Below are 57,671 nucleotides of genomic sequence, written 5' to 3' on the forward strand. Positions count from 1 at the left end.
GCAGCGTCGCGATCCTCACCGGCAGTGAGGACGAGTCGCCCGCCGAGGTGCTCACGCTGGACATCCTGTCCCGGCGTGGCAAGACCATCCGGCCCAAGACCCTCAACCAGAAGCGCTACGTCGACGCCATCGACGCGCACACCGTCGTGTTCGGCATCGGGCCTGCAGGCACCGGCAAGACGTATCTGGCGATGGCCAAGGCCGTCAACGCGCTACAGACCAAGCAGGTCAACCGCATCATCCTGACCCGGCCCGCGGTGGAGGCCGGTGAACGCCTCGGTTTCCTGCCAGGGACGCTGATCGAGAAGATCGATCCCTATCTGCGCCCGCTCTATGATGCCCTCCACGACATGATGGATCCCGAGGCGATCCCGAACCTGTTGAGCGCCGGGGTGATTGAGGTTGCACCGCTGGCCTTCATGCGGGGTCGCACGTTAAATGACGCCTTCATCATCCTCGACGAGGCACAGAACACCACCGCCGAGCAGATGAAGATGTTTTTGACCCGGCTGGGTTTCGGGTCGAAAGTCGTTGTGACGGGCGATATCACGCAGGTCGACCTGCCCGGCGGTGCGACTTCGGGCCTGCGCGCAGCGATGCATGTTCTCGACGGCATCGATGACATTCACTTCGCCGAGCTCACGAGTGCCGATGTGGTCCGGCACCGGTTGGTGTCCGAGATTGTCGACGCGTACGCGCGCCACGAGGATCCGGCATCGCTGAACCGGGATCACCGTCGTTCGTCGAGTGGGCGGCCCAGGCGATGAGTATCGAGGTTTCCAACGAATCGGGAATCGACGTCTCAGAGTCTGAACTGATCAGTGTGGCGCGGTTCGTCATCGCCAAGATGGATGTGCATCCCGCAGCGGAACTTTCGATGGTCCTGTTGGGCAGCGCGGCCATGGCGGATCTGCACATGCGGTGGATGGACCTGCCCGGGCCCACCGATGTGATGAGCTTCCCGATGGACGAGCTCGAACCTGGCGGCAGGCCGGACTCGCCGGAATCCGGGCCGGCGATGCTCGGCGACATCGTGCTGTGCCCGGAGTTCGCCGAACAGCAGGCTGCCAAGGCCGGACATTCGCTGGGCCATGAGCTTGCGCTGCTGACCGTGCACGGGGTTCTGCATCTGCTGGGCTATGACCATGCCGAACCGGACGAGGAAAAAGAGATGTTCGCGCTGCAGCGGCAGCTGCTGGAGGAATGGGTGGCCGATCAGGTGCAGGCCTACCACGTCGAACGCCAGACCGAGAAGGACCAGCGCTTGCTGGACAAGTCCCGATACTTCGACGAATCGTGACCGGACTCGCCCCACTGCTCGGCGCCATCGCGCTCGTCGTGTTCGGCGGCTTGTTCGCCGCCATCGATGCCGCATTGTCGACGGTGTCGATCGCCCGCATCGACGAACTGGTCCGCGATGAACGTCCGGGCGCGATCCGGTTGGCCAGAGTGGTCGCCGAACGGCCTCGCTACATCAATCTCGTTGTGTTGCTGCGCATCACGTGTGAGGTGAGCGCGACGGTGTTGTTGGTCGCCTACCTCGACGGTCATCTCGGCGTGAGCTGGGGCCTGGTCGCCGCGGCGGTGATCATGGTGGTGACCAGCTTCGTGGCGATGGGAGTCGGCCCCCGGACCGTGGGCCGGCAGAACGCGTACACCATTGCGTTGGTGTCCGCGCTTCCCCTGCAGGCGATTTCGGTGCTGCTCACCCCGATCAGCCGGCTGCTGGTGCTGATCGGCAATGCGGTGACTCCCGGGAGGGGCTTCCGTAACGGTCCGTTCGCGTCGGAGATCGAGCTTCGTGAGGTGGTCGACCTGGCGCAGCAGCGCGGGGTGGTCGCCGACGAGGAACGCCGGATGATCCAGTCGGTCTTCGAACTCGGCGATACCCCCGCGCGTGAGGTGATGGTGCCGCGCACCGAGATGGTGTGGATTGAATCTGACAAGACTGCCGGCCAGGCCACCTCTCTGGCGGTGCGCAGCGGGCATTCGCGCATCCCGGTGGTGGGCGAGAACGTCGACGACATCGTCGGTGTGGTGTATCTGAAGGATCTCGTCCAGCAGACGTATTACTCCACCAACGGTGGTCGTGACACCACGGTGGCCCAGGTGATGCGCTCGGCGGTGTTCGTGCCGGACTCCAAGCCGCTCGACGAACTGCTCAACGAGATGCAGCGCGACCGTAACCACATGGCACTGCTGGTCGACGAGTACGGCGCCACCGCGGGCCTGGTGACCATCGAGGATGTCCTCGAGGAGATCGTCGGGGAGATCGTCGACGAGTACGACGCCGGTGAGGTCGTACCGGTGGAAGACCTGGGCGAGCGGCAGTTCCGCGTCTCGGCGCGGTTGCCGATCGAGGATCTCGCGGAGCTCTACGACCTTGATCTGGACGAGGATCTCGACGTGGACACCGTCGGCGGTCTGGTGGCCTTCGAACTGGGCCGGGTGCCGCTACCCGGTGCCGAGGTGACGTGGGAAGGCCTGCGGCTGTGCGCCGAGGGTGGATCGGATCACCGCGGCCGGGTGCGTATCGGCACGGTTCTGGTCAGCCCGGCCGATCCCGTGGAACAGGACGCGACCCGGACCCGAGGAGAACAGGACAACGATGACTGAACTGGACGCCGAGGACACGAAACTCGTGGTGCTCGCTCGCGGCGCGATGGGCCGGGCCGAGGCGTCCAGCGGGGCCGCGGTGCGCGACCAGGATGGTCGCACCTACGCCGGTGCTCCGGTCGCCCTGGTGGCGTTGCAGTTGACCGCATTGCAGGCGGCGGTGGCCGCGGCGGTGTCCAGCGGTGCGACCGGCCTGGAAGCTGCAGTGCTCGTCGGTGGTTCGGACGCCGACGCGGGCGTGGCTGCTGTGCAAGAACTTTCGGCCGACGCCGTCGTGATCGTGACCGACCGGACAGGAAAACCGTTATGAGCGAATTCCGGTCCGGCTTCGTCTGCTTCGTCGGCCGGCCCAACACCGGGAAGTCGACGTTGACGAACGCGCTGGTCGGCAGCAAGGTCGCGATCACCTCCAACCGTCCGCAGACCACGCGGCACACCATCCGCGGCATCATGCACCGGGAGGACTTCCAGGTGATCCTGGTCGACACCCCGGGCCTGCACCGGCCGCGCACCCTGCTGGGGCAGCGGCTCAACGACCTGGTCAAGGACACCTACTCCGAGGTCGACGTGATCGGCCTGTGCATCCCCGCCGACGAGGCGATCGGGCCCGGCGACCGGTGGATCTATGAGCAGATCCGCGCGATGGCACCGAGGACGACGCTCGTCGCGATCGTCACCAAGATCGACAAAGTGTCCAAGGAACGCCTCGCCGCCCAGCTGATGTCGGTGAGTGAATTGGTCGGCGGAGGCGAGGAGCAGTCAGGCACCGGTGCCGACGTCGAGATCGTTCCGGTCTCGGCCACCTCCGGCGAGCAGCTCGATGTGCTCACCGACGTGCTCGTTGCGCAACTGCCACCCGGCCCGGCGTATTACCCCGATGGTGAACTCACCGACGAGCCGGAGGAAGTTCTGATGGCCGAGCTGATCCGCGAGGCCGCCCTGGAAGGGGTGCGCGACGAACTGCCGCACTCGCTGGCCGTGGTCATCGACGAGGTCGAACCCCGCGAGGGCCGTGACGATCTCATCGACGTGCGCGCCATCCTGTACGTCGAACGGGACAGCCAGAAGGGCATCGTGATCGGTAAGCGCGGTGCCAGGCTGCGTGAGGTCGGCACCGCAGCGCGGATCCAGATCGAGAAGCTGCTCGGCACCAAGGTCTACCTCGAGCTGCGGGTCAAGATCGCCAAGAACTGGCAGCGTGACCCGAAACAACTTGGTCGCCTGGGTTTCTGATCACGGGCGACGCTCGAGGGCATTGACCGCGGCGGCCGCCTGCGACGCGTCGTAGTCATCCGGCGCGGTGCTCGGCGCCGATGTCACCGCGTGGCCGTCGCGGGTGTTCCACCACACCGTCGGTTGTTTGACGGTCCACCCGGTGATCGCCTCTAGTTCGGCGGCCAACGAGATCAGCAGCGGTTCACTGTTGGCCGGACCCATCAACTGCACCCCGATCGGCAACCCGTCGGAGGTGAAGCCGGCCGGAACGCTGATCGACGGCCATCCCAGCAGATTCCACGGCCACGTCGCCGGGCACGCCGCAATCGCGCTGCGTTCGGTGGCGTACCAGCCGCGCCGGTCGAATTCGTGGATCAGTGGCGGGGGCTGCGCCGTGGTGGGGGCGACGATGACGTCGACGAGGTTGAAGATCCACGCGACGCGTCGTTGCGCCCGGGCTTCGTGGGCGCGGGCCTTGCGCAGCACGTTCTCCGATAGCAGCCGGCCGATCCGCATGTTGGTGACCGTGCGGTCGTCGTAGTCGAGATCACCGAGCCGGTCGGCCCAATCGAGCAGCCCGGCGGTGGAACGCGCCAGGAAGTCCAACGACATCCGTGCGCTGTACTGGGGGTCCTTGGTGATGACGGAGTGGCCCAGCTGTTCGAGTTGGGTACCGACGGTCTGCAGGGCTGCCCGGATCTCCGGGTGCAGCTTCGCCCGGAAGCCGGTGAACGGAAACTTCGTCGACATCGCCACCCGCAGCGGTCCCGGGGCGCGGCCGACGTGCTCGGCGGCCTGGATCGGCGGCGGTTTGTGGAGATCGCCGTCGGCGTTGCCGGATACCGCGTCGAGCACCAGCGCCGCGTCGGTGACGGTGCGGGCCAGCACTCCGTTGACGGTGATGCCGTTGAAGGCCTCCGGCAGCGGCCACGTGGAGATGCGGCCGCGCTGCGGTTTGATGCCGACCAGATGTGTCCAGGCGGCCGGAATGCGGATACTGCCAGCGCCGTCGGAGCCGATCGCGGCGCTGATCAGACCCGCCGCCACGGCAGCCGCGCTGCCTCCGGAGGAACCTCCCGGACTGTGCTTGCGCGACCAGGGGTTGCGGGTGTGGCCGAACGACGGGCCTGCGGTGAACGGCCACTGGCCCAGCTCGCACGTGTTGGTCTTGCCGATGATGATCGCGCCTGCGGCCCGCAGCCGGCGCACCACCTCGGCGTCGCCGGTGGCCGGGCGGGCGTAGGCGTCGGTGCCGAACCGGGTGGGTACGCCCGCGACGTCGACGTCGTCTTTGACCGCGATGGGAATGCCGAGCAGCGGCAGTTGTTTGCCGGCCGCGCGCTTGCGGTCGGCTTCGGCGGCGTCGCGCAGCGCCTGCTCGGTGAGTACCACCCGGAACGCGTTGAGGGTGGACTGGCTGGCGGCGATCGCGTGCAGCGATCGGCGCACCAGATCGTCAGAAGTGGCGGCGCCACTGGCGAGTTGGTAGAGCTGGTTGGTAAGGGTCGGAAAGGTCGAATCGCAAGCCGTAGATTTGCCCATCACTTTCGAGGATATCGGCGGTGCGTCCCGGGATCTGTCAGGCCACGATGAGAGACTGTTTCGATGCGGCTGTATCGGGACCGGGCGGTGGTGGTGCGCCAGCACAAGCTCGGTGAGGCCGACCGGATCGTCACCCTGCTGACCCGCGACCACGGATTGGTGCGCGCGGTGGCCAAGGGGGTGCGCCGTACCCGCAGCAAGTTCGGCGCCAGGTTGGAGCCGTTTGCCCACATCGATGTGCAGCTGCACCCCGGTCGTAATCTCGACATCGTCACCCAGGTGCAGGCCATCGACGCGTTCGCGTCCGACATCGTCAGCGACTACGGCCGCTATACCTGTGCGTGCGCGGTGCTGGAGACCGCCGAGCGGCTTTCCGGTGAGGAGCGCGCACCGATGCCTGACCTGCACCGGCTCACCGTGGCGGCCCTGCGAGCGGTGGCCGACGGCCGCCGGGCCCGGGAACTGGTGCTGGATTCCTACCTGTTGCGGGCGATGACGATCGCCGGGTGGGCGCCTGCACTGACCGAATGCGCCCGGTGCGCGGCACCCGGCCCGCACCGTGCGTTTCATGTCGCCGCAGGCGGCAGTGTGTGCGTGCACTGCAGGCCCAGCGGGTCCAGTACCCCGCCGCAGCCCGTCCTCGAATTGATGGCGGCCCTCAATGACGGTGATTGGGAGTACGCCGAGACGTCGTCGTCGGGGCACCGCAGTCAGGCCAGCGGGCTGATCGCCGCGCACCTGCAGTGGCATCTGGAACGTCAGCTGCGGACATTGCCTCTGGTGGAGCGGGTCTACCGGATCGATCGCACAGTCGCCGATCAGCGGGCGGCGTTGGTCGGGCAGGATATGGCGCATGGCTTTGAAGCGGGACGGGAAGCGGGACAAGACCACCTACCCACAGCTGCCCCCGGCGCCTGACGACTATCCGACCTTCCCGGACACGTCGACCTGGCCCGTTGTCTTCCCGGCGCTTCCGCCCAGAACCAACGGTAAATTCTCCCGCCCGCCGCAGCACACCTCGAAGGCCGTCGCGCCGCAGATCCCGGCCGACCAGGTGCCCAACCACGTCGCGGTGGTCATGGACGGCAACGGACGCTGGGCCAACCAGCGCGGCCTGGGCCGTACCGAGGGGCACAAGATGGGCGAAGCGGTGCTCATCGACATCACCTGCGGCGCCATCGAACTCGGAATCAAACATCTCAGTGTGTATGCGTTCTCGACGGAAAACTGGAAGCGCAGCACCGAGGAGGTGCGGTTTCTCATGGGCTTCAACCGCGAGGTGGTGCGCCGCCGGCGGGAGAACCTCGACGCGATGGGAGTGAACATGCGTTGGGTCGGGTCCCGGCCCAAGATGTGGCGCAGCGTGATCAAGGAATTCGACATTGCCGAGGAGATGACCGTCGGCAATGACGTCATCACCGTCAACTACTGCGTCAACTACGGTGGCCGCACCGAGATCGTCGAGGCGGCCAGGGCGCTTGCCGAGGAAGCCGCGGACGGCAAGCTCAATCCGAGCCGCATCAGCGAGGCCGCGTTCGCCAAACACCTGCACCGCCCGGACATCCCCGACGTGGATCTGTTCATCCGGACCTCGGGGGAGCAGCGGGCCAGCAACTTCCTGTTGTGGCAGGCCGCCTACGCCGAGTTCGTCTTCCAGGACAAGCTGTGGCCCGACTACGACCGTCGCGACCTCTGGGCGGCCTGCGAGGAATACGTCAGCCGCAATCGGCGATTCGGGAGGGCCTGACATGGAACTCACTGCCCGTATCGGTGCCGTGCTCGAGGAGATCCTGCCGATCACCCGGGAGGAGGACGGCGCGGTGACTGTGCATCACGACGGGACGTTCGCCTCACTACGGGTGGTCACCATCGCCGAGGGGTTGGAGATGGTGTCGCTGACGCAGGTGGTGGCCTGGGACCTGCCGTTGGACGCCAAGCTGCGGGCCAGTGTCGCCCGGCACGCGCACAACACCTTGGTCGGCACGGTGTCGCTGGCCGAGAAGGCCGGTCAGAGCACCGCCAAGCGCAATGCCAAGAAGACCGGGGATGTGCTGCTGCGCTACAACTTTCCAGCGGCCGGCCTGTCCGATGAGGCGTTGCGCACGTTGATCCTGATGGTGCTGGCCACCGGCGCCGATGTGCGGCGGGATCTCACCTCGTGACCGAAGCGGTGATCCGCATCGTTGCCGCCGTGGTCCTGAATGAACGCAACCATGTCCTGGTGGTCCGTAAGCGCGGCACGTCGTCGTTCATGCAACCCGGCGGGAAGATCGAACCGGGAGAAGAACCGCTGCAGGCGCTGATCCGGGAGGTCGCCGAGGAACTCGGTGCGGGCGTGAATCCATCGAGTGTGCGGTCACTCGGGGACTACCGCGCCGCGGCGGCCAACGAACCCGGCCATGTCGTCGAGGCCAAGCTGTACCTGGTGAGCCTCGACGGTGAGCCGCATCCGGCAGCCGAGATCGAGGAGCTGGCGTGGGTGGATCCGCAATCGCCCGGTGTTATCGAACTCGCGCCGTTGACCCGGCATACGGTTCTCGCGCTGGTGCGGTCGTGATCTAGTCGTCCGAGTCGCACTCCCCGCAGATCCCGAAGATCTCGATGGTGTGGCTGACGTCGGAGAATCCGTGCTCGCGTGCGACGTCGGCGGCCCAGGTCTCGACGTGGCGCCCGGACACCTCGACGGTGGAGCCGCAGGACCGGCACACCAGGTGATGGTGATGATGCTCCGAGCAACGCCGGTACACCGATTCGCCGGTGTCGGTGCGCAGCGTGTCGACAACCCCGGAATTGGCCATCGTCTGCAAGGTGCGGTACACGGTGGTCAGGCCGATGCCCTGGCCGCGGCGGCGCAGCTCGTCATGTAGTTCCTGGGCGGAACGGAACCCCTCGGTCTCGTTCAGCAGGTCAGCGATAGCGGCCCGCTGCCGGGTGGACCGGACCGCGCCCGTCACCGCTGATCCTCACCGGCGTGCTCGACAGCGTCGACGACGATGTGCGCCAGGTGGTGGTCGACGAGCCGGTAGAGCACTTCGCGCCCGGCCCGCTCACTGGCCACCACGCCGGCCTGCTTGAGGATCCGCAGATGTTGGCTGACCAGCGGCTGGGCCACGTCGAGGGCGTCCACCAACTCGTGCACGCACCGCGCCGACTGCTGCAGCTGGAGAACGATCGCAATCCGCAGTGGGGCGGCCAGCGCGCGCAGCAGTTCACCGGCGGTGTCGAGAACCTCGCGCGGCGGCAACTCGGGTGCGGGCGCGCTGTCGTGCTGGTGCGCGTCGTCGTGGTGCTCGTCCGCCATACTGGAAATCGTTTTCATTATGGGCCACAATACATGCGACGTTCTGCATGTCAACGGGCTCGCGCGGCGTGGCTGCGGAGTGGGCCTTCCGGGCGCGGCTCGGCACCTCGCTACGCTGTTGCACCGTGGCATCCATCATCGACACCGTTGCGAACCTGGCGAAACGCCGTGGCCTGGTCTTTCAGTCCGGCGAGATCTACGGGGGCACGAAGTCGGCGTGGGACTACGGGCCCTTGGGCGTGGAGCTCAAGGAGAACATCAAGCGGCAGTGGTGGCGGTCGGTGGTCACCGGTCGTGACGATGTCGTCGGCCTGGACAGCGCGATCATCCTGCCGCGCCAGGTGTGGGTGGCCTCCGGCCACGTCGAGGTGTTCAACGACCCGCTGGTGGAGTGCCTGAACTGCCACAAGCGGCATCGTCAGGACCACATGCAGGAGTCATACGCCGCCAAGAAGGGGTTGGACAACCCCGACGCGGTGCCGATGGACGAGATCGTCTGCCCGGACTGCGGCACCAAGGGGCAGTGGACCGAGCCGCGTGACTTCAACATGATGCTCAAGACCTACCTGGGTCCGATCGAGTCCGAGGAGGGCCTGCACTATCTGCGGCCCGAGACCGCCCAGGGCATCTTCGTCAACTTCGCCAACGTGGTCACCACTGCGCGTAAAAAGCCGCCGTTCGGTATCGGCCAGATCGGCAAGAGCTTCCGCAACGAGATCACCCCGGGCAACTTCATCTTCCGCACCCGCGAATTCGAGCAGATGGAGATGGAGTTCTTCGTCGAGCCGTCCACGGCCGGTGAGTGGCACAAGTACTGGATCGAGTCACGGCTGCAGTGGTACGTCGACCTGGGCATCAACCGCGACAACCTTCGGCTCTACGACCATCCCAAGGAAAAGCTGTCGCACTACTCCGACGGCACCGTGGACATCGAGTACAAGTTCGGCTTCCAGGGCAACCCGTGGGGTGAGCTGGAAGGTATCGCCAACCGCACTAACTTCGACTTGTCCACGCACGCAAAGCATTCCGGAGTCGACCTGTCGTTCTACGATCAGGGGACCGATACCCGCTACGTGCCGTATGTGATCGAGCCGGCAGCCGGTCTGACCCGCTCCCTGATGGCGTTCCTGGTCGACGCCTACACCGAGGACGAGGCGCCCAACGCCAAGGGCGGGGTCGACAAGCGCACCGTGCTCAAGCTCGATCCGCGACTGGCGCCTGTCAAGGCTGCGGTGCTGCCGCTGTCACGGCACGCCGATCTGTCACCCAAGGCGCGCGATCTCGCCGCCGAACTGCGGCAGAGCTGGAATGTCGAGTTCGACGACGCCGGTGCAATCGGGCGCCGCTACCGTCGCCAGGACGAGATCGGCACGCCGTACTGCGTGACCGTGGACTTCGACACCCTGGAGGACAACGCGGTCACCATCCGTGAGCGTGACGCGATGACCCAGGAGCGCATCGCGCTCGACAAGGTGTCCGACTACCTCGCCGTGCGGCTCAAGGGCGCCTGACGTTTTTCCCGGGCTTTTCCCGGGCTTTCCCGGCGAGCAGACACTTCCGTACCCGAAAAGTCGCACGCACGGGTACGGAAGTGTCTGCTCGCGGGGTTAGGTGGTCACGGCGCCGTTGCGATTTCGAGGACCACCCGGAATCGGGCTTGGCCGGACATCATCCGGTCATAGGCCTTCGGCGCGTCCGCGAACGGCATCAGCTCGTTCATCGGGGCAATGCCGTTGGCGATGCTGAACGCCAGGTTGTCCTCGTTGTCGATCGCCGATCCGGTGAGGCTGCCGAGAATGCTGCGGCCGCCGAAGATCAGGTCGGCGGTGTTCACCTCGATCGGGTCCGGTGCGGCGCCGACGACGACCAGTTGGCCGCGGGGACGCAACCCGGCGATCAGCGGGCTCATCGACGCCCCGCTCGCCGCGGTGGCGACGACTGCCGCCGCCCCGCCAAGGGCCGTCAGCGCCGCGCCAGGATCTTGGGCGCCGCTGTCGATGTAGTGGTCGGCACCCAATGTAGCTGCCAGATCTGCTTTTTCGGCGCCACGAGCAATCGCCACGACCCGGTAGCCGAACTTCTTCGCGTACTGCACGCCGAGGTGGCCGAGCCCGCCCAGACCCTGCACCCCGATCAGGCTGCCGTACGGCGCCCGCGTGGCGCGCAGCGCATTGAAGACCGTCACGCCCGCGCACAGCAGGGGAGCGGCGACCGAGGCATCAAGGCCGTCTGGCACCCGCACCAGGCCGGTTGCCCGCGCATAGACCATCTCCGCGTAGCCGCCGTCCACGCTGGTACCGGGAAGCGGCTGATCGGTGCAGTTGACGAAATCGCCCCGGCGGCAGTACTCGCACTGGTTGCACTGGCCGCCGAGAAAGCCCAAGCCCACGCGATCGCCCACGGCCCAGTTGTGCACGCCCTCTCCGACAGCGTCGACAATCCCGACGATCTCGTGACCAGGCACCACCGGTTGTGCGGGATCGGGACGCTGACCCTCGACCGCGAGGACATCGCTGTGGCACACACCGCAGGTGAGCACGCGGAGCCGGACCTGACCGGGATCGGGCGGGACCACCTCCCGTTCGACGAGTTCGAAGTTGCGTTGGCCCGTCACCTGATACGCCTGGTATGTCGACATGGCAGGTTCTCCTACGAGGCCGCGAACAGGGGTGCGTGCACCTGGCGGGTGAGGTCGTCGGCGAGCACTTCTGCTGCGCCCGAGACGATCCCGTCGACGATCTGGCGGGCGACGTCAGCAGGGTCGTTCTTCGGCACATCGAGATCGGCAGTCATCGAGGTATCGGTGTAGCCGAGGTAGGCCCCGATGACGTTGGTGTCCTGCTCGCGTAGTTCCAGGCGCAGCGAGTTCGTCGCCGACCACAGTGCCGCCTTGGACACTCCGTAGGAACCGTAGCCCGGCAGCCACGACAGCACGGAGGCGATGTTGACGATGGCGCCGCCCCGACCCGCCAGCTTGGGGGCGAAGGCCTGCGTCACCCGCAGCGCACCGAAGAAGTTGGTCTCCAGCACGGCGCGGACATCGTCGATGTCGTCGTGCAGCAATGACTGACCGCCGAGCACCCCGGCGTTGTTCACCACGATGGTGGCCTCACCGGCAATGTCGGCCAGGCGTCGCACCGAATCCCCGTCGGTGACATCGGCTTCCACGACGACGATCCTCGGATCGGTGGCTGTGCCGGGGCGGCGGCTGGTGGAATACACCGTGGCGGCGCCCCGGGCGAGCAGCTCGTCCACGATCGCCTTCCCCAGCCCCTGCTGCCCGCCCGTCACCAGCGCCGTCGCGCCCGCCACGTCTGTACCTGTCATGGTGCTCTCCTCGATCCTCGTCGTCGACCACGAGCGCCGTCCCGCTGATGGAGATCGCTGCGAGCGTGTCGGTCACACGTGTCGGTCACAATGGCCAACTCCGCTGACCGTCCACACATGACCTTCGTCAAGTTAGCAGGCTGAGTTGGAGTTGCCAACCTAGCTATGATGTGAGCATGCGCACCGATCCGTGGTCAGACGACGCCTGCCCCATCGCCCGCACCATGTCTGTACTCGGACAGCGGTGGGCGATCCTGATCATCCGCGAGGCACTGCTGGGCCGATCCCGGTTCTCCGAGTTCCGCGAACAGTTGGGCGTGGCCTCCGACGTGCTGAGTGCACGGCTGTCCGAGCTCGTTGCGGCCGGCCTCTTGGAGGTCGTCGACTACCGGGAGCCGGGCGATCGAACGCGCAGTCGTTACGTGCTGACCGACGCCGGTCGCGACCTGGTACCGGTATTGGCTGCGATGGGGCAGTGGGGCCACAAGCATTTGGCGCGGCCGTACGGCAGTGGCTACCGGTTCATCGAGGAGGAGTCGGGCGGCACCGCCCAGATCGGATTCCGCCGCGCCGACGGCACCTGGGTGCCGTCACGGCAGGTCGCGCTCACGGAAACCTACGCCGGTTAGCCGATTCTCCCCGGCGAGCAGACACGGCGGTACCCAAAAAGGCCCGCGTACGGGTACAGAAGTGTCTGCTCGCCAGAAAAGGGGACCGCCAGAACTTAGAACCGGCCCCCGCCACCGCTGTAGCTGCGGCCCGACGAGCGTGACGCGCCGCCGTAGGACGTCGGCCGGCCCATACTGCGGCCGCCACCGAAGCCTCCGCCGAACCCGCCACCGAAGCCGCCCCCGTAACCACCGCCGAACCCGCCGCCGCCCAGGACGTTGCCGATGAGGATGCCACCGAGCACGGCGCCCATATCTGATCCGCCACCGCCGCCGTACTGCGAGGTGTAGGAGCGCTGGGCGGCCCGCGCATCATCGTTGGCCAAGCTTTGGGCCTGCGCGGCCAGGTTCGACGCGCCGTTGGCATGCGCGGCGGCCTCGGTGGGATTGCTCGCCCGTTTCGCCTGTGCGGCCTCCAACTGCCTGCTGGCCTCGGCCAACCGGGTGCGAGCTTCCGGGCCGATGCTGCCGCGTCGGGTGTCGATGAAGTCCGACACGGCTTTGATCCGGGCCTGGGCGGTGAACATGGTCTGTTCCAGATTCCGGGCCAGTCGCTCTGCGGCCTCGCGTTGTTCGTGCACGCTGGCCAGCAACTGGTCCAGGTCGGCGTCGACTTTGGTCACTCGGGTGAACGTGCCCAGCGGATCAGCGGACCCGCTCCCGTTGGCGTCGGTGACGGCTTTGACGGCGGCATCGCGGGCCGTGGTGAGCTGAGCCGTTTGCGGTGTATTCGGTTGTCGCAGTAGCTCGTCGGCTTGGTCGATGCCCGCCTGGATGTCGGTCAGTGCGGCAGGAAGCCCGGCCACCGCCCGGTTGATGTCGGTCGCCGCGCTGTCGACGGCATCGAGCAGGGTGCGGGCCTGGCCGAGCGCGGATTCGGCCGCCCGCACCGCATCCACCAGGCCGATCTGATCGCCTGCCGGTCGGGCCACGAGACCACGGGCCGTGGTGATGTTGCGGTCGGCGAAGGACAGCCGCTCCTTGGCGTCGTCGACATTGCCGGCCACCGAACTGAGCGCCGCCGCGTCGAACTGCTGGTGCAGGCCGTCAAGGGTCTGCTGGGACGGACCCATGCGGGCGGTCAGGTCGACCATCTGCTGGGTCATGCTGTCCAGCCGGGTCGGGGCATTGATCACCAGATCGCGCAGCTGTTCGAAGGACTGGCTCTGCGCGTCGAGCTCACGGTCGGCCTTGGCCGCCGAGACCACCACGCGGGTCAGCAGGTCGCGTTGCTGCAGCGGCGTCTCCGGCACCGCGTCGTCAAGGGTCTGGCGCACATTGAAGGCTTGGGCCAAAGCGGTTTTCGCATTCGCCACCGCGCTGCTGAACGGCTCGGTCCGCTCCTGACCGAATTCTTCGACAGCCAACTGGAGCTCGGCCTCACTGGTGCGCACCGCGTTGTCGACGTCGACGACGATCGATCGGGACAGCTCGTCGAGCGCATCGAGCGGTACGGCGGCAAGAGCGTTGGGATCGGTGGGGTCGACCCGCTTGGCGGCCTCGAATTCGGCCTTGCGGCGCTTGGCCCGTCGCCGGCGGGCCCACCACCACAGCAGGACCACAAGCACCGCGACCACAGCCAACCCGATGATCACCGCCGACCACGACACGCCGCCGGCCGATTCGGGTTCGGTGTTGAGGCCGTCAGCCGCCGCGATCGCCGCGCCGCCCCAGTCGCCGCGGCGCAGCGCCGGTTCGATGCTGTTGCGCCGGATGTCGTCGGTCCGGCTGGACGTGCCGCCGGACACCGTGGAGGGCACCTGGAACGCGAAGGCACGGTCGGTGATGGCCACCGCCAGTAACGCGTCGTCGTCCCCGAAGTCACTGAGCTGCATGGTGCTCTGCGCCCAGCCGAGCCAGTTCTCATTCGAGAAGTCCTCGACGAACACCACCCACAGTTGGATGTGACGGTCGTCGTAGAGCTTGTCGAGAGCCCGTTGCACATCGGCCTGTTGGGAACCGGACAGCGCACCGGCGTGGTCGGTGAGTTGTGTGGCCAGGCGCAGCGGTGGCTCGGCGGCGGCGCCGGGAGCAACCAGCAGCCCGGTCAACAGGATCACCAGAAGTGTGGGAAGCAGACGGGCGAGGCGCATGACGGCCAATCTAATGCGCTGGCAGGGTTGGGCGGTGCGTCCTGGCAGACTGTGCCTCGGTGAGTGGACAGCGGCAGGACCCCTACGACGACTTCGACCGGCAACGTCTGGTGGTCGAATCGCCCAAGGCTGCCGCGCTGCCGGGCACCGGAACCGAGCATCGCACCGACTTCTCCCGCGACCGGGCCCGGGTGCTGCACAGTGCGGCGCTGCGCCGGCTGGCCGACAAGACCCAGGTGGTCGGGCCACGCGAGGGCGACACCCCGCGTACCCGGCTGACCCATTCCCTGGAGGTGGCCCAGATCGGCCGGGGAATGGCCGTCGGGCTGGGATGCGACGCCGATCTGGTCGACCTGGCCGGGCTCGCCCACGACATCGGTCACCCGCCCTACGGGCACAACGGGGAACGCGCCCTCGACGAGATTGCCGATGCCTTCGGCGGGTTCGAGGGGAATGCGCAGAACTTCCGGATCCTGACCCGTATCGAGCCCAAAGTGCTTGATGGTGAGGGCCGGTCGGCCGGGTTGAACCTGACCAGGGCAGCCCTGGATGCGGTGGCGAAGTATCCGTGGCACCGCACCCCGCACCGCAAGAAGTTCGGTTTCTACGACGATGATGTCGACGCGGCAAATTGGGTGCGCGACGGTGCGCCCGCCGAGCGGCCGTGCCTGGAGGCCCAGGTGATGGACTGGGCCGACGACGTCGCCTACTCCGTGCATGACGTCGAGGACGGGGTGATCTCCGGGCGCATCGATCTGCGGGTGCTCGCTGATCCCGACGCGGCCGCATCGTTGGCCCGTCTCGGCGCCCGCTCCTTTCCGACGGTCACCCACGACGATCTGCTGGCCGCCGCCCAGCGGCTGTCGGAGATGCCCGTGGTCGCAGGGGTGGGCAAGTACGACGGCACGCTGGCCGCGTCGGTCGCCCTCAAGCGGCTCACGAGTGAGCTCGTCGGCCGGTTCGCCAACGCGGCGATCACCGCGACCCAGGCCGTGGCCGGATCCGGCCCGCTTCGGCGGTTCGACACCGACCTCGCTGTGCCGCCCCTGGTGCGTGCCGAGGTGGCAGTGCTGAAGATGCTGGCCCTGCAGTTCATCATGTCCGACCACCAGCACCTGCAGATTCAGGCCGATCAGCGGACGCGTATTCACGAGGTCGCGCTCACGTTGTGGGCGCAGGCGCCCGGCAGCCTGGACCCGCAGCTGGCGGTCGAGTTCGCCGCCGCTGCCGACGACGGTGCCCGGCTGCGTGTGGTGGTCGATCAGATCGCGTCCTACACCGAGGGCCGCTTGGAACGGGTGCACGAGGCGCGTTCGCCCCGGCCGTTGGACTGACGTCCGGCTAGTGTGCCTGCGAGCTGACCAGGCCGCACACGAGCTCGGGCCGCGCCCACAGCAATGAGCCGCCCACCCCCGCCACGACCGTGCGCGTGGCCCCGCGAATGCGGGTGGCGAGCGTGGCGCCCTGATCGGGTGAGTGCACGTGGTCGTCGCTGCCGAAGAACAGGCGTACCGGCACACCCGGGTTCAGCAGGTCCGATGGCCAGGCGGTGGTGGCGAGCACGGCGTCGCGGGCATAGCCGTCGGGTCCGTGCGCGAAGCCGTCGACCAGGGCGGCCCGCAGCATGGTCCGGAAGCCCGGTTCGCCGTAGACCGCGTCGTCCGAGGCCGGATAGTCGGCCATCACCATGTCGAACAGCTTCGCCGCGGTATAGCCCGACAACTCCTGCATCGCGGCGTCGGGGTCGTCGGCGATGCCGGTCACGAACTCGCGGTGTGGCCCGGGGAGTTGTGCGGTCGTCGCCGGATGGCCCAGGTCGTCGATGGGGGAGACAAGCAGCACCGTGGACACCCGCCCCGTGGTGGCCAGCGCCAGGCCGAACGGGGCGCCCTGGGAGTTGGCGACGACGGGAACGGCATCGCCGACGACGATGTCGACGAGGGCGGCCAGGTCGGCAGCCACGCTGTCGAGGGTCTTGTGCGGGTCAGGATCGGAGGACCCGAGCCCGGGCCGGTCGACCGAGATCAGCCGAACTCCGTACTCGGCGAGGGTGTCAAGCCCGAACGCCATCCGGCGGCCACAGCCCGCGCCGGGGATGAACAGCACCGGTGTACCGGATGTCGGCCCATATGAGGTGTAGGCCACCTGCCTGCCACAGTGCTCGATGGATCCGTCAGTCATCGCAGATCAGTGTCTCAGCCGGCGTCCTGCCCACCGCAGGCAAACCGGGTCAACCGTCGTTTCCGGCACGCATAGACTGGGCCGGTGGCCGGCCGGATTCCTGATAGAGATATCGCGGCCATCCGTGAAAAAGTTCGCATCGAGGATGTGGTCGGCGACTACGTCCAGCTGAGGCGGGCCGGGGCCGATTCCATGAAGGGGCTGTGCCCGTTCCACGACGAGAAGTCACCGTCGTTTCACGTGCGGCCCAACCATGGCCACTTCCACTGCTTCGGCTGCGGGGAGGGCGGCGACGTGTACGCCTTCATCCAGAAGATCGAGCACGTCACGTTCGTCGAGGCCGTCGAGCTGCTCGCCGACAAGGTCGGCTACACCGTCACCTATACCGGCTCCTCCACGACGAACGTGCAACGCGACCGGGGGAGTCGCAGCAGGCTGCTCGCGGCCAACGCCGCGGCCCAGGAGTTCTACGCCGAAGCCCTGCAGTCCGAAGAGGCCGCCGAGGCCCGCACCTACCTGACCGAACGCAACTTCGACGCCGCTGTGGCCGCCCAGTTCGGCTGTGGTTATGCGCCGTCGGGCTGGGACAAACTGACAAAGCACCTGCTGCGCAAGGGCTTCGAGTTCAAGGAACTGGAAGCTGCGGGGCTGAGCCGCGAGGGTAAGCGGGGGCCGATGGACCGGTTCCACCGCCGGTTGTTGTGGCCGATCCGGGTGTCGTCGGGAGAGACCATCGGGTTCGGCGCGCGGCGCCTGTTCGACGACGACCAGAACCAGGCCAAGTACGTCAACACCCCCGAAACCGTGCTGTACAAGAAGTCGCAGGTGCTGTTCGGGCTGGACCGGGCCAAGCGCGATATCGCCAAGGGGCATCAGGCTGTGGTGGTCGAGGGCTACACCGACGTGATGGCCATGCACCTGGCCGGCGTGACCACCGCCGTGGCGTCCTGCGGGACCGCGTTCGGTGACCAGCACCTGTCCATGTTGCGGCGACTCATGATGGACGACAACTTCTTCCGCGGCGAGCTGATCTACGTGTTCGACGGTGACGCCGCGGGCCGTGCCGCGGCGGTGAAAGCCTTCGAAGGTGAACAGAACCTGGCCGGGCAGTCGTTCGTCGCGGTGGCCGCTGACGGTATGGACCCCTGCGATCTCCGGCTGCGTTCCGGCGACGGCACCTTGCGGGATCTGGTGGCACGACGAACGCCCTTGTTCGAGTTCGTGATTCGCAGCGCCCTGGCCGAGCACGACCTGGAGAGTGCCGAGGGCCGGGTGGCGGCGCTGCGCCGGTGTGTGCCGATGGCCGGCCGGATCAAAGACCCCACGCTGCGCGACGAATACGCCCGTCAGCTCGCAGGCTGGGTCGGCTGGGACGATGTGGCGCAGGTAATCGGGCGGGTACGCGAAGAAGCGTCCCGCGGCGGCAAACGCGATACGCGTCGCACCCCGGCCGAATCACCGCAGCGCCCGAAAGCACCACCGGTGCAACGGCCCAACCCGACCGATCCGACATTGTGGCCCCAGCGTGAGGCGCTCAAGTCCGGGCTGCAGTATCCGGCCCTGGCCGGGCCGGTGTTCGACTCGCTGACTGTCGACAGCTTCACCCATCCGGGCTATGCCGCCGTGCGGGCGGCGATGGAGGCCGCGGGCGGCGCGGCGGCCGGTAAGTCGGGCGCGGAGTGGATCGAGGCGGTCCGCGAGCAGGCGGCCTCCCCGGCGGCCGCCAGCCTCGTCAACGAGCTGGGCGTGGAGGCCATCAACGTCGAGGACGATGAGCGGCTGCCGCGTTACATCGCCAGTGTGCTGGCGCGCCTGCAGGAAGTGTGGGTCGGCAGGCAGATCGCCGAGGTGAAATCCAAGCTGCAGCGGATGTCGCCGGTCGAGCAGGGGGACGAGTATCACGCCCTGTTCGGTGACCTGGTGGCGATGGAGTCCTACCGGCGCAGCCTGCTGGAACAGGCCAGTGGTGACGACCTCACTGCGTGAGCGTCCGCAAGGCGATATGGTGAGTACGCGCTCGACCCTCTGGACGACGCGAGAAAGGTGACGCGGTGACATTGATCAACACCAGGACCCGGCGGTTCATCGCCGTCGGCGCATTCGCCGTGGCCACGGCTGCCGCGCCCGCGTTGTTCGCCGCCACAGCACCCCAGGCCGGTACCGACGTCAACGCCGCCCCGGCCTGCCTGGCGTGGTTCGGCAACAAAGAGAACGGCAAGTGCCTGTCCTACTCCAACGGCACGCCCGCTCAGGTGGGAACGCCGTGGGTCGGTGGCGGGCCCAATGGCGGCGTGTACTCAGGGCCGCTGCTGCCCGGCACCTCCATCAATCGGGGTATCGGCTAGCTTTCTGGCCACGCTTTACCGAAACGTCGGTGCGCTCCTCCGGGGAGAGCACCGACGTTTCGTCGTCGATGGACGTCAACGTCCACTGCGGGTCCGGCGACACGCTCTTGGCGATCTTGCGGCGTCCGGCGTCCAGCACCGCCTTCGTGGCGGGGTTGGCGGTCACCGCACGATAGGTGCTGGCGATCTGCTCGTAGCGGCGGCGGCCGGCCTTCGCGCCCAGCACGTAGCCGACGGCGATCACAGCGGCAAAGCGGATCACGGCGTTCCTCCCAGACAAAGTGCTTGTGTCCATCCTGCCTCACCGAGTGGCGGACCCGCCCGTGTGGGAGGGCATTGGCGGCAGCGGCGGTGCGTACGCTAGAGTCAACGCTCGTCCCGCAGAGCAGATCTGCGCGGAAGGCAGTCCCCTGTAGCTCAATTGGCAGAGCATTCGGCTGTTAACCGAAGGGTTGCTGGTTCGAGTCCAGCCGGGGGAGCAGAGTTCGAGCGAATCAACCCTGCTGTTTGGCCTGTTGCTGACGCGCGGCCTGGGCCAGCGCCTCCACCAGCGGGTTGGACGCGGTCGCGAGGGCCTTCCGCTCGTCCTCGGTCAGTTGGTAGAACGTCCACACCCCCCAGGCGGCCGGCCGTACATAGACGGTCACCCGCTGCTGGTTGTTGTTCTGCAACACGGCGGGGACGGCGACGGCGCGGTCGATGGTGGCCGAGCTCACCATTTCCTCGGCGATCTTGTCGACATCGACCGATTCCTGCAGTTGGTAGAGCACGGCCTTGTTGGCAGGGCCTTCCATGGCGAGGAACCAGGCCATCAGCGTCTCCTTCAATCAGGGTGGGTAGCGCGCTCACTGTATGGGATCAGCCCAGACTGTGAGGATCGAACGTAGGCTCGTCGGTATGCGACTCGTGCGGTTGTTCGTGATCCTCGCGCTCGGGCTGGTTGCTGCGGGCTGTGGGTGGAGTCCGCCCTCGGCGCCGCCTCCGAAGCCCGATACCTGCTCACCGACCGACGGACCCAGCGCCGACACGGTCGCCCAGGAGATCGCGAAACTACCTGCACCCGAGGCCGGCTCAGAGTGGACGCAGATCAAGGACGGGCACACCAGCAACTGCCGGTTGTACTGGGTGCAGGTCGCCCAGACCGATCCCGAGCCCAACAGCGTCGGGCAGTTGCTGTTCTTCGACCGGAAAACCCCGCTCGGCCCGGCCACGCCCGAGCCGCGGCCCTACATCAATGTCGTCACCAATGCGGATGACACCGTGGTGGTGAACTACCAGTGGCAGCAGGGCCAGGACTCACCGAAGGCACCGACCGGCATCGCGACCGTGCGGTTCCGCATCGGTGACGACGGCAAGCTCCAGGCCGTGGATCCGCTTCCGGAGATTTAGCCGTTGAGCAACTCAGCGGGATCCAGCATCGCCGCGTAGCGCAACTGCTCGGGGATTCCGAACCCGTCGACGAGCGTCTCGGCGTGCGGACGCAGCGTGCGGCAGCGTTCGTTGATGCCCCGGGTGACGGCCTTGGCCCGCTCGGTGGACAGATACCGGTGCTCGATGAACCAGGCCTTGTCGCCTTCGATCACCGAGAGCGCATACAGGTCGCAGACGTCTTCGAGCAGTCCGCGCGCGGTGTCGTCCTCACAGGCATCGATACCGGCCACGAACGCCTCCAGCACCACGCGGTCGATGTGTGCGGTGGCGGCATGCAGCACGTGATCCTGTACCGCGTTGAAGGCGTCGAAGGCCGACATCTCCTTGGACTTGCCCTGCAGGCGGCGCGCGACCGAGGCGATCAGGTACTCCTCGCGGTCCTCGAACATCTTGACCTGGGTGCCGCGGTTGAACAGGCTGCCCTCTTCCTCGTTGTCCTGCCGGGTATCGAGGATGGTTTGGATGATCGTCTCGGCGGCGGTGCGCTTCAGGACCCGCTCACCGGCGAAGTTGGCCGCGAACCGCACCCACTCGACCGGGCTCATGCCTTTGATGTCGTCGGCGTAGGCGGTCAGTAGCTGCTTGGCCACCAGCTGGGTCAGCACATGGTTGTCACCCTCGAATGTGGTGAACACATCGGTGTCGGCTTTGAGCGCGATCAGCCGGTTTTCGGCCATGTAACCCGCACCGCCGCAGGCTTCCCGGGCCTCCTGGATGGCTTTGGTCGCATGCCAGGTGTTGGCGGCTTTGAGGCCGGCGGCGCGCGCTTCGAGCTCGCGCTGCTCTTCGGGGTCGGGGTCGTCGGCGGTCTGGAGTTCGTGACATTTGGCCACGAGTTCGTTCTGTGCGAACTGCAGTGCGTAGGACTTCGCGATGAGGGGGAACAACCGCCGCTGGTGCACGAGATAGTCCATGATCAGCACTTCGGCGTCGTCGTCGGGCGCGCTGAACTGCCTGCGTTCCAAGGCATACCGCGTCGCGATGTCCAGAGCCACGCGGGCGGCGGCGCCTGCGCTGCCGCCGACTGTCACCCGCCCGCGGATCAGTGTGCCCAGCATGGTGAAGAAGCGCCGGCCCGGATTCTCGATCGGTGAACTGTAGGTCCCGTCCGGCGCCACATCGGCGTACTTGTTCAGCAGGTTCTCCCGCGGTACCCGGACGTTGTCGAAGACGATGCGGCCGTTGTCGACGCCGGGCAGCCCACCCTTGTAGTGGCAGTCCGACGTGGTCACGCCAGGCATGTTGTTGCCCATGTCGTCGCGGATGGGCACCATGAGGCAGTGCACCCCGTGGCCTTCCCCGTCAGGGGTCACGAGTTGTGCGAAAACCGTTGCCACTCGCGCTGTTTCGGCAGCGCCACCGATGTAGTCCTTACGCGCCGTCGGGGTGGCGGAGTTGATCACGAACTCCTGGGTCTGCGGATCGTAGGTGGCGACGGTTTCCAGTGACTGCACATCGCTGCCATGGCCGGTCTCGGTCATCGCGAAGCACCCCAGCAGGTCCAGATCGATGAGCCGCCGCACATAGGCCTTGTGGTGGCGTTCGGTGCCGAGATTCTCGATGGCGCCGCCGAACAGGCCCCACTGCACCCCGGCCTTGACCATCAGGGACAGGTCCGACATCGCGAGCATCTCGATCTGGATGATCGCCGCACCGACATCACCGTTGCCGCCGTGCTCTTTCTTGAAGCCGTCCTCTGCGGCGCCCGCGGCGGCCATGATCTTGAGTTGTTCAGCCACTTTGGCTCGGGCGATGACGGTGTTCGGGGTGTAGTGCGGCCGGAAAATGTCATGCGAGAGCTTGGTCCGCATGGCGTTCTTGGCGTCACGCCAACGGCCGTCCAGCGTATTGCGCAGATGCTCGGCAGTGGAGGTCATACCCGACCGTAACGCGCGAGCACGCCAACCCAGGTAAACCTGAGTAGAACGGTCAAAACCGGTCGGCGTTGAATCTAGCCATGACCGATCGGCCCGAGCCGGTGTCGCCCACCGGGTTGCCACATGTCATCGATCACCGGCACGCCGATGTGTCGGGGGGTTGGCTGCGTGCGGCCACCTTCGGCGCGATGGATGGTCTGGTCAGCAATACCGCACTGATTGCCGGTGTGGCCGCCAGTGCGAGCGCGCAGACTGTGGTGCTCAGCGGTGTGGCCGGGTTGCTGGCGGGCGCGTTCTCCATGGCGCTCGGCGAATACACCTCGGTGACCACGGCCAATGAGCAGATCGACTCCGAGGTGCGGGTCGAGCGCCGGTCATTCCGCAAGAATCCCGAGGGCGAGCGGGCGGAGCTGGTCGCGATGTTGATGGACATGGGCATGACGGAGCCGACCGCCGCCCGGGCGACCGAGGAGATCCACCAGGACGAGAAGCGGGCACTGAACTTCCATCTGGTCCAGGAGCTTGGCGTCGATCCGCGGGAGAAGCCGTCCGCGCAGCTCGCCGCAATCTCCTCGTTCTTCTTGTTCGCGATCGGCGCGATCATCCCGCTGATCCCGTATCTGCTCGGATACGAATCGCTGTGGGCCGGGCTGGCTTGTGGCGGGGTGGGCCTGCTCATCGCCGGCGGCGGGGCGGCACGGTTCACCCGCAAACCGCTGGCCACGGCGGCGTTGCGGCAGCTGGCGTTCGGATCGGTCGCGATCGCTGCGACCTATGTCGTCGGCACGCTGATCGGCACCGTCACCACCTGATGCTGGGCCGAATACTGCTGGCCGGCGCCCTGATACTGGCCGGTTGTGCCACGCCGCCGGGTTCGGCGCCCGAGCTGCACTATCTCGGGCAGACACAACTCCGTGCCGGGATGACGCTGGACCACACCCTGATCGGCGGATTGTCCGGCATCAGCTACGACCCGGCGGGCCGGCAGTACTACATCGTCAGTGACGATCGCTCGGCCAAGGCCCCGGCCCGGTTCTACACCGCTCGGATACCCGTGTCCGGTAACGGGATCGGCGATGTCGAATTCGTCGAAACCCGTCCCTGGCTGGATCGTGATGGCAGACCGTTCGGCCCGTTGGACGCCGCGGCCCATCCGCCGGTGATCCCACCTGACGCCGAGGGGATCGCGTTCGATCCGCAGCGGCAACGGCTGTACTGGTCCAGCGAAGGGGAGCGACGCGAGGATGGCGTACGGCTCGATCCGTGGGTGCGCATCGGCGGGCTCGACGGCGGTTATCTGGGTGAGTTCGTGTTGCCGGATCCGCTGCTGATGACGGGCCCGGACCACGGCGCACGGCAGAACAAGGCGCTGGAAGGGCTTTCGCTCAGCCCTGACGGCCGCCACCTGTGGGCCGCGATGGAGGGTCCGGTGTCCCAGGACGGCCCGCTTCCCGATGAACACCATGGTGCGCTGACCCGCATCACCCGCTTCGACGTCGAAACCGGGGCGGCCGATGCCGAATACACCTATCCGCTCGATCCGGTGAGTGCCGGACCCGGCGGCGACAACGGACTGTCCGATCTGGTGGCTCTCGACGATGGCACGTTCCTGATCATCGAGCGGGGCTACGGCACGCACGTGTCGGCGCGGATCTACCGGGCCAGGATCACCGAGGGCTCCACCGAGCTGACGAAGACCCTGGCGGTGGATCTCACCGCCACACCGGGGCTTTCGCCGCTGGACAACATCGAGGGAATCACCCTGGGACCCAAGCTCCCGGACGGGCGACAGTCGGTCATTCTGGTGAGCGACGACAACTTTTCGCCGACTCAGGTGACGCAGTTTCTGCTGTTCGCGATGTAGACCCGCGCAACGAAAGGCGGCTCGGCTTTCGTCAGCTGTCGTTACCGACGGTGACCGCGGTGGCCTCGTCGGTCAACTCGCCGAGTTCGTCCTCTTCGACGTCGATGCCGAGCAGATGCGGGCGGGACAAAGCCAGCACGCCCGCACCGGCCAGCACCGCGGCGGCGCCCACCCAGTACGGCAGGTGCACGTTGACTTGCTCACCCAGCACACCGGCCAGCCACGGCGCGACGGCCGCACCGCCGAACCGCAGGAAGCTGTAGGCCGCCGAGGCCACGCCGCGTTCGACGGGTGCGGCCTTCATCACGGTCTCGGTGATCAGGGTGTTGTTGATGCCGATGAAGAGACCGGCGACCACGACGCACGTCGCGAGGATGGTCTTGGAGTCGGTGCCCAGCGCCATCACCACCAGGGTGGCGGTCATGGCCAGCAGGTTGACGATCAGCGTCGGCACGGTGCCGAACCGATGCTGCAGCCGGGGCGCGACCACCACCGAGGTGAACGCCAGCGCCACACCCCAGCCGAAGAAGATCAGCCCGATCTGGTGGGCCGTCATGTCCAGCGGAAACGGTGTGAACGCCAGCAGCGTGAAGAAACCGAAGTTGTACAGCAGCGCGGTGATCGACACTCCGAGCAGCCCGCGGTGCCGTAGCGCCCGGAACGGGTCGGCCAGAGTGGTCGCCCTGGCGGCACGCGGCGTGGCGGGCAGCAGGAAGACGGTGACGACGAGCGCGAATGCCATCAGTGCCGACACCCCGAAGAACGGGCCCCGCCACGAGATCGAGCCGAGCACGCCACCGACCAGCGGGCCGACGGCGATGCCGAGGCCCAGTGCCGCCTCATAGAGGATGATGGACTGTGCCACAGAGCCTTTGGCGGAGTTGACGATGGTGGCCAGCGCGGTGGCGATGAACAATGCGTTGCCGAGGCCCCACAGTGCACGCCAGCCGACGATCTCCATCACGGAGTCGCTCATGCCCGCCAGTCCCGCGCCGGCGATGATGATCACCAGGCCGAGCAGCAGGGTCCGTTTCGGGCCGATCCGGCTCGACACCACGCCGGTGATCAGCATCGCCACACCCATCACCGCCATATAGCTCGTGAACAACAGCGACACCTGAGACGGCGACGCGTCGAGGTTGTCGGCGATGGGCTTGAGGATCGGATCGACGAGACCGATGCCCATGAAAGCGACGACGGACGCGAAGGCAACGGCCCAGACGGCCTTGGGTTGGCGCCACATAAGCGCAGAACTCCTATCTAGTGTTCGTTCGGCAGCGGATGCTCGGCGACATCGGCGAGGAGCCGTCGGATGACCTCGACGGCGGCCGTCAGGGTCTGGCGGTCCTCGGGTTGCAGTCGCGCCAGCCGCGGGTCGATCACTGCGGCGCGATCGGCGCGGGCCTGGTTGAGCACTTCTCTGCCCTTTTCGGTGATGCGGATCAGGACGGCGCGCGCATCACCCGGGTCGGGGGTTCGGGACACCAGCCCGGCGTCCTCGAGCCGACGCACCTGCGTGGTCATCGTCGGTTGGGAACAGTGATCGAGATAGGCCAGGTCGGAGATGCGGGCCTCACCCTGATCTTCGATCGTCGACAGGAGCCGCGCCTGCGCCCACGGCAGCGGGAGCCGGGTGCGTTGGGTCGCGAGCCGGTTGAGGCGGGCGACGACAGAAAGCAGGTCCGCACCCAGTTCGGGCTGATGGCTCACCGTGTCATCCTCGGTGGTCGGTGTCGACATTCGCCCATTATTACATAGATATACTATGCAGCCGGCAGTCTGGTGGGCTCCGTCACATGACGGCCGGGTAACCGATGTCATATCGGCTGGCAGAATCGAGAAATGACCGCGACGGGGCCGGCCGGCACACATCGACACAGCGGTTCGCTGACGCCGGGAGAGCTCGCGCAGGCTGCAGTGATGGCGGCGCTGTGTGCTGCCACCGCAATCATCGCGGTCGTGGTGCCGTTCGCGCGAGGCGTGTCACTGCTGGGCACCGTGCCGATGGGTCTGCTGGCCTACCGCTACGGGCTGCGGGTACTGATTGCCGCGACGGTCGCCGGTGCCACCATCGCCTTCCTGATCGCAGGCATGGGCGGGTTCATGACCGTGGTCAACTGCGCCTACATCGGCGGACTGACCGGCATCGTCAAACGCCGCGGCCGTGGCACCCCCACGGTGCTGGCCGCCGCGGTTGTCGCGGGCGCGGTGTTCGGCGCCGCCTCTGTGGTGGCCCTGACCGTGCTCTCGCGGCTGCGCAACCTGGTGTTCGACACAATGACGGCCAACATCGACGGACTGGCCGCGGTGCTGGCCCGTATCCCGGTGTTGGACGTGACGGCCCAACCGCTCAAGACCGGCTTCGCCACCCTGCTGGATTTCTGGCCGCTGCTGTTTCTCCTGCTCGGCATCTTCAGCATCACGTTCGTCACCCTCATCGGGTGGTGGGCACTGTCGCGGATCCTGAGCCGGCTGCTCGGTGTGCCCGATGTCCACAAGCTGGACGCCGAAGCCGAGGACGCCCCGGTCGCCCCCGTACCCGCACAGCTACGGGACGTGCGGTACCGCTATCCGGGCGTCGACCATGACGCGCTGGGACCGGTGTCCATGGACCTCAAGCCGGGGGAGCATGTCGCGGTCACCGGCGCCAACGGCTCCGGGAAGACGACGCTGATGTTGGTCCTGGCGGGACGCGAACCGACATCGGGCACTGTCGAACGGGCCGGAGCGGTCGGGCTGGGCGCGATCGGCGGGACCGCGGTGATCATGCAGCACCCCGAAAGCCAGGTGCTGGGAACCCGCGTGGCCGACGACGTGGTGTGGGGTCTGCCGCCCGGTGCGACCCCCGACGTGGAACGGCTGCTGTCCGAGGTGGGACTGAACGGTCTGGCCGAGCGTGACACCGGCGGGCTGTCCGGTGGCGAACTGCAGCGGCTGGCGGTCGCGGGCGCGCTGGCACGGGAACCTTCGCTGCTCATCGCCGACGAGGTCACCAGCATGGTCGACCAGCGCGGCCGCGACAGTCTGATGTCGGTGCTGTCCGGGCTGACCGATCACCATCAGATGTCGCTGGTGCACATCACCCACTACAACGCCGAAGCCGATTCGGCTGACCGCACGGTGGACCTGAGCGGCAACGGCGGCACCGCCGACAACACCGACATGGTGCCCACCGCCGCCGCGCCCGCACCCACCATTGCCGGCAACCAGGCCGGCGCACCCGTCCTGGAACTGGCCGCGGTCGGCCACGAGTACGCCAGCGGAACCCCTTGGGCGAAAACCGCTTTGCGGGACATCAGCTTCACCGTTCACGAGGGTGACGGCCTGCTCATCCACGGCATCAACGGGTCAGGCAAGTCGACATTGGCCTGGATCATGGCCGGCCTGACCGTGCCCACCTTCGGTTCCTGCCTGCTCGACGGCGCTCCGGTGTCCGATCAGGTCGGTGCCGTCGCGCTGTCGTTCCAGGCCGCGCGTCTGCAGCTGATGCGGAGCACCGTCGAACACGAGATCGCCTCGGCCGTCGGCTTCTCCGTGCGCGACCGGGACCGCGTCGCGTCCGCCCTCGGCGCCGTCGGGCTCGATCCGGGCCTGGGTAAACGCCGCATCGATCAGCTGTCCGGTGGCCAGATGCGCCGCGTGGTGCTGGCCGGTCTGCTGGCCCGCTCTCCGCGGGCGCTCATCCTCGACGAGCCGCTCGCCGGATTGGACGCGGCCAGCCAACGCGGCTTACTGCGGCTGCTCGAAGACCTGCGACGCGACCGGGGACTGACCGTGGTGGTCATCTCGCATGACTTCTCCGGACTCGAAGGGTTGTGCCCGCGCACCCTGCACCTGCAGGGTGGCTCACTGGCGCTGGCCCCGACCGCCACCGGCGGGCCACGATGACGACGCCGGCCCGCACGCAACGTAAACCGGTGGTGCTGCTGCGACCGGTGCCGGGAACTTCGGTCATCCATGAACTGTGGGCGGGGACCAAGCTTGTCGCCGTCGCCACCATCGGGGTGCTGTTGACCTTCTATCCGGGCTGGGTGCCGATCGGGTTCGTCGCGGTCCTGGTCCTGGTGGTGGCCCGGCTGGCGCGGATTCCACGCGGGGTGGTGCCGACGATTCACGTCGTGCTGTGGATCCTGCTGGCGCTGGGTGCGTTGACGGCGACCTTCGCCGGCGGTTCCCCGGTGATCGAGATCGGATCGATGCAGATCGGGCTGGGCGGGCTGCTGAACTTCCTGCGTGTCACCGCGTTGGCGATCGTGCTGCTCGGTCTCGGGGCGCTGGTGTCGTGGACGACCAATGTCGCCGACATCGCCCCCGCCGTGGCGACATTGGGCCGTCCGCTGCGGGTGTTCCGTATCCCGGTGAACGACTGGGCGGTGACGGTCGGGCTCGCGCTCCGAGCCTTCCCGATGCTGATCGACGAATTCCGCACGCTGTACGCGGCGCGTCGGCTGCGCCCCAAGGAGCGGGCGGAGACCTTCCGGGCGCGTCGGCGGCAAAGGGTGGCCGAGCTCATCGATCTGCTCGCCGCGGCCGTCACGGTGGCGCTGCGCCGGGGCGATGAGATGGGCGACGCCATCACGGCCCGCGGTGGGTCCGGGCAGATCTCGGCCGCACCGTCCCGCCCGAAGGCCCGCGACTGGGTGGCCTTCGCGATTCTGATACTGGTCTGCGGTACGGCCCTCGCACTGGAGTTGACCGTGTTGGGTACCAGCCTGCCGCGCCGCTGAGCGGCCGCCCTCGTCGGTGCTAGCGTGCCGCGGCGGTGTTTGCCGCCCATTGCGCATCGGCCAGAGAATCCGCGACGTCGCGGCGGCCCAGGAACATCTCGTCGAAATATGGCTTGAGAGCCTGGAATCCGGCAGGGAACCCGGCGCCGCCGGGGGCGGGGATGCGAGGCCCGCGCAGCACCTGGAAGAAGGGGCCGACGTCTACGCCGCGCGCTTCCCAGTAATCGTGGTAGACCGGCTGGGCCCCGAGCACGGCCGGGATGGCCGCGCCGTGCGCGCCGAGGAACTTGCTGCCGCGCTTACTGCCCATCCAGGCCAGCACCTGGCGCACCGCATCGGGATGGGTGGTAGCCGAATTCGCGGCGGCGGCAATTCCGTTGGTGACGCTGACCCGACCCTTGGGCCCGGCAGGCAGCATCACCACGCCCCACCGGAAACGCGCCTGATTCGCGATGGCGGCCAAGTTGTAGGTGCCGGACTGGAACAACGCCATCCGGCCCTGTAGAAACGCGTTGCGCGAGAAATCGCCGTTGGTGTTCGTGTCCGAGGCCGGCGGCGCGACATGGTCGGTGTTGATCAGGCGGACCAGATATTCGAATGCCTCGACCGATTGTGGGCTGTCGAAGGCGAACCGGTCGCCGACGGTGAACATCCCTCCGGCCGAACCGATGTAGTTGAGGTAGATGCCCTGCAGATCGTTGGCGGCGTTGTAGGCCCACTGCCGGACCCGGTCGGGGTCGAAGCCCGGTGTGGCTGCGGTGCGGCCGTCGGCATCGACGGTGAGCCGGGCCAGCAGCGGCCGCAGCGTGTCGTCGGGTCCGTTCGACCACCGCAACGTCAGCAGTTCGGCCAGCCCCACACCGCCGGCGTCGAGCAGATCGGCATTGAAGTACACCGCGATGCCGGCATCGGTGAGTTGCGGTACCGCCCAGAGCACGCCGTCGCGGGTGAACTGGTGGACCACCGAGGGCTCCCAGGCGCGGGCGGCCTCGGGCCCGAGCGTCTGCCCGATGTCGAGGAGCCGACCGCTGTCGGCGTAACCGGCGAAGTAGGCGTTGGACAGCCAGAAGATGTCGTCGGCGCTGCCACCGGCCACGTCGGTGCGCAGGGTGTCGAAGTAGCTCGAGTAGGCGACTGTGTTGACGCGCACCTCGATATCGGGATGCTCCCTGCTGAACTCGGCGAAGGATTCCCGATAGGCCGCGGCCACTTGCTGATCCCACAACCGCACGGTCACCACGGTCCTGCCTGACGAGTCGCCCGAGCGGCCCAGCAGCATGGCGGCCACCAGCAGCACCGCCATGGTAAGAGCCAGGCCGCCGGCCAGCAGGGTCGAGCGCCTCATGCGAGTCCGCCGCGAGATCGACATGAGGGTCGTTGCCGTGGCGATTTCACAGCCCTGGTGTAGATCTCGACGGTCATTTGATCCCCGTCACGACAATCGAGCGGACGATGTTGCGGGAGAACGCCACGAACAACACGATGAGCGGCACGATCGCCACCGTCGTCGCCGCCATCACCAGCGTCCACTGTGCGTCGTACTGGGACTGCAGGCCCGCCGTCGCCACCGTCAGCACCTGCCATTTGCTGCCGCTGGTGATCACCAATGGCCACAGGAAGTTGTTCCATTGGCTCACGACGGTGATCAACGCCAGCGTCACCAGGATCGGCTTGCTGGCAGGCACCACCACGTGGGTGATCACGTCGAGGGTGTTGGCGCCGTCGAGACGGGCAGCGTTGACGAGGTCGCCGGGAATGGAACGGAAGTACTCCCGCAGCAGGAAGATCGCGTACGGGGACCCGAACATGAACGGCAGCACCAATGCCCAGAACGTGTTGCGCAGCCCGGCCTCGGCCATCATCAGGTACAGGGGCACCACGGTCACCGTCGCCGGCACCATCAACGTGGCGATGTACACCCAGAACAGCGCATCGCGGCCCGGAAACTCAAGGCGTGCAAACGCATAAGCGGCAAGCACCGAGAAGACCAACTGCCCCAGCAGGATGACGGCGGTCATCAGCGCGGTCACCAGGATGGCCCGCGCGTATCCGGCGTCGGCCAGCCCGAGATAGTTCTCCCACGTCGGCGGGGTGGGCAGCGACAGCGGGGAGTCGGTGTTGAACTGCTCCGCCGAGGTGAACGACGTCAGCAACCCCAATCCGAACGGCAGCAGGGTGATCACCGCACCGAGCGTGAGCGCGACATAGATCAGCGCGTTACGTGAGGTCATAGCTGATCCTGCGGCGGAAGTAGAGATGCTGGACCACGGTGATGCCGACCAGCAGCACGAACAGCACGATTGCCATCACCGAAGCCCGCCCGACCGCGGCTGCGCCGAACGCCTCGGCGTAGATGCGGTGTGCGACCAGATCGGTCCGTCCCTGGGGGCCGCCGCCGGTGAGCGCATACACGGTGTCGAATACCTGGGCTGCGCTGACAATTCCGGTGACCAGCACGAAGAACAGCGTCGGTCGCAGCATGGGCAGGGTGATGTGCCGGAACCGCTGCCACGAGTCGGCCCCGTCGGTGCGGGCCGCGTTGTGGATGTCGGCAGGGATGTTGAGGATGCCGGCGAGGAAGAACAGGGTGACGTAGCCGACGTTGGTCCAGATCACCACGGCCGAGACCACCGGCAGCGCCAGGCCCGGATCGGTCAGCCATTCGATACGGGTGTCGAGCAGGGTGCCCAGTGCGCCGTCGGTCGGGGCGAGGATCCACGCCCACAGCACTGCGATGGCCAGCGGTGCGCAGATCCACGGCAGCACGTACACGGTGCGGAAGAACGCGCTGCCCGGCAGACCGCGGGCCAGCAGCGTCGCTGCAATCAGGCCCAGCACGGTTTGCGTCGGCACCACCAGCAACACGAACAGGAACGTGACCAGAAGCGAGGTCGCGAACGACGAATCAGTCAGTACCGAGGACCAATTGTCCAGTCCCACATACTTGATCGGTCCGAGCAGATCCCAGCGGTGCACGCTGAGCCAAGCCACCACGAGCATGGGCAGCAACAGAAACGTGACTACACCGAACAAGCTCGGTGCGACAAGCGCGTACCCCAGTACTGTCGTCCGGACCCGCGAAGTGGCCATCCGGTCATTAAAGCGGTTGGTCGATCCGGCGGTCAAAAAGCCTTGCCGGGGTTGAGGATGTTGTGCGGATCGAGGGCGGATTTCACCGCTTGATGCATGGACAGGACCTCCGCGCTCAGCTCCTTGCGGAGCCCGTCGCGTTTGAGCAGTCCGATGCCGTGTTCGCCGGTGACCGTGCCACCGAGTTCCAACGCGGCGTCGATGATGGCTCCGAAGGCGAGCTGTGCGCGGACGCGCGCATCGTCGTCATCGTTGGGGGTGATGAGCAGTGGATGCAGATTGCCGTCGCCGGCGTGGGCGATGTTGGCGATGACGGTGTCGTGCTCGACGCCGATGGCTTCGATACGCCGAAGCATGTCAGGCACTTTCGCTTTCGGCACGCAGACGTCCTCGGTCAGGACGGGGCCCAACCGCTCCAGCGCCGGGTATGCCAGACGCCGGGCGTCGAAGAGGGCTTCAGCTTCGGCTTCGTCCGTGGAGACCGCTGACCAGGTCGAACCCGCCTGGGCGAAACAGTCGTTCATCCGCTGGGCTTCCTGGTCGCCTGCCGGGCCCGGAGTGTCGATGCGCCCCAGGAGAATGGCATCGGCCTCTGTGGACAACCCCATGTTCTTCCACTCATCGACCGCCTGTAGGCATCGTTTGTCGATGAGTTCGAGCGCTGACGGGGTGAGGCCCGCGGCAGCCACGGCACGGACGGCATCTCCTGCGGCACCGATCGAGGCGAAGTAGCCGGCTACGGTACGTGGCGGGGACTGCAACGGGCGCAGGCGCACAGTGATTTCCGTGACGATGCCCAGTGTGCCTTCCGAACCGACCATGAGGCCCGTGAGGTCGTAGCCGGCGACCCCCTTCGCGGTGGCCCGCCCCAGTTTCACGATGTCACCCCGACCGGTGACCACTTCGAGGGCCAGTACATAGTCGCGGGTAACCCCGTACTTGACGCAACACAGGCCGCCGGCATTGGTCGCGACATTGCCGCCGATGGTCGACCACGGCGCGCTGGCCGGATCAGGCGGATACCACAGGCCGTCGTGGGCGACCGCCGCTCGGAGATCGTCGTTGACGACACCCGGCTCGACGACCGCGAGGCGTTCCAGCGGGTCGATGAGCTTGATCGCGTTCATCGCCTCGAAGCTGACGACGACGCTGCCGCTGACGGCGTTCGCGCCGCCTGACAGGCCGGTGCCCGCGCCGCGCGCGATGACAGGTGCGTCATACGCAATGCAGGCGCGCACCACCGCCTGCACTTCGGCAGTGGTACGCGGGCGCACGACGGCAACGGGTAGGTCATACGGAGCCCACTCCGCGTCGTCATGGGAGTAGGTCGCCATGACGTCGGGGTCGGTGATGATCCGTTGCTCCGGCAGCGACGTGATCAGCCGCTCCCGCAGACGCGACTGCTGGGCGTCCTCGTCCGGCCGGGCTTCCCCGTCGGTGGCTGTCATCGTGCGGCTTCTTTCGTTCGTCGAGTGGTCGTATCACTCGACGCCCAGGCGCCCCGCGGCGAACCTCAGGCGATACGACCCTGGGATCAGCCCGACGGACTGCCCCAATGCGCTCGCGTAGCAGTGTTGCACTGCCGGAGCGTCGGCGTTGCGGCGGGCCTGGTGAATGACGTCTCGAACAGCTGCGTCGAGGTGCTGCATGAAAAGTGCCGTGCCCCAGCCGAAGATACGGCCAGCGGCGCGGCGGCGGTCGAGGCCGAGCGGCCCAGGGTGAGACGTATGGTTGCAACCCTACCTATCAGAAGGTAGGTTAACGGGCATGGCTGCTCCTGTTTCCACCGCCGACGCGATCCTCCGATGTGCGCGCTCGTCGATCGTCACCGGCGGCTACCACGGCTTCAGCTACGCCGACATCGCCGCCGTCGTCGGCATTCGTAAGGCGAGCATTCACCATCATTTCCCGACCAAGGTTGATCTGGTGCGGACATTGGTACAGCAGTACCGCGAGCAGGCGGAGGCTGGGTTCGCCGAGATCGCACGCCACGTGCGTGATCCGATCGAGCAGCTGCGTAGTTATACGGGGTACTGGGAATCGTGCATCGGTGATCCTGAGACCAGTTACTGCTTGTGCGCGTTGCTCGCTACGCAGATCCCGATTCTTCCGGAGGAGATCGTGGCAGAGGTTCGGGCGTACTTCCTGGCCCTGTCGGCCTGGTTTGAGTCAGTGCTCGAACGCGGTGCCCACGAAGGCCGGATCACGTTGACGCGCAGCGCCCATGTCGAGGCTGAGGCATTGATGGCAGCCATGCACGGCGCCATGTTGTCCGCTCGGGCCTACGGCGACCCGCAGGCATTCGCCGCGATCACGCGACCGGTCATCGACGCACTTCGATCACACGCTGACGAATAACCATCCAGTAGTTCGCCAACAGACTCCGAAGCCGCAATAACGCTGCTTCGGTTCACCCCTCACGTGGGGGGTTTGGTGCGGGCGGAGCATGCGGACTGTCCATGCTCTGGTTGCTCGTGACCGCAATTCGGACGATAGGAGCATGTCATGACCGAGACGACTCATCAGACCCAACGGGCCAGCGCGGGCAGCGCGTGGCTAACCCGCTATTACTTCACCCGTGCGGTGTTTTCGGTGGTGTGGGTGGGCGCTGCCTTCGCTTTGGCCGGCGGTGCGACCGCCTCCGTCGCGGCTCTGCTGATCATCTATCCGGCGTGGGATGCCGCGGCGAACTTCGTTGATGCACAACGCAATGGGGGACTCGCGAGCAATCCCACCCAAGCCTTCAACAGCGTGGTCAGCGTGGCGACCACCGTTGCGGTCGCCGTTGCTCTGGCGGTGAGTATGAATGCGGTGCTGGGCGTGTTCGGTGTGTGGGCGGCGTTGTCGGGGCTTCTGCAACTGGCGACCGCGGTGCGTCGCTGGAAGGGTTACGGCGCGCAGTGGCCGATGATCCTCAGCGGCGTCCAGTCCACGGGAGCCGGAATCATGATGCTGCTGCAGTCGAATGGGCCGGAGACGCCGGATATCACCGCGATCGCGCCCTATGCCGCCTTCGGAGCGTTCTATTTCCTGGTCTCGGCGATCTGGCTGACCGTCAGCGAGGCCCTTCAGCGGAGGTCATGACCCCTGCCTGGGCTCCTCGAGTCGGCCAAGCAGGTATGGGGACCGGGTACCGGCGAAAAGTACCGTGGCGTCAATGGGTTGTCGCGAGAAGCGCTGCAGCGCAAGCATGTCCGACATGCAACGTTGGCCGGCGTGGCCGGTGCCTCGAGAGGTAATTGAGATGACTTGCCCCTACTGCGGATCTGACACCGGCGGCACCAGCAGCTGCGACCGCTGCGGACAACTGCACGCGCGCACGGCTCTGTCGGGGTGGCGACCGGATCCCACCGCGCGCCACGAGGGCCGGTACTACGCCGCCGGTAGGCCGACCAACCGGGTGCGCGACGGCCGGTCCCAGGGCGCGGACCCGGCCGGCGGCCGGCTTCTCCCGGACTATGTGGAGTTACCGACGTCGCGGTCGAGCATCCGCTCGTCCTGGATCGCAACGGGCGCGGTGACCGCGATCATCGTCATGGTTGCCGCGGTCGTGGGGGCGCGGCAGGTCGAAAGCCGCCGGACCGGCCCCTCGCCGGAGGCCGGGTATGTCTCCGCACTCGACGACGCCGGCTTGATGGCTCAGTTCAACTCGGAGGCCAACGCCGTCGCTCACGGCAAGCTGGTGTGCCGTCAGCTCGAGGGCGGCCAACCGCAGCAGGGTCTGCCGACCGACAAGATCGCCGTGGACATCTTTTGCCCGCATTTCTCCCAGGGTTTCCACGTTCTCGAAACCGCCACGGTGAAGGGCACTTTCGTACTTGCGGATCATGACGGCCTCGGTGGGATCGTCTCGGACGGCGCCGCGTGCCAGGGGGCAGGTGGGTATTCGGATGTCAACGGCGGCACGGCGGTCACGGTCAAGAATGGCAAAGGCGAAATCCTGGCCAGCACCACGTTGGGTGCCGGTAAAGGTGGCACCGCCGACTGTAGGTTCTCTTTCACCCTCAAGGTGACCGAGGGGCAGGACCATTACGTGGTGTCCGTAGGTCACCGAGGTGAGTTCGACTACACCTTCGACCAATTGATGGCCCGGAGTGTTCAGATGCGGCTCGGTGGCTGATCGTTGCCTGCCCCACGCGGACACCTTTTCACGGCTGCTCCACCGTCAACGAACGGTTGGGGCCGCATGCACGTTCCCCTACACAGGCGTCCCGGTTCCAATGCCGGCAAACTGACCGGTGCGATAGCGGAGGAGACGTACGATTTTTAAGTTGTTGCAGCGGTTGTGGATTCCGTTGTTGGCGTTCGCGGTGATCGCTGCAGGAGGTTTCACCGTGACGCGGTTGCATTCGATATTCGGCTCCAAACAGCGTCCTGTTTATGCTGATACCAAAATCAACGACACAAAACCGTTCGATCCCAAGAAGCTCACGTACGAGGTTTTCGGGCCACCCGGGACGATGGCTGATATCAGTTATTTCGATATCGACGCGGATCCGCAATTCATACAGCGGGTCGCATTGCCCTGGTCGCTGGTGTTCGACATCACCAAGACCACTGCAGTCGGCAGCATCATGGCCCAGGGGAACACTGACAACATCGGCTGCCGGATCACGGTGGATGACGACGTCAAGGCCGAGAGAATATCCAACGAGGTGAACGCGTTCACCTCTTGCCTTCTGAAGTCCGCATGAACCGCAGCGGTATAGGTCGGCACGCCGGTACTGCGCCGTCGCGGCTGGCATGGGCGATCCGCAAGTTTTCGGTGCTGATCATCCTGGGGTGGGTCGCGATCACCGTCTTGGTGACTCTCGCGGTGCCCCCACTGGAAGTGGTCGAACAACAGCATTCGGTATCGCTGAGTCCGCCCGACGCCCCGTCCGTCAAGGCGATGACGCGAATGGGTGAGGTGTTCCAGGAATCGAATTCCGAAAGCGTCGCTGTCATCGTTCTGGAGGGCCAGGACCCGCTCGGCGATGATGCCCACCGGTACTACGACTCCGTCGTTCGCCAATTGAAGGACGACACGGCGCATGTGCAGCACGTCCAGGACTTCTGGGGCGACCCGCTCACGGCGGGTGCCGCGCAGAGCGCTGACGGCAAAGCCGCCTACGTTCAATTGAATCTCGTCGGGAGCTTCGGACAGGCTCTGGCAAATGAATCGGTGAAGGCCGTCAAGGACACCGTAGAGAAGACGCCCCTCCCACCCGGGGTCCAGGCTTACGTCACCGGCCCGGCCGCGGTAGTGGCCGACGTGGGGCAGAGCGGTAACCGAACGGTGTTGCTCATCACCCTGGTCACGGTCGGTGTGATCTTCTTGATGTTGCTCCTGCTCTACCGATCGTTCCTTGTGGTCATCATTCTGCTGCTGACGGTCGCAGTCGAGCTGCAGGTGGCCAGGGGCCTGGTCGCCTTTCTCGGCCTCCACGGCCTCGTCGGTCTCACCACATATGTCGTCAACCTGTTGGTGTCGGTCGGCATTGCGGCAGGCACGGACTACGGGATCTTTTTCACCGGTCGGTACCAAGAGGCACGCCAAGCCGGGGAAGACCGGGAATCGGCCTATTACACGGCATATCGCAGTGTGGCGAAGGTCGTCCTGGCCTCCGGGGTGACGATCGCCGGCAGCATTGCATGCCTGAGCTTCACCCGCCTGCCGTACTTCCGGCCGTTGGGCATCCCCGGCGCGGTGGGCATCCTGGTTGCGGTCGCCGTCGCGCTGACTCTGGTGCCGGCGACCATTGCGGTCGGTAGCCGGGTCGGCATCTTCGACCCCAAACGGATGGTGATCACGCGCCGCTGGCGTCGGGTCGGCACCACGATTGTCCGGTGGCCCACGCCGATCCTCGTAGCGACAGTCGGGATCGCGCTGATTGGTCTGTTGACGTTGCCCGGATACAACCCCAGCTACAGCGACCAGAAATACATTCCACAGGACATCCCTGCCAATCAGGGATTCGCCGCCGCAGCACGACATTTCCCCGAGTCGAAGACGTCGACGCCGGACCTGCTGTTGGTGGAGGCCGATCATGACATGCGGAATCCGGCCGATCTGCTGGTCCTGAATCGGCTCGCCAAAGCGGTTTTCGCGGTTCCGGGAATCTCCAGCGTGCAGTCGATAACCCGGCCCGAAGGAACCCAGATCCAACATTCAACGATTCCTTTCATGCTGAGCATGTCGAATGCCGGCCAACGCCTGAGCCTGCCCTTCCAGAGACAGCGTATGGACGATCTCCTCAAGCAAGCCGACGAGATGACCACGACGCTCAATCTGATGAAGCACATGTATGAGTTGATGCAGCAGATGGTGGCAGTCACGCACAACACGGTCGAGACCACCCACGACCTCCAAGGTGTCACGAATGATTTGCGTGATCATGTCTCGGATTTTGACGACTTCTGGCGGCCGTTGCGCAGCTATTTGTATTGGGAACCACACTGTTTCGACATCCCGATCTGCGAGTCGATCAGATCCATATTCGATGCGATCGACGGCGTCGACGAGGTGGCCAACAAGATGAAGGGTCTGGTCGAGAACCTCGATCAACTCGACCGCCTCATGCCGCAACTGCTGCTCCAGTTCCCGCAGTTGATCGCCACCATGGAGAGCAGCCGCACGATGATCCTCACGATGCACAGCACCATGTCCGGCATCTTTGACCAGATGGACGATTCAAGCGGCAACGCAACGGTCATGGGTAAGGCCTTCGACGCGGCCAACAACGACGATTCGTTCTACCTGCCGCCGGACGTTCTGGAGAACGAGGATTTCAAACGGATCATGAAGATATTCCTCTCCCCGGACGGGAAGGCCGCGCGTCTGCTCATCGCCCAGCGCAGTGATCCAGCAACGCCCGAGGGTATTTCACGTGTCGAACCGATTCAGATCGCCGCCGAGGAGGCGCTCAAGGGCACTCCACTCGAAACTGCGCAACTGTCGGTCGCCGGAACCGCGGCGGGAGTGAAAGACCTGGTCGACGGCTCGAAGATCGATCTCTTGATCGCCGGGGTGGCGGCCCTGTGCCTGATCTTCCTGATCATGGTGATCATGACGCGCAGTCTCGTTGCCGCGCTGGTGATCGTCGGGACCGTGGCAATGTCGTTGGGCGCATCCTTCGGATTGTCAGTCCTGTTGTGGCAGTACATTCTCGGCATCCAGATCAACTGGGTCGTGCTGGCGATGTCGGTCATCGTCTTGCTGGCGGTCGGTTCTGATTACAACCTGCTGTTGGTGTCGCGGATGAAGGAAGAGATCGGCGCGGGGATCAACACCGGGATCATCCGGGCGATGGGCGGTACCGGCAAGGTGGTGACGGCCGCCGGTCTGGTGTTCGCCGCGACGATGGGATCGATGATCGTCAGCGACCTGCTGACGATCGGCCAGGTGGGCACCACGATCGGCCTGGGCCTGCTGTTCGACACACTGGTCGTGCGCGCATTCATGACGCCGTCCATCGCTGCGCTGTTGGGCCGTTGGTTCTGGTGGCCGCAACGGGTGCGTCCCCGCCCGGCCAGCACCATGCTACGGCCGATGGGAACGCGTCCGATGGTGCGTTCACTCCTGTTGGGGGAGTAGCGGAGTCGTATGAGCAGTCACCAATCTCGGCCGCCGTTCATCGCGCGCGCCATACGCAAGTTCTCCCCGCTCATCATCGTCGCCTGGATCGTGGTGGTGCTGGTGACGAATCTGGCCTCGGTCGGAGGGGACTGGAAAGCCGCCATCCCGTCGCTCGAGCGGGTCGCCGAGCAGAATTCGGTCTCGCTCATGCCCCAGGATGCGCCGTCGGCGAGGGCCCTGATGCGGATGGGGCAGCTATTCGAGGAATCGGACTCGGACAGCGCGGCGATGATCGTTCTGGAGGGCATGGACCCGCTCGGTGAGGATGCACACGAGTACTACGCCCGGTTGGTCGCACAGCTGCGCACCGATGACAAACACGTTGAGCACGTGCAGGATCTGTGGGGAGACCGGCTCACCTCGTCGAGTGTGCAGAGCCCCGACGGCAAAGCCGCCTACGCGCAGCTGAACCTTGCCGGCAATCAAGGAACTCCGCTTGGCGAGGAGTCGGTGGCCGCGGTCCGCAGCATTGTCGGCGACCTGCCGGCCCCGCCCGGAGTGCACGTGTACGTGACCGGCGCGGCGCCGCTCGCATCGGACATGCAACACAGCGGCAACCGGTCCATCCTGAAGATCACGCTGGTAACAGCCGTGATCATCTTTGCGATGCTGCTCCTGGTCTACCGTTCAATCGTCACGGTCATTCTGTTGCTGATCATGGTGGGTGTCGAGTTGGCCGCGGCGCGTGGCATCGTTGCCTTTCTCGGTCATCATGAGGTTTTCGTGCTCTCGACATTCGCCGTCAATATGTTGGTGTTCCTGAGTATCGCGGCGGGAACCGATTACGGAATCTTCTATTTCGGCCGATATCAGGAGGCACGGCAGGCCGGCGAAGACCGTGAAGCCGCGTACTACAGTACGTTTCGCGGCACTGCTCCGGTGGTGTTGGCCTCCGGCATGACCATTGCCGGCGCTATTCTGTGCCTCACCTTCACCCGGTTGCCGTACTTCCACACCATGGGCGTGCCGTGCTCCATCGGTATGGTGGCAGCCGTCGCTGTCGCGGTGACGTTGGTTCCATCCGGAATCGTCGTGGCCAGCGGATTTGGCCTATTGGATCCCAAACGTAAACTGCGAGTGCGTCGTTGGCGACGAATCGGCACGGCGATCGTCCGGTGGCCGGGCCCTATCCTGGTCGCCTCGTGCGCGGTGGCACTGGTCGGATTGCTGGCGCTGCCAGGGTACGAGACCAGTTACGACGACCGGGCGTACATCTCCGGCGACATTCCTGCCAATCAGGGGTTCGAGGCTGCTGAACGACATTTCACCCAATCTCGTTTGCAACCAGAAGTTCTCCTGGTCGAGTCCGATCACGATTTGCGGAATCCGTCCGATTTCCTGGTGCTGAACCGGCTGGCCAAGGCGGTGTTCAAGGTACGTGGGGTCTCCCGGGTGCAGGCGATTACCCGGCCGGAGGGAACCCCGATTGAACACACGTCGATACCGTTTCTACTCAGCCTGCAGAACGCCAGTCAGGCGCAGGTGACGAACTTCCAAAAGTCGCGCATCGACGACATACTCAAACAGGCAGACGACCTGGACACCATGATCGCGACCCTGCAGCATCTGCGCGGGATATTCGAACAGCTCACGGCTACCACCCATCGGATGGTGGCGAATACGCACGAACTGCAGGAGGTCACCGCCGATCTGCGGGGCAGTATCGCGCTCTTCGATGATTTCCTGCGTCCGGTTCGCAACTATTTCTATTGGGAACCACACTGTTTCGACATTCCCATCTGTTGGTCGCTGCGATCCATATTCGACACCATGGACGGCGTGGACGAACTCGATGACAAATTGGCGATACTCGTGGACGACATCGACCAGCTCGACAAACTTTTACCACAGATACTCGAGCAGCTTCCCCTGCTGGTCGACGTCGTAAAGACCTTCCGCACCATGTCGCTCACCCTGCACAGCACTACGTCGGGCTTGATCGCCCAGGCCGAAGAGTCGAGCAAGGACGCGGCCGTCATGGGGCAGACGTTCGATGCCGCGAAGAACGATGATTCGTTCTATCTGCCGCCCGAGGTGTTCGATAACCCCGACTTCCAACGCGCGATGACGCAGTTTCTGTCGCCGGACGGAAAGGCCGTGCGATTCATCATTTCGCACAGAGGCGAGCCGGCGACCGTCGCGGGCATAGCCCGCGTTGAGCAAATTCGGACCGCGGCCGAAGAGGCGCTCAAGGGAACCTCATTGGTCAACAGCAGAATCGATGTGGCCGGTGCCGCGTCGACCGCCAAAGACTGGCGCGACGGTTCCACATACGACCTGCTGATCGCGGGGATCGCAGCGATCAGCCTGGTGTTCCTCATCATGCTCATCATTACGCGCAGTCTCGTTGCGGCGCTGGCGATCGTGGGCACGGTGGCTCTTTCGTTGGGTGCGTCGTTCGGACTCTCCGTGCTGTTGTGGCAGTACTTGTTGGGCATCGAACTGCACTGGATAGTCCTGGCGATGTCGGTGATCATCCTGTTGGCGGTGGGTTCCGACTACAACCTGCTGTTGGTCTCGCGCATGAAGGAAGAACTCGCCGCGGGCATCAGCACCGGGATCATCCGATCGATGGGTGGCACAGGAAAGGTTGTCACGTCGGCGGGTTTGGTGTTCGCGGCGACGATGGCGGCCATGGTCGTCAGTGACCTCCGCATCATCGGTCAGATCGGTACCACCATCGGCCTGGGCCTGTTGTTCGACACGTTGGTGGTGCGCTCGTTCATGACTCCGTCACTCGCCGCATTACTGGGGCGGTGGTTCTGGTGGCCGCAGCGGGTGCGCTCTCGGCCGGCCAGCACGTTGTTGCGGTCCTACGGGCCACGGCCGCTGGTCCGATTGCTGCTCGGGCAGCAGCATCCCGACCAGGGCGGAAGCGGATCGAGTTGAGTGGGCCGGCGTCATCCTCTCGGTCGCGGTTCGACGAACGGTTGCGGCTGGATCGGCGTTCTAATTCATCAGGTGTGCCGCCGGTCCGATCTCCGGCGGGTATGCCATAGGTATCTGACGATCGGCTCAACCAGAACACGACACGAGAAGAACGGAAGCAGCCTTGACAGCAACTAAAGTCACCCCGACCAGGGAAGACCTGCTGACCGCGGCACGTGGCCTCCAAGATTGCTTACGGGAGTTCGCCGACTACGGCGACACCCACCGGCGCACCGCCGACGAGGTGATTTCCGCACTCACCGAGGCCGGCATGTTCCGGCTGTTCACCCCGCGCCTATACAGCGGATACGAAGTCGATCTCGGCACGATTCTGGAGATCACCGAAATCCTCGGTGAGGCAGATGGTTCGGCAGCCTGGCTGGTCGGCATCGCCGCGGCGGCTGCTTGGGTTGCCGCGCACGCACCCACCCAAGCTCTCGACGAGGTCTTCGGCACCGATCCCGATTCTCGAATCGCGGGTGGTGGCGCCGGCGCGGGGACCGGCCGTTTGGTCGACGGTGATGTGATGGTCACCGGACGGTGGAGCTACGCATCGGGTTCGTTGCATGCCTCGTGGGCCGGAGTTATGACCACGATCGGTGGTGAAGGCAGCCAGCCAACTGAAATCGCGTTCTGTCTCATGCCCATTGGTGATGTCCAGGTTGAGGATACGTGGCACACGGCGGGGCTGCGCGGCACAGGCAGCAATACCCTCATCGCCACCGATGTCTTTGTCCCCGAGCACCGGATCATCCCGATCTCCTTGTTGACCGAAGAGTCCTCGTCGAGCCTGGGGCCGCTGTATCGGCTGCCGTTCCGGGTGATAGGCGCGTCGGTGCTGGGACCGTTGCTGGGGATCGGCAAGGCCGCACTCGCCCACGTGGTCGATGCGACGGCGTTCAAGGGTGTTCCGATGACAGTCTTTCAGACCCAACGTGAATCGGTTGGGGTGCAGCTGCAGGTCGCCGACGCGGCCCTCAAGCTGCAGACCGCAAGGCTGCATGCACAGTCGGTCGCCGTCACGGTGATGCGTCACGCGGTCACCGCGCAGCCGTTGGATGCACGCTACCGCGCGCAGGCTTCGGCCGAGACGGCGTACGCCGGTCAGCAGATCCTCGCCGCCGCCAACGGCCTGTTGACGGTGCACGGTTCAGGCGGACTGGCAGACGCCAACCCGTTGCAACGTTTGGTTCGCGACATCAGCACCGGGACACGGCACGCGGGGTTGAACGCGACTGTCAGCAATGAAGTCTTCGGCAAAGCACTACTCGGGATACCGGAGCAGATCATGCCCACGTTGTAGTCAACGCTCGGCGGGGTTAAGCCCGCTCACCGACGGCCCGGAAACTGATGGCCGCGGCCACCACGCGGTCAAGTCGGATTGCTTTATCGTGGAACTACTTCCGACGAAGGCGGTGCTTGTGACGGAACTTCCTGCCTTGGGCTGACCAACTCGATCTGTCTCCACGTCCCGAGGGAGGCTGGTCCGCCGAGACGTTGCGCAGTGACTTGGCCGTCAGTGAGGCTGTGCGACTTCGTCCCGAGTCCGCCTTGCTGAAGCTACCTACCAGAAGGTAGGGTAATGGACATGGCCACAGTCACTTCTGCCAGTTATCCTCATATCGCTGCGAGAGCGAATCTTCGTGGGGCCATTGTCCATCATCGCCTTCCGGCCACGGGTGATCTGGAGTGGACGTCGGCGGGCCAGTGTCGGGCCGAGGCTGTAGCGGGGATTGCGGCAACCGAGCACCATTCGGCCGAAATCAGCTACTCCTTGTGTGCGTTGCTGGCCAAGCAGTTCCCGGTTGTGTGACACCGAGCATCGGCCCGCGCATTTCCCTACGCGAGACCATGTCTGACTGAACCCTCGACGACCGGCCGATTTCGCTGGGTCGAGCCGGTGCCGCGGTGATCAGCGTCGGTGCTGGCACGCGATTGTGCGTGCAACTTAGCCGAAACGATGATCCCACCTTGCGAAGCGCTGCCGGGACCCGATGGCAATGACGCCATCAGGCATCGGCATGTGAGGCCCACCGACGGGTCAATGGAACACCCACGTGATCAAGGAGATTGATCCGATGTTCGCAACGCGACAAGCTGATCAGTATGAACCTTCCACTGCGGATGCCTCCTATCCGCCAGTCCGTGAGTATGGCGGGCCCTATGGTGTTGGCTGCCGCCCACTCAACGGTGGGCGACGGCTCACGGAAGCTCCGAACGGAATCGTCGACAAACGCCGCACCCACGAACGATTCATCCGCGAAACGGAGCCGGTGCATGATTATCTCGTCCGTAACGCCGTGCGGTTGACCCGCCAACGCGCCGACGCGGAAGACCTCGTGCAGGAAACCCTGCTGAAGGCTTACGTATCCTTCGACAGCTACCGCGAAGGAACCCACCTCATATCCTGGCTTTCAAAGATCATGTCCAACACCTGGATCGACAAGCATCGCTCGTCCCAGCGTCGTCCCGCAGAACATCTCATCGCCGAACTCAGCGAAGCGCGATTAGGTTTCGACGCTTCTCACACCAGGGCCGGCTGGGTGGCGTCCGCGGAATCTCAAGCGCTGCGATCAATACCCGGTGACGTCGAGTTGGCTTTGCGAGGGTTGCCCGACGAGCTGCGCGCAATTGTCTACTACGCCTGTATCGCCGGGTATCGCAACACTGAAATAGCCACTCTGCTCGATATCCCTGTCGGAACCGTGGGCTCAAGATTGCATCGCGGCAAAGCGCTGCTTCGCGAGGCCCTCGCCGTGCCCGGTGGCGATCGCCCCTTGCCCCGTCAATGACGCCGCCCGGGTGTTCTGCCACCCTTGCGGCGGCGGAGGTCAGAGCCAAGTGCGCACTACACGATCACTTGAGGAGTGATGCCGCTATGAACGAACGATCTACCGTCATACGAGGCGGCACAAGCCGACTTACCGCCAAGGCGGCGACGTGCCTGTCGCTCACCGGGATGACGTTGACGTTGACGTTGACGACGGCGATCGCGCCGGTTGCTGTTGCGACTGCGCCTATTGGTGTCACCGCGTCGGTGCTGTCCACGAACACGACAGGAGGTAAGGACTACATCGTCACCGACATCACAATTGCTCCCGGTGGCAGTACGGGGTGGCACACCCATCGCGGCGCGATCTACGGCATTGTGAAGGCTGGCGAGTTGACGCACTATTCGGCCGATTGCCGGCAAGATGGGGTGTATCGAGTCGGAGATCCGATTACTGACCCCACGGGGCCGGAACACGTACACATCGCCCGGAACCTGGGCACGACGCCGATGGTCCTCGAGGTGACCTATGTAGATCCAGCCGGAGCCCGTACCTCGGACAGCGTGCCAAACCCGGGATGTGACTTCGAGTAGCCGAGGGCCGGCGTTCCGGAAGTGTACTAACGTCGATGTGTGCAAAAGGCTTCCGAGAGCAAGAACGCGGTGATGCACGTAAACTGCTGTTGTGACAATAGGTTTGATCTCTGCCATCCCGCAGGAGCTAGCGCATCTTCGTAACGCGATGACCAATGTCGACGGTGTGAGCATCGCCCACACCCGTTTCGATACCGGTTCGCTCGACGGTCATGATGTCGTGCTGGCTGAGACGGGTATGGGTAAGGTCAACGCGGCACTGGTGACGACCGCGTTGGCCCACGGTTTCGGCTGCCGCACAATTGTTTTCTCGGGGGTGGCGGGCGGGTTGGATCCGGATCTGAAGGTGGGCGATGTCGTCGTCGCCGATCAGCTGATCCAGCACGACGCCGGTTTGATCGAGAACGAACGATTGCAGACCTATCAGGCCGGTCATGTACCGTTCATCAACCCGACCGACCGTCTCGGATATGACGTCGGTGCGGCGGTGCTCGACAAGGTCAAGGGTGCGTTGAGTGGCGTCAGTCTGCGGCCGCTGTCTCCAGTAGCGGGCGGGCAGGGGCGCCCACCTCAGATCGTGTACGGCACTGTGCTGTCGGGTGATCAATACCTGCACAGCGAGCCGACGCGGGCTCGACTGCACCGCCAGTTCGGCGCGCACGCCATTGAGATGGAGGGCGGCGCGGTGGCGCAGGTCTGCGAGGCATTCGGCATCGGTTGGCTGGTGATCCGGGCACTGTCGGATCTTGCGGGCCAAGATTCGCAGTTCGAGTTCAATCAGTTCGTGAGCGAGGTCGCCGTGGCATCGGCCATGGTGTTACGCACGCTCCTACCAGTGCTCTGACAGTTGCGGTACAGGCAGCCGAGTTGTTGGTAGCGCGTAGACCTCCTAACGGTTGACGAGCGCCGAGGCGTCGTGGCACCGACCACTCGACGTGGTTCACAGTGTTGGACCGTAGACCCGCCGTCCCCGGAAGTAAGTTTGGAGGACTTTCGTCTTGTGGATGGCACTCGTCTCGATGTCGAAGAGGTTGTTGTTCAACACGATGAAGTCGGCCGATCGGCCCGGTGCGAGCATACCGATGGTGTCGCCCATACCCATTGCGGTTGCGTTGGAACGGGTAAATGCCGAGATCGTCTCGTCTAACGTGATGGCGGCCGTCGGGTTACTGAATCCGGTGTGCTTGGGGTCTGGATTGGCCCGAGTGATTAAGGCTTCCATGGCCATCCAGGGATCAGGTGTGTGCGCGATGGGCCAGTCAGACCCGACTGCCAACTGCGCGTGGTGATCGAGAAGTTCTCGAAATGGCCACGATCGGTCGGCGAGTGATGGCGGGATCTGTGAGTTGAGGCTCGCCAACATCGGTGTGGGAAACCATATGTAGGGGGATGCCTCGGCGACGACGTCCAGTGCGGCGAATCGCGGAAGGTCGGAGGGGGCGACGAAGGGCACGTGGGAGATGTGGTACCGCAGACCGCCGTGCCGTTCGCGGACTGTCTGGATGGCGTCGAGCGCCTGCCGGACGGAACGATCGCCGGTAGCGTGCAGTTTGGCTCCGAGCCCGAGTTGGTGGCAACGTTCCAATGCGGCGATGAGGTCATCGTCGGTCCACAGTAACGACCCAGTGTCGGTTGGGTCTTCGTGCGCGCCGTGACAAATATATGGTTCGAGCAGGGCTGAGGTTCGCGTCATCGGGACACCGTCAAGGAAGAACTTGGCAAAGTCAGGGCGGATCTGGTGCCGTCGGGAACCTGGCGCGGCGGCGAATAACTCGGCGCCCACGATGTCATCGGACATATATGGCCGGACGGGAAGTGTGGCGACCACCCACGCGGTCAGTTCGCCTTCGTCATCGAGTTCGTCGAGGGCACGTAGTGACGGCTGCAGTGTAGCGGCATCCTGAATTGCGGTGATACCGTATGAATTCATGAATTCGATCGCGGCCCGGATTGCCCGCCGGTCACGCGCCGACTGGTTGTCGATCGACGCCGCTGCAGCGCGTTCGGCCAGTGTGCACGCGGACTCGTAGAGGACGCCGGTCATGTTACCGTCGCGATCTCGCACGATTGTGCCGTCGGGTGGGTCGGGCGTCGAGTGGTCCACGCCCATGAGCTCGAGTGCCTTCGAATTGACCCAGCGGTTGTGATACGAGTCGTCACGGAGCAGCACGGGCCGTTCGCCGGCCGCGGCGTCGAGAGCCGCGAGATATCCGCCGGATGCGAGCTGGTCCAGCACCGGGCTGCCGACGATGCCGCCGATTACCCATTCGTCGGCGGTAATCGTCTGCGAATAGGCAGAAACCTTGGCGAGGATGGCATCGAGGCTGTCATCGGGTTGAGTGGTGAGTTCCCAAGCAATCTGAGTACCGCCGAACATGAGGTGGGCATGAATATCGGTAAGGCCCGGCATCAGCATGCGGCCGTCGGCGTTGACTACTTCGGTCGCGGGTGTGGCGAGCGCGTCGATCTGGTGAGAGGTCCCTACTGCGGTGATCGCCCCGCCCGAAACTGCGAGTGCTTCGGCCCAGGGCGACGACGAATCGCAAGTGTAGATACGGGCATTGGTGACGATCAGGTCGGGTGACTTGCTCATAGCGTGGGGCCGATCTGATTCGGCACTGCGAGGCGGCTTTTGCCGAAGACTTCGTTGCCGATAGCGGAGTTCAACCCGATGTGACGCGTCCCGGAATCATCGGCCTCGTCAAGGAGTTCGATGATATCCATCATCGTAGCGAGATTGACTTCGCCGGTGGTGCGCTGACGAGTGTCGCCGTAGTCGGCGAGTTCACGCAGGTGGGCTGGAAGGCCGCGGGCTGCGTCCAATAGCCCATCTCTGGTCCAGGTGGTCTCAGTCGTTGTCAATGCTGCCCTTCCGGGTCGTGCGTCCTGGCGGAGTACGCGATTGTCAGTCACGTGTGACGACCATCAGAACGCCGAGTGTCGCGTGACCGTTCGCGATGCTCCGGCGAACCGCATCCTGGTTGCAATGCGATGAAAACACTGTGGGCCGGCCCATAACCGATGAAGTCGGACGCAGGACGCGATGGCAGCGAATGGATCGGCCATGACGGCCGTTTAGATGATGGGCGACGATCCATCGGATAGCCACACGGAAACACCGTGTTTCCTTGGGCGTGCAATGTGCTAATGGCTTGCGGCACTCTGTCGATATAGATCAAGTGAAAGGTGTTGTTGTGCAACAGCTGTTTGTTGAGATGTACAGCTACAAGCAGAAGTGGATCGAGTTGAGCGTTCCGGAGCGGGAGGCGTTCGTCGGCACGGTGCTAGACGTCTTGGCCGGCCTGCAGACAGAGGGCGTCGAGATCCTGGGCTACGCGGTTAACGATCCCGTCACGGATCGGCGTGCGCCGTATGACTTTTTCTGCGTGTACCGAGTGCCTGATGCCGACCTGCAGCGTGGGTTCGAATCCGGCATCAAGGCATCGGGGTGGTATGACTATTTTGACCAGGTCAACCTGAGCGGCGCCGTCGATACGGCGGCCGAGGTGCTGGCGAATAACGTTCTGCTGCAGACTGTGACGGCACAGGGTCAGTAGCTCGGCGTCCCATCGACGACGTCAGGGGCTGACTCGGCGGGTCGACCTCCCGCGGCCGTCCGACTGTCACGTCGTACCGCCTTTCTTGGTGTGAAGTAGGTCATATCAGGAATACGTTCGCCGCCTAACGGTCTTGACCTCACCGTACTAAGTAACAGATCGGTTCGTAATTACAAGGAGTCCTCGAAATGAGTACAGCGCTTACTGGACGGCGAGCACTGGTCACCGGCGGATCGCGGGGGATCGGCGCGGAGATTGTCCGGCGACTGACCGCTGACGGTGCCGCGGTGGCCTTCACCTATTCAGCGTCGCAGGCCGAGGCCGACGAACTCGTCGGCCACGTGACCGCGAACGGCGCGAAGGCAGTGGCGATCCAGGCCGACGCCGCCGACCCAACGCAGACTGCGGCCGCCGTCGACACGGCCGCCGCCGAACTCGGTGGCCTGGACATTGTTGTGAACAACGCCGGCATCCTTTATCCGGTACCGGTCGACGAGTTCACCCAGGAGCAGTACGACCGGTTGGTGGCGATCAACATCGGTGGCACGTTCTGGACGGTTCACAGCGCACTCAAGCATCTTCGCGACGGCGCGCGCATCATCAACATCGGCAGTTGCAACGCCGACCGCGTCTCGGCTCCCACGTCACTGTCGGCCTACGCGATGACCAAGGGCGCGGTATCATCCTTCACCCGTGGACTGGCCCGCGATCTCGGCCCACGCGGCATCACCGTGAACAACGTGCAGCCGGGGCCGATCACCACCGACATGAATCCAGACAAAGGGGATTTCGCCGAGTACATGAAGCAGGTGCCCGCGCTCGGACGTTACGGAAAGACCAGTGAGGTCGCCGCCATGGTGAGTTTCCTGGCTGGCTCGGAGTCCAGCTACGTAACCGGTGCGAACCTGAACGTCGACGGCGGCTACACGGCGTGACGGTCGCAAATGCAGCTCTGTGGCCCCGCCGACTACCACTACAGCTCCAACGCCGTACGCAGCCGGTCGGGTTCGACGTCGCCGCGGGCAACCCATTCTGCAGGGTGACCGGGGCCGGATCGCGACTTCGTCTTTCAAAAGCCGGCGCTCTATACCTGGATGACCTTTCGGGAGAATCGCCGATGGACTGAAACCGGACAGAACGCTGACCTCGAGCTGAGGATCGATCGCGGGACGGTACCGACGGGGTGTCTGTCGAGGACGATGCTCCTAGTGTTCCTTAGTCACGAAACTCTGGATGTGGTAACTGATCTCGGAGCGCAGTAGTGGTCCCCTCACAAGGCCCTTCGGCGCAGGTGTTCCTCTTTAGCGTTTCGGCTGACCCGTTCGGGTGAGAGGAACGCGCGACCGATATCTCGCGCCTGCCTCAGCCCATCGGCGCGGATGGTCGCGTTGTGATCTCCTTCTACGTCGTAAATGAGATGGCTTTCCACGTCTGTCACACCGCAAAAGGCGAATACCCCGACATCGATCTGGGTCTTCATCGCGTCCGCGTACCCGTACTTGTCATAGGTGCGCTTTGCTGAGCCTCCGATTCCAATCAAGGTGGTTGGAACATTTCGCAGTAGCGACGTCGGTGGTTCCTTTCCCCTGTCGTCCACGCCTTCGCCGTACTGGTACGCCCAGCCACCCGTGAAGACTCGCTCGATCCATCCCTTCATCATGGCCGGCATGCCCCACCAGTAGACCGGAAATACGAAGGCGAGCCTGCCCGCCTTCTCGACCCTGCGGTGCATCGCCGCGATCTCGTCCGGCACCGGCCCGCCCCAGAAATGCGCATGGTCTTCGCGGGTGAAGCGGGGGTCGAAACCTTCTTGATGAAGGTCAAGCGTATCGATGGAACAGCCCGCTGCCTGAAATGGCTCGTGGAATGCATTCATCACCGCCGTCGGGTACCGGTCGACGAACGGATGTGAACAGACAGTGAGTAAATGCACTGCGAACTCCAGCTTCTCGGGAGATTGGCGTCGATTGCGTGAATGGTGCGGCTCACCGCCCCTTGCCTTACTGACTTTTGGCGTCGCCCGCAATCAGGTGATTTCGGATCAGCGTCGCGGCAGCCGAGCGCGCCGCGCGGATGGAGGCGATACCGCGATAGGTCGCGGCTGATACGCACCCCTCGATGAGCACCAAAATCTGTTCGGAGAGTAGGCCGCTGTTGCGGTCACCCACTTCAGCTTCGACAAGGTCGCGAACCAAGTCGACAAGATTGTGCCGGTAGGACTCAACCGCTTGTGCGATCGCCGGATCTGTTCCGCCCGTCTCACTCTCGGCGCGAAAGAACAAACATCCTCTGGTGCCGACGGCGATCGTCCACGCTTCGAGAGCAGCGAACAGCCCGTCCACATCGTTGGCGTCCAATTCGCCGAAGAAACGACTTTCCCTCTGCTCAAGCACCGCAGCGACTAGTGCGCTTTTGCTGCCAACATGCTTGTATAGCGTGCGGCTCGAAACACCCGCCGCCGCGGCCACGCTATCCACACCTGTCGCGGTGAACCCATCGCGGTCGAAGACTTGTTCTGCGCTCACGACGATATGCGATTTCATCGTCACCAAAAACACGGTACAACGATCGTTTTACATCGGCAAGCGTGAAGTGAGCAGTAGAAGCCTTGGTACGCCATCACTGCAACTGACGCGCAGTCAACATGGAGCGCGGGCGAAGACGATGACGGATCAGGCCAGTGTCGATTCATCGCAGCCTTGCCGGTTGACTGCCACCGCTCGCTCGAGTAGCGCCGGTTCGGCGAGTGTCGAAGGGTGAGCGAGCATGGCCGTTACTGCGCTGGAAGCCTCGGTCAGTACCGGGTCAACCTGGGCGGCTTTCATCACCTGGTCGAGCGCCCATCGCCGCTGTTTGACATCGTCGGCCACATCGACCCTGTTGATGGCGTCGAGCCGGGCCGCGTCCACACCTGCGGACATGGTCCATGCTGCGTCGACGACAACGGACTGCAGTGTGAAGTACTCGGTCGCCGCGCGGTCGAGGCTTGGACGGGAGGTCAAGTACTCGGACAGGGCACTGGCTTGCAGGGCGGCCGACGACATGCCCTGGCCGTAGATGGGATTGAAGGATGCTACCGAGTCGCCAACGCTGATCAACCGGCTAGGGTAACGCGCAAGGCCGGTGAAATCCCGGCGGCGACTGTCTGCTTGCCGATACGTTTCAATGCCACGGGTGACCTTGCCGGCGACCGCCCGTCCGAAGACGTCAGGCAGCGCCGTGCACGCCGCCCGGAACGCTTCGATTGTTGTGGGAGGCCGGTCATCCCCGTACTCCATCAGCAGCACCATCCATTGATCGGATTCGACGGGGAACGCGTAGGCGTGCGGTGTTTCGGGCCTCAAGGTGGCAACGGGACGCGCGTGGGCACTGACGATCGGCATCTCACTCGACTCTGTGGTGCGCTCGAAAAGTGCAGTCGCATAATTGATCGCGGCAGGGAGACGCTCGAGAGGCGGACGCTGGTAGCCAGCACCTTCCACCCAGGCGGCGAGCCTACTGGACCGTCCCATGGCGTCTACCGCAAAGTCGACGGCGAGCGATCTCTCCTTGCCATGCTGTACGTACCGAATGGCGCGCACAGCATTATCGTGGACCTCGATCCCGGTGGCCACCGCCGATATCGTGCGCACGTTCGGTGTGGCGAGTACTCGACTGCGGATCAATGACTCCAGGAACGGGCGCGTCCCGCCTAGCATCGACGAACCGCGGCTCTCCACCTGTTGGCGACCGCCCACGAAGATGGCCAATTGATCAGAACGGATCAGCACGCCGCCGCGGTCCAGAACCTCGCGGGTGAAGCCGGGGAGCCAACGATCGAGGAATGAGCGCCCAGCAGGTAACAGCGCATGCAGCTGGCGGTCGTGTGGTGTGCCTGCTCGTGGACGTCCCTCCATGGTGACCTCGTCGCGTTCGATCACCACCACTGAGCGCGCGTGGTCTGCGAGGGCTCGTGCTGCGAAGAGTCCTGCGATACTGCCTCCCAGCACGCAGGCTGTGTCGATCAAAGCCGACGTGCCGCCCGCGGGCGGGTCGTTGCGGACCAAGCGGTCGAAGATGTGTCGAGGGTTGTCGGTGGTCGTAGTCATGCTGTCTCCCTTCGAAGATGCGGCGTCGATCACCTCGTCGGCCTGTCGACGAGTAGTCGGCGGCTGCCCGATGCTGTTGCCGCTGCGGTTGATGGACTGCCCGCGGATCCGTGTCTCACGGTTCCGATGTGCAGGCTCGCGTTCACTACTCGTCTCGTGTAAACGGCAGAGCAGGTTGATCTATTCATCGGCCACGTGGTCGCCTGTCGTGCGGTCGTGAGCGCGGGTCACCGATCCGATGGCGGCAGGCTTACGTCATCTCCGGCTAGGTCCCGGCGGCCCCTGCGGCAGGCTGATGTGCCGGATCGGCCTATTGTGGTGGATATTTGGTGAATATCATTGATAGTAAGATGATGTTATCGATTGGATGGTTCACCCAGGGCGGAAGGCTGCGATGCCGCGGGCAGTTCGTGGTGCCCACCGACGCGCCGATCTGGCTGGGCGTCGCCGACGCCACGGCATTATCGCCGCCAGGATCAGACTCGCGAAATTGATCGCATGGATATCGGATCGTGCTACTGCTGACATCGCCGATCCAGTCGCGAGACAGCACCCTTCCATACCCAATGAAACGAGCCTTGGGACAGAATCATTCGACCTTTGTCGTCGCGTTCATGGAGCTGCTGCCGTCCATCATGGGCGTGCTGTCGCTCGCCGTGCCGGGGACGACTGGCCCCGAGCTTCCCGATCCACTCGGTGAGGCTCCGAACCAACCTCGCCCAGCGAGCAGATCATGCTGCTGCTCGTTGTCGCGGTGATGTCGCAACTAGTGTTCTCCGGAGGTCTGATCCCGGTGACCGACCGCGTCGGACTCGAACAGCTGTCGTGGATCACACCAGCCCGCTCCGAGAGGTCTCTTGGAGGGTCTGCTGCACAACGGTGTCCATGTATCAACGGATGACGGTCAAGAGCGCACGAACACCGGTTTCCCTGGGGCCGTGTCGAGGATGGCGTTCGGGGCGTCGACCCAATCGTGGTGCGCCCGCAGAAGGGGTTGCACGGCTGCTCCGGCGCTGACAAGGATGTCAAGGACACGCGGCGCCAGAACGCCGACCTGAGGCAACCCGACCTCAATCGTCACACCCTTCTCCGAGGCTTCCAGGAATGGGATTGCCACGTCACCGAAGTAGACGCAACGCAGATGGCATCGTCCACCGGGCCGGACCGATCGCACTGCCACCGCCGGCGCGCGCCGGAAATCGCCATGCGCCTCCACTACCAAGTCGAAGTCACCCTCGACGCGCTCGGGTAGATCGGTCTCCACGACCGTGGCGCCCAAGGTGCCGGCCATGGCACAGCGTTGCGGATCGTTGTCGACGTAAGTCACCGATCCGGAACCGAGAAGAACGGCGAACATCGTGACCAACAGCCCAAGCGACGGCGTGCCGCCGAGGACGAGCACCGAGGCGCCTCTATCCTGCTCCAGGTATGGCCCGATCCCGTAATACGCGTCGGTCATGTTGTCCCCGACCGACGCGGCCAGCAGCGGCGTCACTAGCGGCGGCAGCGGGATCACGGAGGTGGCTCCGTACGGAACGCGCACAAGATCGTCGAACAAGCCACCCCATGAGCCGCCCACCGGGTTGCCGTAGCTTGCGAGCCAGGGCGTGCGACGACAGCTGACCGGATGTCCGCCGACGCACCGATCGCAGGTGCCACAGGCCACGTAGAACGGGACGACGACGTTCTGCCCGATGGTCAGGGTGCTCGCCGCTGCATCGCCGAGGTCGACGACTTCGCCGACTGCTTCGTGGCCGATCGCGAATGGGCCGTCAAGTGGCGTCCGACCATGCGCGATGGCCCGATCGAGGTCGCAGAAGCTAGCCGCGATCGGACGGATCAACACGTCAGTCCCTGCGGTCAGCTTGGGTGCCGGCGCTTCGCGCCACTCGACTACCCCGCGTTGGGCATACATAAGTGACTTCATTACGTCCATAGTGCTCCAAACGATTCAGTGGTATAGCGCTCAGTTTGTCGATGCCTGAAAGGAGGCGGCAGTGGTGACGGTTCAAGGCCGCGCCTCTCGCATCGGCCGAGTGGGCTGCAAACTCTCCCCGGGGCGGAAGGCCCTCCTGCACGCGGGATTACGCATATCACGGGTCAAGTTCGTGACGATGGTGCGTTGTCGCCGTACCGCCGGCAGCGGCAGGCGCAGCAAGCCGGCGACGTTGAAGACGATCAACGCGACCGCCGAGACGGGAAACGCTGCGCCGAGGCCCAGCATCATCCCACCGCCATTCAGGCAGACTGTGTTGCGGGCCCGATGCCAACGACTGGACAACACCCGCAATCTGCGAGAAGCGCGCCGCGACCGATGGCTCGAAGAAGCCCATCCATAACTGCCGACCGTTGACGACTGTGTGCATATTGATAGCAACGACGTTCTCGCCGCCGACGTTCTCGATGACTTGCGGGTGGGCGACCAAGGGCAACACGATCCGGGAAGCCGCGCGTGCGCTTCACCGTGCAGCCGGGGAGCTGATTAGGTATTGTTGCGAGTCTCGTTCGGGCAAAACGACTTTAGAGCGCTGTCTGGCGGTACTGCACACCCATGTGGCAGGGGAGGGTGAGCTTCGCGGGGAACCGCTGGACCCGCAGGTGAGCCATTGGCGGCCGGCGGAGTGGTGCCCGTGCCATTCGATTACGCGGATGACTTCGACGTTACGTCTTCCGTGATGATTACCGTGACTCAGTTGACTCAGACGATCGATGCCGGAGGGTTTCACTGAGAAGTGACAGGGCCATCGTCCAGGATCGGTGGTCCGCATTGGCGTCATACCCGAAACCAGGTATGTTCAGCGCGTCGATCATTGGGTCCGTGAAGGTGTGGCCCACGCCGCCGAAGAGATGGAGTTGCCAGTCCGCACCTTTTGCTGACATTTCGTCGGCGAATCGTGCCCTGAGGTTTTCGGGCGCATGTGGGTCTTCGGAACCCGACATCATCAAGACTTTCGCGGTGATTGGACCGTCAGGGCTGATCGTCGGTCGGACGAGCCCGGGATGAAAGCCGATCGCGCACTTGATTTGTGCGCCCGCGCGGGCTAGCTCGAGTGCGGTGATGCCGCCGAGGCAGAAGCCGATCGCCCCTAGGCGGTCGGCGTCGACGGCGGGTTGTTGTTCCAGTGTGCGGAGCGCAGCCATAGCGCGGTCGAGAAGCAGCCCAGGGGTCTCCATCAAGTGTGCCGTTCGTGCCTCAGCCTCGGCGCGAGGGAACCCAGTGGTGCCATACAGATCTAGAGCGAAGGCTGCGTACCCCTGGTGCGCCAGCGCTCTTGCCCGGCTCTTGACGTGGTCGTTCATGCCGGTCGCTTCGTGAGCGACCAGTACACCTGCGACAGGATCGACAACGTCGGGGACAGCGAGGTAACCCGTCAAAACTGTTCCTGCGCAATCATACTCGATCGAATGTAGTTCCACGTCTCGTGTCCTTCGGTTGATGGCTGGAGTGTAGAGCGGGCACTCGGATGTCACGGTGCGCAACGCGTGCTCTCACCCAACGGCAGAGAACACCACTCTACTGTTCTCGGGTGCATGCGTCTCGCCAACTTGGCGTCATCGGGAATGTCCACGATCGGCTGACGAGATCCGATGCCGGCGCTGCGCTCACCATCAGATCCCCGTCGTCATCCTAGTGCGCAACCGTCCCGAGACGGCGCGTGATTGGTTATCTCGCCGCGCAGTCAGTCGTTACCCTGTACCGCGGACAGCGATGAGACGATTCTGATGTAGGTGCGCCGTTGCCTCCCGTACCTCAACCAGGCCGGGGGCCTCGCCGACGGTCAGACAGACACCCCAGGATGCTGCCGCTGACCTCAGTGGTGCGGCCGTGGTGAGCTTGT

54 protein-coding genes, 1 tRNA gene and 1 pseudogene (1 of these 56 cut by a window edge) are annotated in these 57,671 nt (G+C 65.0%); 33 read left to right on the plus strand and 23 right to left on the minus strand.

The window, feature by feature from the left end; genetic code table 11:
* The 5 genes in view from M1247_RS25650 to era are tightly spaced (each overlapping or abutting the next) and all read left to right on the plus strand, a layout consistent with a single transcriptional unit that may run on beyond the window.
* Positions 1–767, plus strand: the 3' portion of a protein-coding gene (locus tag M1247_RS25650; protein ID WP_317159223.1) for a PhoH family protein. Its footprint begins 280 nt before the window's first position; only the last 767 of its 1,047 coding nucleotides appear in the window; the start codon falls outside the window, past its left edge; it ends in the stop codon at positions 765–767.
* The gene (gene ybeY / locus M1247_RS25655) at positions 764–1,300 is read left to right on the plus strand and encodes an rRNA maturation RNase YbeY (protein ID WP_317159224.1); all 537 of its coding nucleotides are present in this window, start codon (positions 764–766) and stop codon (positions 1,298–1,300) included. Before M1247_RS25650 ends, ybeY begins: the two co-directional genes overlap by 4 nt.
* Entirely contained in the window at positions 1,297–2,616 is a 1,320-nt protein-coding gene (locus M1247_RS25660; RefSeq protein WP_317159225.1) for a hemolysin family protein, read from the plus strand. Before ybeY ends, M1247_RS25660 begins: the two co-directional genes overlap by 4 nt.
* Positions 2,609–2,926 (plus strand): cytidine deaminase-like protein, encoded by a 318-nt coding sequence (locus M1247_RS25665; protein WP_317159226.1) that lies wholly within the window; start codon positions 2,609–2,611, stop codon positions 2,924–2,926. The genes M1247_RS25660 and M1247_RS25665 overlap by 8 nt, the downstream gene beginning before the upstream one ends.
* A complete protein-coding gene (era, locus tag M1247_RS25670) occupies positions 2,923–3,849 on the plus strand; it encodes a GTPase Era (RefSeq protein WP_317159227.1) in 927 nt (308 codons plus the stop codon). Before M1247_RS25665 ends, era begins: the two co-directional genes overlap by 4 nt.
* On the opposite strand, the gene M1247_RS25675 is transcribed toward era, so the two are convergent.
* Positions 3,850–5,373, minus strand: a complete 1,524-nt coding sequence (locus M1247_RS25675; RefSeq protein WP_317159228.1) for an amidase — start codon at positions 5,371–5,373, stop codon at positions 3,850–3,852. It abuts the gene before it with no gap.
* Positions 5,374–5,436: 63 nt separating this feature from the next.
* On the opposite strand from M1247_RS25675, the gene recO reads away from it, so the two are divergent.
* Genes recO through M1247_RS25695 form a run of 4 tightly spaced genes read left to right on the plus strand, consistent with a single transcriptional unit; the run spans position 5,437 to position 7,930 of the window.
* Positions 5,437–6,291 (plus strand): DNA repair protein RecO, encoded by an 855-nt coding sequence (recO, locus tag M1247_RS25680; RefSeq protein WP_317159229.1) that lies wholly within the window; start codon positions 5,437–5,439, stop codon positions 6,289–6,291.
* A complete protein-coding gene (locus M1247_RS25685) occupies positions 6,227–7,120 on the plus strand; it encodes a decaprenyl diphosphate synthase (protein ID WP_458695253.1) in 894 nt (297 codons plus the stop codon). Before recO ends, M1247_RS25685 begins: the two co-directional genes overlap by 65 nt.
* Before the next feature lies 1 nt (position 7,121).
* Positions 7,122–7,535 (plus strand): hypothetical protein, encoded by a 414-nt coding sequence (locus tag M1247_RS25690; RefSeq protein ID WP_317159230.1) that lies wholly within the window; start codon positions 7,122–7,124, stop codon positions 7,533–7,535.
* Entirely contained in the window at positions 7,532–7,930 is a 399-nt protein-coding gene (locus M1247_RS25695; RefSeq protein ID WP_317159231.1) for an NUDIX hydrolase, read from the plus strand. Before M1247_RS25690 ends, M1247_RS25695 begins: the two co-directional genes overlap by 4 nt.
* Position 7,931: 1 nt before the next feature.
* On the opposite strand, the gene M1247_RS25700 is transcribed toward M1247_RS25695, so the two are convergent.
* Entirely contained in the window at positions 7,932–8,327 is a 396-nt protein-coding gene (locus M1247_RS25700) for a Fur family transcriptional regulator (protein ID WP_317159232.1), read from the minus strand.
* A complete protein-coding gene (locus M1247_RS25705) occupies positions 8,324–8,692 on the minus strand; it encodes an ArsR/SmtB family transcription factor (RefSeq protein WP_317159233.1) in 369 nt (122 codons plus the stop codon). The genes M1247_RS25700 and M1247_RS25705 overlap by 4 nt, the downstream gene beginning before the upstream one ends.
* A 107-nt stretch (positions 8,693–8,799) precedes the next feature.
* Between M1247_RS25705 and M1247_RS25710 the strand changes: the two genes are divergently transcribed.
* Positions 8,800–10,185 (plus strand): glycine--tRNA ligase, encoded by a 1,386-nt coding sequence (locus M1247_RS25710; RefSeq protein WP_317159234.1) that lies wholly within the window; start codon positions 8,800–8,802, stop codon positions 10,183–10,185.
* A 104-nt stretch (positions 10,186–10,289) separates the two neighbouring features.
* Here the strand turns inward: M1247_RS25710 and M1247_RS25715 are convergent, their stop codons facing one another.
* Complete coding sequence (locus tag M1247_RS25715) at positions 10,290–11,312, minus strand: alcohol dehydrogenase catalytic domain-containing protein (RefSeq protein WP_317159235.1); 1,023 nt, start codon at positions 11,310–11,312, stop codon at positions 10,290–10,292.
* Between the two features lie 11 nt (positions 11,313–11,323).
* Positions 11,324–12,001 (minus strand): SDR family oxidoreductase, encoded by a 678-nt coding sequence (locus tag M1247_RS25720; protein ID WP_317159236.1) that lies wholly within the window; start codon positions 11,999–12,001, stop codon positions 11,324–11,326.
* 176 nt (positions 12,002–12,177) lie between these two features.
* Here M1247_RS25720 and M1247_RS25725 point away from each other — a divergent pair, with 176 nt between their 5' ends.
* A complete protein-coding gene (locus M1247_RS25725) occupies positions 12,178–12,630 on the plus strand; it encodes a winged helix-turn-helix transcriptional regulator (protein ID WP_317159237.1) in 453 nt (150 codons plus the stop codon).
* Positions 12,631–12,725: 95 nt separating this feature from the next.
* Here M1247_RS25725 and M1247_RS25730 read toward each other — a convergent pair whose 3' ends face one another.
* Positions 12,726–14,762, minus strand: a complete 2,037-nt coding sequence (locus M1247_RS25730; RefSeq protein ID WP_317159238.1) for a TPM domain-containing protein — start codon at positions 14,760–14,762, stop codon at positions 12,726–12,728.
* Between the two features lie 59 nt (positions 14,763–14,821).
* Between M1247_RS25730 and M1247_RS25735 the strand changes: the two genes are divergently transcribed.
* A complete protein-coding gene (locus M1247_RS25735) occupies positions 14,822–16,096 on the plus strand; it encodes a deoxyguanosinetriphosphate triphosphohydrolase (protein ID WP_317159239.1) in 1,275 nt (424 codons plus the stop codon).
* 7 nt (positions 16,097–16,103) lie between these two features.
* On the opposite strand, the gene M1247_RS25740 is transcribed toward M1247_RS25735, so the two are convergent.
* The gene (locus tag M1247_RS25740) at positions 16,104–16,943 is read right to left on the minus strand and encodes an alpha/beta fold hydrolase (RefSeq protein ID WP_317159240.1); all 840 of its coding nucleotides are present in this window, start codon (positions 16,941–16,943) and stop codon (positions 16,104–16,106) included.
* Between the two features lie 84 nt (positions 16,944–17,027).
* On the opposite strand from M1247_RS25740, the gene dnaG reads away from it, so the two are divergent.
* The gene (dnaG, locus tag M1247_RS25745; RefSeq protein WP_317159241.1) at positions 17,028–18,929 is read left to right on the plus strand and encodes a DNA primase; all 1,902 of its coding nucleotides are present in this window, start codon (positions 17,028–17,030) and stop codon (positions 18,927–18,929) included.
* A gap of 65 nt (positions 18,930–18,994) precedes the next feature.
* Positions 18,995–19,288, plus strand: coding sequence for a DUF7155 family protein (locus M1247_RS25750; protein ID WP_317159242.1), 294 nt, complete (start codon positions 18,995–18,997; stop codon positions 19,286–19,288).
* On the opposite strand, the gene M1247_RS25755 is transcribed toward M1247_RS25750, so the two are convergent.
* Entirely contained in the window at positions 19,269–19,550 is a 282-nt protein-coding gene (locus tag M1247_RS25755; RefSeq protein ID WP_317159243.1) for a hypothetical protein, read from the minus strand. The two genes, M1247_RS25750 and M1247_RS25755, sit on opposite strands and share 20 nt — an antisense overlap.
* Positions 19,551–19,694: 144 nt before the next feature.
* Here M1247_RS25755 and M1247_RS25760 point away from each other — a divergent pair.
* A tRNA-Asn gene (locus tag M1247_RS25760) sits at positions 19,695–19,767 on the plus strand.
* Between the two features lie 15 nt (positions 19,768–19,782).
* Here M1247_RS25760 and M1247_RS25765 read toward each other — a convergent pair.
* A complete protein-coding gene (locus M1247_RS25765; protein WP_317159244.1) occupies positions 19,783–20,100 on the minus strand; it encodes a hypothetical protein in 318 nt (105 codons plus the stop codon).
* Between the two features lie 85 nt (positions 20,101–20,185).
* Here M1247_RS25765 and M1247_RS25770 point away from each other — a divergent pair, with 85 nt between their 5' ends.
* A complete protein-coding gene (locus tag M1247_RS25770; protein WP_317159245.1) occupies positions 20,186–20,677 on the plus strand; it encodes an LppP/LprE family lipoprotein in 492 nt (163 codons plus the stop codon).
* Here the strand turns inward: M1247_RS25770 and M1247_RS25775 are convergent.
* Positions 20,674–22,596, minus strand: coding sequence for an acyl-CoA dehydrogenase family protein (locus M1247_RS25775; protein WP_317159246.1), 1,923 nt, complete (start codon positions 22,594–22,596; stop codon positions 20,674–20,676). The two genes, M1247_RS25770 and M1247_RS25775, sit on opposite strands and share 4 nt — an antisense overlap.
* 80 nt (positions 22,597–22,676) lie before the next feature.
* Here M1247_RS25775 and M1247_RS25780 point away from each other — a divergent pair, with 80 nt between their 5' ends.
* Positions 22,677–23,408, plus strand: coding sequence for a VIT1/CCC1 transporter family protein (locus tag M1247_RS25780; protein ID WP_317159247.1), 732 nt, complete (start codon positions 22,677–22,679; stop codon positions 23,406–23,408).
* Positions 23,408–24,460 carry an esterase-like activity of phytase family protein gene (locus tag M1247_RS25785; RefSeq protein WP_317159248.1) on the plus strand — a complete coding sequence of 351 codons (1,053 nt, stop codon included), beginning with the start codon at positions 23,408–23,410 and terminating at the stop codon, positions 24,458–24,460. Before M1247_RS25780 ends, M1247_RS25785 begins: the two co-directional genes overlap by 1 nt.
* 31 nt (positions 24,461–24,491) lie before the next feature.
* Here M1247_RS25785 and M1247_RS25790 read toward each other — a convergent pair whose 3' ends face one another.
* Together M1247_RS25790 and M1247_RS25795 are read right to left on the minus strand one after the other, a co-directional pair.
* Positions 24,492–25,703 carry an MFS transporter gene (locus M1247_RS25790; RefSeq protein WP_317159249.1) on the minus strand — a complete coding sequence of 404 codons (1,212 nt, stop codon included), beginning with the start codon at positions 25,701–25,703 and terminating at the stop codon, positions 24,492–24,494.
* A 17-nt stretch (positions 25,704–25,720) separates the two neighbouring features.
* Complete coding sequence (locus tag M1247_RS25795) at positions 25,721–26,200, minus strand: MarR family winged helix-turn-helix transcriptional regulator (protein ID WP_317159250.1); 480 nt, start codon at positions 26,198–26,200, stop codon at positions 25,721–25,723.
* A 102-nt stretch (positions 26,201–26,302) separates the two neighbouring features.
* Here M1247_RS25795 and M1247_RS25800 point away from each other — a divergent pair, with 102 nt between their 5' ends.
* Complete coding sequence (locus M1247_RS25800; RefSeq protein ID WP_317159251.1) at positions 26,303–28,348, plus strand: ABC transporter ATP-binding protein; 2,046 nt, start codon at positions 26,303–26,305, stop codon at positions 28,346–28,348.
* Positions 28,345–29,187: a CbiQ family ECF transporter T component gene (locus M1247_RS25805; RefSeq protein WP_317159252.1), complete on the plus strand. Its 843-nt coding sequence runs from the start codon at positions 28,345–28,347 to the stop codon at positions 29,185–29,187. The genes M1247_RS25800 and M1247_RS25805 overlap by 4 nt, the downstream gene beginning before the upstream one ends.
* A gap of 19 nt (positions 29,188–29,206) precedes the next feature.
* Here the strand turns inward: M1247_RS25805 and M1247_RS25810 are convergent, their stop codons facing one another.
* The 4 genes from M1247_RS25810 to M1247_RS25825 all read right to left on the minus strand — a co-directional run bounded on the left by M1247_RS25810 (position 29,207) and on the right by M1247_RS25825 (position 33,725).
* Positions 29,207–30,532 (minus strand): ABC transporter substrate-binding protein, encoded by a 1,326-nt coding sequence (locus tag M1247_RS25810; RefSeq protein ID WP_317159253.1) that lies wholly within the window; start codon positions 30,530–30,532, stop codon positions 29,207–29,209.
* A gap of 73 nt (positions 30,533–30,605) precedes the next feature.
* Positions 30,606–31,418, minus strand: coding sequence for a carbohydrate ABC transporter permease (locus tag M1247_RS25815; protein ID WP_317159254.1), 813 nt, complete (start codon positions 31,416–31,418; stop codon positions 30,606–30,608).
* Positions 31,405–32,277 (minus strand): carbohydrate ABC transporter permease, encoded by an 873-nt coding sequence (locus M1247_RS25820; protein ID WP_317159255.1) that lies wholly within the window; start codon positions 32,275–32,277, stop codon positions 31,405–31,407. Before M1247_RS25820 ends, M1247_RS25815 begins: the two co-directional genes overlap by 14 nt.
* A gap of 32 nt (positions 32,278–32,309) precedes the next feature.
* Entirely contained in the window at positions 32,310–33,725 is a 1,416-nt protein-coding gene (locus M1247_RS25825; protein ID WP_317159256.1) for an FAD-binding oxidoreductase, read from the minus strand.
* Between the two features lie 319 nt (positions 33,726–34,044).
* On the opposite strand from M1247_RS25825, the gene M1247_RS25830 reads away from it, so the two are divergent.
* The 10 genes from M1247_RS25830 (at position 34,045) to M1247_RS25880 (ending at position 47,031) form a co-directional block, all read left to right on the plus strand.
* The gene (locus M1247_RS25830) at positions 34,045–34,635 is read left to right on the plus strand and encodes a TetR/AcrR family transcriptional regulator (protein WP_317159257.1); all 591 of its coding nucleotides are present in this window, start codon (positions 34,045–34,047) and stop codon (positions 34,633–34,635) included.
* A gap of 147 nt (positions 34,636–34,782) precedes the next feature.
* Complete coding sequence (locus tag M1247_RS25835; protein ID WP_317159258.1) at positions 34,783–35,361, plus strand: DUF308 domain-containing protein; 579 nt, start codon at positions 34,783–34,785, stop codon at positions 35,359–35,361.
* A 160-nt stretch (positions 35,362–35,521) separates the two neighbouring features.
* Positions 35,522–36,397 (plus strand): DUF732 domain-containing protein, encoded by an 876-nt coding sequence (locus M1247_RS25840; protein ID WP_317159259.1) that lies wholly within the window; start codon positions 35,522–35,524, stop codon positions 36,395–36,397.
* Positions 36,398–36,551: 154 nt separating this feature from the next.
* Positions 36,552–36,971, plus strand: a complete 420-nt coding sequence (locus tag M1247_RS25845) for an MmpS family transport accessory protein (protein WP_317159367.1) — start codon at positions 36,552–36,554, stop codon at positions 36,969–36,971.
* Positions 36,968–39,853 (plus strand): MMPL/RND family transporter, encoded by a 2,886-nt coding sequence (locus M1247_RS25850; RefSeq protein WP_317159260.1) that lies wholly within the window; start codon positions 36,968–36,970, stop codon positions 39,851–39,853. The genes M1247_RS25845 and M1247_RS25850 overlap by 4 nt, the downstream gene beginning before the upstream one ends.
* 9 nt (positions 39,854–39,862) lie before the next feature.
* Positions 39,863–42,784, plus strand: a complete 2,922-nt coding sequence (locus M1247_RS25855; RefSeq protein WP_317159261.1) for an MMPL/RND family transporter — start codon at positions 39,863–39,865, stop codon at positions 42,782–42,784.
* Between the two features lie 163 nt (positions 42,785–42,947).
* The gene (locus tag M1247_RS25860; protein ID WP_317159262.1) at positions 42,948–44,126 is read left to right on the plus strand and encodes an acyl-CoA dehydrogenase family protein; all 1,179 of its coding nucleotides are present in this window, start codon (positions 42,948–42,950) and stop codon (positions 44,124–44,126) included.
* Between the two features lie 754 nt (positions 44,127–44,880).
* Positions 44,881–45,615 carry an RNA polymerase sigma factor gene (locus M1247_RS25870; protein ID WP_317159263.1) on the plus strand — a complete coding sequence of 245 codons (735 nt, stop codon included), beginning with the start codon at positions 44,881–44,883 and terminating at the stop codon, positions 45,613–45,615.
* Between the two features lie 167 nt (positions 45,616–45,782).
* Positions 45,783–46,187: a cupin domain-containing protein gene (locus tag M1247_RS25875; RefSeq protein ID WP_317159264.1), complete on the plus strand. Its 405-nt coding sequence runs from the start codon at positions 45,783–45,785 to the stop codon at positions 46,185–46,187.
* A gap of 91 nt (positions 46,188–46,278) precedes the next feature.
* Positions 46,279–47,031, plus strand: a complete 753-nt coding sequence (locus M1247_RS25880) for a 5'-methylthioadenosine/adenosylhomocysteine nucleosidase (RefSeq protein WP_317159265.1) — start codon at positions 46,279–46,281, stop codon at positions 47,029–47,031.
* 96 nt (positions 47,032–47,127) lie between these two features.
* On the opposite strand, the gene M1247_RS25885 is transcribed toward M1247_RS25880, so the two are convergent.
* Positions 47,128–48,780 carry an amidohydrolase gene (locus tag M1247_RS25885; protein ID WP_317159266.1) on the minus strand — a complete coding sequence of 551 codons (1,653 nt, stop codon included), beginning with the start codon at positions 48,778–48,780 and terminating at the stop codon, positions 47,128–47,130.
* Positions 48,777–49,010: a hypothetical protein gene (locus M1247_RS25890; RefSeq protein WP_317159267.1), complete on the minus strand. Its 234-nt coding sequence runs from the start codon at positions 49,008–49,010 to the stop codon at positions 48,777–48,779. The genes M1247_RS25885 and M1247_RS25890 overlap by 4 nt, the downstream gene beginning before the upstream one ends.
* A 371-nt stretch (positions 49,011–49,381) precedes the next feature.
* Here M1247_RS25890 and M1247_RS25895 point away from each other — a divergent pair, with 371 nt between their 5' ends.
* Positions 49,382–49,744, plus strand: coding sequence for a DUF6616 family protein (locus tag M1247_RS25895; RefSeq protein ID WP_317159268.1), 363 nt, complete (start codon positions 49,382–49,384; stop codon positions 49,742–49,744).
* A 188-nt stretch (positions 49,745–49,932) separates the two neighbouring features.
* Positions 49,933–50,679 carry an SDR family oxidoreductase gene (locus tag M1247_RS25900; RefSeq protein WP_317159269.1) on the plus strand — a complete coding sequence of 249 codons (747 nt, stop codon included), beginning with the start codon at positions 49,933–49,935 and terminating at the stop codon, positions 50,677–50,679.
* A 335-nt stretch (positions 50,680–51,014) separates the two neighbouring features.
* Here the strand turns inward: M1247_RS25900 and M1247_RS25905 are convergent, their stop codons facing one another.
* The 3 genes from M1247_RS25905 to M1247_RS25915 form a co-directional block, all read right to left on the minus strand.
* Positions 51,015–51,677 carry an NAD(P)H-dependent oxidoreductase gene (locus M1247_RS25905; protein WP_317159270.1) on the minus strand — a complete coding sequence of 221 codons (663 nt, stop codon included), beginning with the start codon at positions 51,675–51,677 and terminating at the stop codon, positions 51,015–51,017.
* 67 nt (positions 51,678–51,744) lie between these two features.
* The gene (locus tag M1247_RS25910) at positions 51,745–52,287 is read right to left on the minus strand and encodes a TetR/AcrR family transcriptional regulator (protein ID WP_317159368.1); all 543 of its coding nucleotides are present in this window, start codon (positions 52,285–52,287) and stop codon (positions 51,745–51,747) included.
* Positions 52,288–52,416: 129 nt separating this feature from the next.
* Entirely contained in the window at positions 52,417–53,832 is a 1,416-nt protein-coding gene (locus M1247_RS25915; protein WP_317159271.1) for an NAD(P)/FAD-dependent oxidoreductase, read from the minus strand.
* 721 nt (positions 53,833–54,553) lie between these two features.
* On the opposite strand from M1247_RS25915, the pseudogene M1247_RS25920 reads away from it, so the two are divergent.
* Positions 54,554–54,676 (plus strand): annotated as a pseudogene (locus tag M1247_RS25920) (hypothetical protein); the annotation flags it as partial.
* 60 nt (positions 54,677–54,736) lie between these two features.
* On the opposite strand, the gene M1247_RS25925 reads toward M1247_RS25920, so the two are convergent.
* Positions 54,737–55,759 carry an alcohol dehydrogenase catalytic domain-containing protein gene (locus M1247_RS25925; RefSeq protein WP_317159272.1) on the minus strand — a complete coding sequence of 341 codons (1,023 nt, stop codon included), beginning with the start codon at positions 55,757–55,759 and terminating at the stop codon, positions 54,737–54,739.
* Between the two features lie 752 nt (positions 55,760–56,511).
* Positions 56,512–57,249, minus strand: a complete 738-nt coding sequence (locus M1247_RS25930) for a dienelactone hydrolase family protein (RefSeq protein ID WP_317159273.1) — start codon at positions 57,247–57,249, stop codon at positions 56,512–56,514.
* Positions 57,250–57,671: the final 422 nt, after the last annotated feature.

Source organism: Mycobacterium appelbergii (assembly GCF_032883035.1).
Classification (GTDB): Bacteria; Actinomycetota; Actinomycetes; order Mycobacteriales; family Mycobacteriaceae; genus Mycobacterium; species Mycobacterium appelbergii.

Bases quoted from the DNA above. Each gene is read 5' to 3' on its own strand.
- M1247_RS25840 (WP_317159259.1), top strand. From the start codon at position 35,522: ATGACTTGCCCCTACTGCGGATCTGACACCGGCGGCACCAGCAGCTGC.
- M1247_RS25830 (WP_317159257.1), top strand. From the start codon at position 34,045: ATGGCTGCTCCTGTTTCCACCGCCGACGCGATCCTCCGATGTGCGCGC.
- M1247_RS25780 (WP_317159247.1), top strand. From the start codon at position 22,677: ATGACCGATCGGCCCGAGCCGGTGTCGCCCACCGGGTTGCCACATGTC.
- recO (WP_317159229.1), top strand. From the start codon at position 5,437: ATGCGGCTGTATCGGGACCGGGCGGTGGTGGTGCGCCAGCACAAGCTC.
- M1247_RS25805 (WP_317159252.1), top strand. From the start codon at position 28,345: ATGACGACGCCGGCCCGCACGCAACGTAAACCGGTGGTGCTGCTGCGA.
- M1247_RS25705 (WP_317159233.1), bottom strand. From the start codon at position 8,692: ATGAAAACGATTTCCAGTATGGCGGACGAGCACCACGACGACGCGCAC.
- M1247_RS25820 (WP_317159255.1), bottom strand. From the start codon at position 32,277: ATGGCCACTTCGCGGGTCCGGACGACAGTACTGGGGTACGCGCTTGTC.
- M1247_RS25910 (WP_317159368.1), bottom strand. From the start codon at position 52,287: ATGAAATCGCATATCGTCGTGAGCGCAGAACAAGTCTTCGACCGCGAT.
- M1247_RS25925 (WP_317159272.1), bottom strand. From the start codon at position 55,759: ATGAAGTCACTTATGTATGCCCAACGCGGGGTAGTCGAGTGGCGCGAA.
- M1247_RS25765 (WP_317159244.1), bottom strand. From the start codon at position 20,100: ATGGCCTGGTTCCTCGCCATGGAAGGCCCTGCCAACAAGGCCGTGCTC.
- M1247_RS25800 (WP_317159251.1), top strand. From the start codon at position 26,303: ATGACCGCGACGGGGCCGGCCGGCACACATCGACACAGCGGTTCGCTG.
- M1247_RS25715 (WP_317159235.1), bottom strand. From the start codon at position 11,312: ATGTCGACATACCAGGCGTATCAGGTGACGGGCCAACGCAACTTCGAA.
- M1247_RS25770 (WP_317159245.1), top strand. From the start codon at position 20,186: ATGCGACTCGTGCGGTTGTTCGTGATCCTCGCGCTCGGGCTGGTTGCT.
- M1247_RS25690 (WP_317159230.1), top strand. From the start codon at position 7,122: ATGGAACTCACTGCCCGTATCGGTGCCGTGCTCGAGGAGATCCTGCCG.
- M1247_RS25665 (WP_317159226.1), top strand. From the start codon at position 2,609: ATGACTGAACTGGACGCCGAGGACACGAAACTCGTGGTGCTCGCTCGC.
- M1247_RS25685 (WP_458695253.1), top strand. From the start codon at position 6,227: ATGGCTTTGAAGCGGGACGGGAAGCGGGACAAGACCACCTACCCACAG.
- M1247_RS25810 (WP_317159253.1), bottom strand. From the start codon at position 30,532: ATGAGGCGCTCGACCCTGCTGGCCGGCGGCCTGGCTCTTACCATGGCG.
- M1247_RS25795 (WP_317159250.1), bottom strand. From the start codon at position 26,200: ATGTCGACACCGACCACCGAGGATGACACGGTGAGCCATCAGCCCGAA.
- M1247_RS25825 (WP_317159256.1), bottom strand. From the start codon at position 33,725: ATGACAGCCACCGACGGGGAAGCCCGGCCGGACGAGGACGCCCAGCAG.
- M1247_RS25790 (WP_317159249.1), bottom strand. From the start codon at position 25,703: ATGTGGCGCCAACCCAAGGCCGTCTGGGCCGTTGCCTTCGCGTCCGTC.
- M1247_RS25775 (WP_317159246.1), bottom strand. From the start codon at position 22,596: ATGACCTCCACTGCCGAGCATCTGCGCAATACGCTGGACGGCCGTTGG.
- era (WP_317159227.1), top strand. From the start codon at position 2,923: ATGAGCGAATTCCGGTCCGGCTTCGTCTGCTTCGTCGGCCGGCCCAAC.
- M1247_RS25850 (WP_317159260.1), top strand. From the start codon at position 36,968: ATGAACCGCAGCGGTATAGGTCGGCACGCCGGTACTGCGCCGTCGCGG.
- ybeY (WP_317159224.1), top strand. From the start codon at position 764: ATGAGTATCGAGGTTTCCAACGAATCGGGAATCGACGTCTCAGAGTCT.
- M1247_RS25730 (WP_317159238.1), bottom strand. From the start codon at position 14,762: ATGCGCCTCGCCCGTCTGCTTCCCACACTTCTGGTGATCCTGTTGACC.
- M1247_RS25675 (WP_317159228.1), bottom strand. From the start codon at position 5,373: ATGGGCAAATCTACGGCTTGCGATTCGACCTTTCCGACCCTTACCAAC.
- M1247_RS25835 (WP_317159258.1), top strand. From the start codon at position 34,783: ATGACCGAGACGACTCATCAGACCCAACGGGCCAGCGCGGGCAGCGCG.
- M1247_RS25720 (WP_317159236.1), bottom strand. From the start codon at position 12,001: ATGACAGGTACAGACGTGGCGGGCGCGACGGCGCTGGTGACGGGCGGG.
- M1247_RS25875 (WP_317159264.1), top strand. From the start codon at position 45,783: ATGACGTTGACGTTGACGTTGACGACGGCGATCGCGCCGGTTGCTGTT.
- M1247_RS25815 (WP_317159254.1), bottom strand. From the start codon at position 31,418: ATGACCTCACGTAACGCGCTGATCTATGTCGCGCTCACGCTCGGTGCG.
- M1247_RS25885 (WP_317159266.1), bottom strand. From the start codon at position 48,780: ATGAGCAAGTCACCCGACCTGATCGTCACCAATGCCCGTATCTACACT.
- M1247_RS25900 (WP_317159269.1), top strand. From the start codon at position 49,933: ATGAGTACAGCGCTTACTGGACGGCGAGCACTGGTCACCGGCGGATCG.
- M1247_RS25740 (WP_317159240.1), bottom strand. From the start codon at position 16,943: ATGACTGACGGATCCATCGAGCACTGTGGCAGGCAGGTGGCCTACACC.
- M1247_RS25855 (WP_317159261.1), top strand. From the start codon at position 39,863: ATGAGCAGTCACCAATCTCGGCCGCCGTTCATCGCGCGCGCCATACGC.
- M1247_RS25725 (WP_317159237.1), top strand. From the start codon at position 12,178: ATGCGCACCGATCCGTGGTCAGACGACGCCTGCCCCATCGCCCGCACC.
- M1247_RS25785 (WP_317159248.1), top strand. From the start codon at position 23,408: ATGCTGGGCCGAATACTGCTGGCCGGCGCCCTGATACTGGCCGGTTGT.
- M1247_RS25915 (WP_317159271.1), bottom strand. From the start codon at position 53,832: ATGACTACGACCACCGACAACCCTCGACACATCTTCGACCGCTTGGTC.